The 57,210-nt window shown below is 71.7% G+C and carries 49 protein-coding genes and 1 tRNA gene (2 of these 50 cut by a window edge); 25 read left to right on the forward strand and 25 right to left on the reverse strand.

The window, feature by feature from the left end:
• The 4 genes from M5362_RS18325 to M5362_RS18340 form a co-directional block, all read right to left on the reverse strand.
• Positions 1–245, reverse strand: partial view of a TerD family protein gene (locus M5362_RS18325; RefSeq protein ID WP_260228899.1) — the 5' portion only. Its footprint begins 1,717 nt before the window's first position; 245 of the gene's 1,962 nt are visible here — the first part of the coding sequence; the start codon lies at positions 243–245; its stop codon lies beyond the left edge, outside the window.
• Positions 246–342: 97 nt separating this feature from the next.
• Positions 343–921, reverse strand: a complete 579-nt coding sequence (locus M5362_RS18330; RefSeq protein ID WP_260228656.1) for a TerD family protein — start codon at positions 919–921, stop codon at positions 343–345.
• A gap of 149 nt (positions 922–1,070) precedes the next feature.
• Entirely contained in the window at positions 1,071–3,209 is a 2,139-nt protein-coding gene (uvrB, locus tag M5362_RS18335) for an excinuclease ABC subunit UvrB (RefSeq protein ID WP_260228657.1), read from the reverse strand.
• A 71-nt stretch (positions 3,210–3,280) separates the two neighbouring features.
• On the reverse strand, positions 3,281–4,234 hold the full coding sequence (locus M5362_RS18340; protein ID WP_260228658.1) for an MHYT domain-containing protein: 954 nt from the start codon (positions 4,232–4,234) through the stop codon (positions 3,281–3,283).
• A gap of 193 nt (positions 4,235–4,427) precedes the next feature.
• Between M5362_RS18340 and M5362_RS18345 the strand changes: the two genes are divergently transcribed.
• Complete coding sequence (locus M5362_RS18345; RefSeq protein ID WP_260228659.1) at positions 4,428–4,961, forward strand: methylated-DNA--[protein]-cysteine S-methyltransferase; 534 nt, start codon at positions 4,428–4,430, stop codon at positions 4,959–4,961.
• 101 nt (positions 4,962–5,062) lie between these two features.
• Positions 5,063–6,355, forward strand: a complete 1,293-nt coding sequence (locus M5362_RS18350; RefSeq protein WP_374214490.1) for an MFS transporter — start codon at positions 5,063–5,065, stop codon at positions 6,353–6,355.
• 106 nt (positions 6,356–6,461) lie between these two features.
• On the opposite strand, the gene M5362_RS18355 is transcribed toward M5362_RS18350, so the two are convergent.
• Positions 6,462–6,818 (reverse strand): cupin domain-containing protein, encoded by a 357-nt coding sequence (locus M5362_RS18355; RefSeq protein ID WP_260228660.1) that lies wholly within the window; start codon positions 6,816–6,818, stop codon positions 6,462–6,464.
• A 583-nt stretch (positions 6,819–7,401) separates the two neighbouring features.
• On the opposite strand from M5362_RS18355, the gene M5362_RS18360 reads away from it, so the two are divergent.
• From M5362_RS18360 to M5362_RS18375, 4 genes are read left to right on the forward strand one after another with little or no spacing between them, the layout of a single operon-like run.
• Complete coding sequence (locus M5362_RS18360) at positions 7,402–8,259, forward strand: hypothetical protein (protein WP_260228661.1); 858 nt, start codon at positions 7,402–7,404, stop codon at positions 8,257–8,259.
• Positions 8,243–9,439 carry a hypothetical protein gene (locus tag M5362_RS18365; RefSeq protein ID WP_260228662.1) on the forward strand — a complete coding sequence of 399 codons (1,197 nt, stop codon included), beginning with the start codon at positions 8,243–8,245 and terminating at the stop codon, positions 9,437–9,439. The genes M5362_RS18360 and M5362_RS18365 overlap by 17 nt, the downstream gene beginning before the upstream one ends.
• Positions 9,440–9,488: 49 nt before the next feature.
• Entirely contained in the window at positions 9,489–10,403 is a 915-nt protein-coding gene (locus M5362_RS18370; protein ID WP_260228663.1) for a pseudouridine-5'-phosphate glycosidase, read from the forward strand.
• Positions 10,400–11,293 (forward strand): carbohydrate kinase family protein, encoded by an 894-nt coding sequence (locus M5362_RS18375; RefSeq protein WP_260228664.1) that lies wholly within the window; start codon positions 10,400–10,402, stop codon positions 11,291–11,293. The genes M5362_RS18370 and M5362_RS18375 overlap by 4 nt, the downstream gene beginning before the upstream one ends.
• A gap of 172 nt (positions 11,294–11,465) precedes the next feature.
• Here M5362_RS18375 and M5362_RS18380 read toward each other — a convergent pair whose 3' ends face one another.
• Positions 11,466–12,101, reverse strand: a complete 636-nt coding sequence (locus tag M5362_RS18380) for a uridine kinase (protein WP_260228665.1) — start codon at positions 12,099–12,101, stop codon at positions 11,466–11,468.
• 42 nt (positions 12,102–12,143) lie between these two features.
• Positions 12,144–12,770 (reverse strand): helix-turn-helix domain-containing protein, encoded by a 627-nt coding sequence (locus M5362_RS18385; protein WP_260228666.1) that lies wholly within the window; start codon positions 12,768–12,770, stop codon positions 12,144–12,146.
• Between the two features lie 84 nt (positions 12,771–12,854).
• Here M5362_RS18385 and M5362_RS18390 point away from each other — a divergent pair, with 84 nt between their 5' ends.
• A complete protein-coding gene (locus M5362_RS18390; protein ID WP_260228667.1) occupies positions 12,855–14,066 on the forward strand; it encodes a pyridoxal phosphate-dependent aminotransferase in 1,212 nt (403 codons plus the stop codon).
• Positions 14,067–14,128: 62 nt separating this feature from the next.
• Positions 14,129–15,607, forward strand: coding sequence for an MFS transporter (locus M5362_RS18395; RefSeq protein WP_308354883.1), 1,479 nt, complete (start codon positions 14,129–14,131; stop codon positions 15,605–15,607).
• A 390-nt stretch (positions 15,608–15,997) separates the two neighbouring features.
• Here M5362_RS18395 and M5362_RS18400 read toward each other — a convergent pair whose 3' ends face one another.
• A complete protein-coding gene (locus M5362_RS18400; protein WP_260228668.1) occupies positions 15,998–16,732 on the reverse strand; it encodes a hypothetical protein in 735 nt (244 codons plus the stop codon).
• Between the two features lie 165 nt (positions 16,733–16,897).
• Between M5362_RS18400 and M5362_RS18405 the strand changes: the two genes are divergently transcribed.
• The gene (locus tag M5362_RS18405) at positions 16,898–17,557 is read left to right on the forward strand and encodes a DUF2293 domain-containing protein (RefSeq protein ID WP_260228669.1); all 660 of its coding nucleotides are present in this window, start codon (positions 16,898–16,900) and stop codon (positions 17,555–17,557) included.
• A gap of 27 nt (positions 17,558–17,584) precedes the next feature.
• Here M5362_RS18405 and M5362_RS33175 read toward each other — a convergent pair whose 3' ends face one another.
• From M5362_RS33175 to M5362_RS18425, 3 genes are all read right to left on the reverse strand, one after another.
• Positions 17,585–18,430 (reverse strand): chaplin, encoded by an 846-nt coding sequence (locus M5362_RS33175; RefSeq protein ID WP_308354884.1) that lies wholly within the window; start codon positions 18,428–18,430, stop codon positions 17,585–17,587.
• A 235-nt stretch (positions 18,431–18,665) separates the two neighbouring features.
• Positions 18,666–20,006, reverse strand: a complete 1,341-nt coding sequence (locus tag M5362_RS18420; RefSeq protein WP_260228670.1) for an SWIM zinc finger family protein — start codon at positions 20,004–20,006, stop codon at positions 18,666–18,668.
• Complete coding sequence (locus tag M5362_RS18425) at positions 20,003–22,858, reverse strand: DEAD/DEAH box helicase (RefSeq protein ID WP_374214491.1); 2,856 nt, start codon at positions 22,856–22,858, stop codon at positions 20,003–20,005. The genes M5362_RS18420 and M5362_RS18425 overlap by 4 nt, the downstream gene beginning before the upstream one ends.
• 189 nt (positions 22,859–23,047) lie before the next feature.
• On the opposite strand from M5362_RS18425, the gene M5362_RS18430 reads away from it, so the two are divergent.
• Positions 23,048–23,380: a hypothetical protein gene (locus M5362_RS18430; RefSeq protein ID WP_260228671.1), complete on the forward strand. Its 333-nt coding sequence runs from the start codon at positions 23,048–23,050 to the stop codon at positions 23,378–23,380.
• A gap of 35 nt (positions 23,381–23,415) precedes the next feature.
• Here the strand turns inward: M5362_RS18430 and M5362_RS18435 are convergent, their stop codons facing one another.
• On the reverse strand, positions 23,416–23,880 hold the full coding sequence (locus M5362_RS18435; protein WP_260228672.1) for a DoxX family protein: 465 nt from the start codon (positions 23,878–23,880) through the stop codon (positions 23,416–23,418).
• A gap of 101 nt (positions 23,881–23,981) precedes the next feature.
• Positions 23,982–24,677 (reverse strand): bifunctional 2-polyprenyl-6-hydroxyphenol methylase/3-demethylubiquinol 3-O-methyltransferase UbiG, encoded by a 696-nt coding sequence (locus tag M5362_RS18440; RefSeq protein WP_260228673.1) that lies wholly within the window; start codon positions 24,675–24,677, stop codon positions 23,982–23,984.
• A gap of 138 nt (positions 24,678–24,815) precedes the next feature.
• On the opposite strand from M5362_RS18440, the gene M5362_RS18445 reads away from it, so the two are divergent.
• The gene (locus M5362_RS18445) at positions 24,816–25,088 is read left to right on the forward strand and encodes a DUF6343 family protein (protein WP_260228674.1); all 273 of its coding nucleotides are present in this window, start codon (positions 24,816–24,818) and stop codon (positions 25,086–25,088) included.
• A gap of 78 nt (positions 25,089–25,166) precedes the next feature.
• Here M5362_RS18445 and M5362_RS18450 read toward each other — a convergent pair whose 3' ends face one another.
• From M5362_RS18450 to rpsA, 4 genes are all read right to left on the reverse strand, one after another.
• A complete protein-coding gene (locus tag M5362_RS18450) occupies positions 25,167–25,535 on the reverse strand; it encodes a tetratricopeptide repeat protein (RefSeq protein ID WP_260228675.1) in 369 nt (122 codons plus the stop codon).
• A gap of 161 nt (positions 25,536–25,696) precedes the next feature.
• Positions 25,697–26,305, reverse strand: coding sequence for a dephospho-CoA kinase (gene coaE, locus M5362_RS18455; protein ID WP_260228676.1), 609 nt, complete (start codon positions 26,303–26,305; stop codon positions 25,697–25,699).
• Positions 26,306–26,336: 31 nt separating this feature from the next.
• Positions 26,337–27,275 carry a PAC2 family protein gene (locus M5362_RS18460; RefSeq protein WP_260228677.1) on the reverse strand — a complete coding sequence of 313 codons (939 nt, stop codon included), beginning with the start codon at positions 27,273–27,275 and terminating at the stop codon, positions 26,337–26,339.
• Between the two features lie 196 nt (positions 27,276–27,471).
• Positions 27,472–28,974 carry a 30S ribosomal protein S1 gene (gene rpsA / locus M5362_RS18465; protein ID WP_019885395.1) on the reverse strand — a complete coding sequence of 501 codons (1,503 nt, stop codon included), beginning with the start codon at positions 28,972–28,974 and terminating at the stop codon, positions 27,472–27,474.
• Positions 28,975–29,315: 341 nt separating this feature from the next.
• On the opposite strand from rpsA, the gene M5362_RS18470 reads away from it, so the two are divergent.
• Positions 29,316–30,143, forward strand: a complete 828-nt coding sequence (locus M5362_RS18470; RefSeq protein ID WP_260228679.1) for a class I SAM-dependent methyltransferase — start codon at positions 29,316–29,318, stop codon at positions 30,141–30,143.
• A 114-nt stretch (positions 30,144–30,257) separates the two neighbouring features.
• Positions 30,258–32,882 (forward strand): ATP-dependent helicase HrpB, encoded by a 2,625-nt coding sequence (gene hrpB, locus M5362_RS18475; protein ID WP_260228680.1) that lies wholly within the window; start codon positions 30,258–30,260, stop codon positions 32,880–32,882.
• Here the strand turns inward: hrpB and M5362_RS18480 are convergent.
• The 3 genes from M5362_RS18480 to M5362_RS18490 form a co-directional block, all read right to left on the reverse strand.
• Complete coding sequence (locus M5362_RS18480) at positions 32,866–33,831, reverse strand: DUF3068 domain-containing protein (RefSeq protein ID WP_260228681.1); 966 nt, start codon at positions 33,829–33,831, stop codon at positions 32,866–32,868. The two genes, hrpB and M5362_RS18480, sit on opposite strands and share 17 nt — an antisense overlap.
• A gap of 14 nt (positions 33,832–33,845) precedes the next feature.
• Positions 33,846–33,986, reverse strand: a complete 141-nt coding sequence (locus M5362_RS18485) for an SPW_0924 family protein (protein WP_260228683.1) — start codon at positions 33,984–33,986, stop codon at positions 33,846–33,848.
• Between the two features lie 176 nt (positions 33,987–34,162).
• Entirely contained in the window at positions 34,163–35,902 is a 1,740-nt protein-coding gene (locus M5362_RS18490; protein ID WP_260228684.1) for a lytic murein transglycosylase, read from the reverse strand.
• Positions 35,903–36,125: 223 nt separating this feature from the next.
• Between M5362_RS18490 and M5362_RS18495 the strand changes: the two genes are divergently transcribed.
• Entirely contained in the window at positions 36,126–37,004 is an 879-nt protein-coding gene (locus tag M5362_RS18495) for a DUF4184 family protein (protein WP_260228685.1), read from the forward strand.
• A gap of 176 nt (positions 37,005–37,180) precedes the next feature.
• On the opposite strand, the gene polA is transcribed toward M5362_RS18495, so the two are convergent.
• Entirely contained in the window at positions 37,181–39,835 is a 2,655-nt protein-coding gene (polA, locus tag M5362_RS18500) for a DNA polymerase I (RefSeq protein WP_260228903.1), read from the reverse strand.
• A 177-nt stretch (positions 39,836–40,012) separates the two neighbouring features.
• Between polA and M5362_RS18505 the strand changes: the two genes are divergently transcribed.
• The 8 genes from M5362_RS18505 to M5362_RS18540 all read left to right on the forward strand — a co-directional run bounded on the left by M5362_RS18505 (position 40,013) and on the right by M5362_RS18540 (position 50,509).
• The gene (locus M5362_RS18505) at positions 40,013–42,319 is read left to right on the forward strand and encodes an FdhF/YdeP family oxidoreductase (RefSeq protein WP_260228686.1); all 2,307 of its coding nucleotides are present in this window, start codon (positions 40,013–40,015) and stop codon (positions 42,317–42,319) included.
• A 145-nt stretch (positions 42,320–42,464) separates the two neighbouring features.
• Positions 42,465–42,971 carry a PaaI family thioesterase gene (locus M5362_RS18510; RefSeq protein WP_260228687.1) on the forward strand — a complete coding sequence of 169 codons (507 nt, stop codon included), beginning with the start codon at positions 42,465–42,467 and terminating at the stop codon, positions 42,969–42,971.
• A 790-nt stretch (positions 42,972–43,761) separates the two neighbouring features.
• Complete coding sequence (locus tag M5362_RS18515) at positions 43,762–44,316, forward strand: hypothetical protein (protein WP_260228688.1); 555 nt, start codon at positions 43,762–43,764, stop codon at positions 44,314–44,316.
• A gap of 309 nt (positions 44,317–44,625) precedes the next feature.
• Positions 44,626–45,858 (forward strand): branched-chain amino acid ABC transporter substrate-binding protein, encoded by a 1,233-nt coding sequence (locus M5362_RS18520; RefSeq protein ID WP_260228689.1) that lies wholly within the window; start codon positions 44,626–44,628, stop codon positions 45,856–45,858.
• A 118-nt stretch (positions 45,859–45,976) separates the two neighbouring features.
• Entirely contained in the window at positions 45,977–46,909 is a 933-nt protein-coding gene (locus tag M5362_RS18525) for a branched-chain amino acid ABC transporter permease (protein WP_260228690.1), read from the forward strand.
• Positions 46,910–46,914: 5 nt separating this feature from the next.
• The gene (locus M5362_RS18530; protein ID WP_260228691.1) at positions 46,915–48,684 is read left to right on the forward strand and encodes a branched-chain amino acid ABC transporter permease; all 1,770 of its coding nucleotides are present in this window, start codon (positions 46,915–46,917) and stop codon (positions 48,682–48,684) included.
• A 5-nt stretch (positions 48,685–48,689) separates the two neighbouring features.
• Entirely contained in the window at positions 48,690–49,796 is a 1,107-nt protein-coding gene (locus M5362_RS18535; RefSeq protein WP_260228904.1) for an ABC transporter ATP-binding protein, read from the forward strand.
• Positions 49,793–50,509: an ABC transporter ATP-binding protein gene (locus M5362_RS18540; protein ID WP_260228692.1), complete on the forward strand. Its 717-nt coding sequence runs from the start codon at positions 49,793–49,795 to the stop codon at positions 50,507–50,509. The genes M5362_RS18535 and M5362_RS18540 overlap by 4 nt, the downstream gene beginning before the upstream one ends.
• A gap of 75 nt (positions 50,510–50,584) precedes the next feature.
• Here M5362_RS18540 and M5362_RS18545 read toward each other — a convergent pair whose 3' ends face one another.
• Positions 50,585–51,244 carry an ANTAR domain-containing response regulator gene (locus M5362_RS18545; protein WP_260228693.1) on the reverse strand — a complete coding sequence of 220 codons (660 nt, stop codon included), beginning with the start codon at positions 51,242–51,244 and terminating at the stop codon, positions 50,585–50,587.
• 98 nt (positions 51,245–51,342) lie between these two features.
• On the opposite strand from M5362_RS18545, the gene M5362_RS18550 reads away from it, so the two are divergent.
• Positions 51,343–51,417: transfer RNA gene (locus M5362_RS18550), tRNA-Leu, on the forward strand.
• Positions 51,418–51,526: 109 nt separating this feature from the next.
• Positions 51,527–52,309, forward strand: coding sequence for a helix-turn-helix domain-containing protein (locus M5362_RS18555; protein ID WP_260228694.1), 783 nt, complete (start codon positions 51,527–51,529; stop codon positions 52,307–52,309).
• Positions 52,310–52,311: 2 nt separating this feature from the next.
• Here the strand turns inward: M5362_RS18555 and M5362_RS18560 are convergent, their stop codons facing one another.
• From M5362_RS18560 to M5362_RS18570, 3 genes are all read right to left on the reverse strand, one after another.
• Positions 52,312–53,265, reverse strand: coding sequence for a DUF4331 domain-containing protein (locus M5362_RS18560; RefSeq protein ID WP_260228695.1), 954 nt, complete (start codon positions 53,263–53,265; stop codon positions 52,312–52,314).
• 53 nt (positions 53,266–53,318) lie between these two features.
• A complete protein-coding gene (pyk, locus tag M5362_RS18565) occupies positions 53,319–54,755 on the reverse strand; it encodes a pyruvate kinase (RefSeq protein ID WP_260228696.1) in 1,437 nt (478 codons plus the stop codon).
• Positions 54,756–54,888: 133 nt separating this feature from the next.
• Entirely contained in the window at positions 54,889–55,560 is a 672-nt protein-coding gene (locus M5362_RS18570) for an SIMPL domain-containing protein (RefSeq protein ID WP_308354885.1), read from the reverse strand.
• Positions 55,561–55,695: 135 nt separating this feature from the next.
• On the opposite strand from M5362_RS18570, the gene M5362_RS18575 reads away from it, so the two are divergent.
• Positions 55,696–57,210, forward strand: the 5' portion of a protein-coding gene (locus tag M5362_RS18575; RefSeq protein ID WP_260228698.1) for a bifunctional UDP-sugar hydrolase/5'-nucleotidase. Its footprint extends 285 nt past the window's final position; 1,515 of the gene's 1,800 nt are visible here — the first part of the coding sequence; the start codon lies at positions 55,696–55,698; the stop codon falls past the right edge of the window.

The raw sequence follows: 57,210 nt of genomic DNA on the forward strand, positions 1-57,210 counted from the left end.
TGCACGGCCGCGGGGACGGCTTCCAGGTCGACGGCGAGGCGGTGGTCGGCCGCCGCCTGCTGGGAGACCTCGACGCCGGGCAGTGAGGGCGAGCCGGGATGGGCGATCCACTCGACTCCGGGAACCCTGCCGGCTTCGTCGCCGAGGGTGGCGCCGGCGACGACCGGGTGACCGGCCGAGACCCGGATCTCCAGTCGGGTGTCGGGCAGGGGGTGGTTCTGCCCCCGGACCAGCTCGGCCGTCATCGGCTCTGTCCCCTCAGCGTCTTCCGTGCGGATCATGCGGGACAGCTCCCGGCGGCCTGCTGCCTCCGGGAGCTGCGGGTGTGCCTGCGGTGCCGTCCTAGAGGTGCGGCAGGATCGCGGGCATGAGGTCCTGGAACGTCCGGCCGTTGGCCGGGTTGCCCAGGGCGGTCATCTGCCAGCCGGAGCCCGCCCGGTGCACCTTCGCCATGATCTGCGCGGTGTACTGGCCGCCGCCGTCCAGGGTGTAGCGCGCGAGCTCCTGGCCGTTCGTCTCGTCGACGATCCGGCAGAAGGCGTTCTGCACCTCCTGGAACGTCTGCCCGGTGAAGGAGTTCACCGTGAAGACGATCTGGTCGATGTGGACCGGGACGCGCTCCAGGTCGACCAGGATCGACTCGTCGTCGCCGCCCTGGCCCGCGCCGCCCACCAGGTTGTCGCCGGTGTGCCGGACCGAGCCGTCGTCACTCACCAGGTGGCGGAAGAAGACCACGTCCACCGGCTGCTTGTCGGCGAAGAGCACCGCGGAGGCGTCCAGGTCGACCTCGCGCGTACGCGAACCGAACAGGCCGCGTCGGGGCGCCGCCTGCCAGCCGAGACCCATCCGTACGGACGTCAGGCTGCCCCCGCCCTGCTTCTCCAGGCTGATGGCCTGACCCTTGGTCATGTTGACCGTCACGCGCTGTCCCCTCTCCTAGCGATCCCCGCGGCCGCCTGTGCGTGCGGTTTCCCCAGCACCCTACGCAGGGGTGGTGACAACGCAGCAGACACGGTCGCGTTTTGTGTCGGTCTTGCAACACACCGGGAGCCCCCGGAGCGCCCGAACGGTCAGGCGAGTCCCGCCTCCTTCATCTGGCGCAACTCCTTCTTCAGCTCTCCCACCTCGTCGCGCAGCCGTGCGGCCACCTCGAACTGAAGTTCCGCCGCGGCGGCGCGCATCCGGTCGGTCATCTCCTCGATGATCGCGGCCAGTTCGGTGGCGGGGCGGTCGCCGAGCTCGACCGTGGAGCCCGCCTTGGCGCCCTTCGCCCTGCTCTTCGTCGCGTGCGCGGCGAGCGAGGGGACGGGGGCCTTGGCACCCTTGCCGTCCTTCGCCTGCCGGTAGCCGGTGCCGAGCAGCTGCTCGGTGTCGACCTCCTCGCGGGCGATGGTGGCCACGATGTCGTTGATCTTCTTGCGCAGCGGCTGCGGGTCGATGCCGTGGGCCGTGTTGTACGCGATCTGCTTCTCGCGGCGCCGGTTGGTCTCGTCGATGGCCTTCTCCATCGCCGGCGTGACGGTGTCCGCGTACATGTGGACCTGTCCGGAGACGTTGCGCGCCGCGCGGCCGATGGTCTGGATCAGCGAGGTGCCGGAGCGCAGGAAGCCCTGCTTGTCGGCGTCGAGGATGGCGACGAGCGAGACCTCGGGCAGGTCGAGGCCCTCACGGAGCAGGTTGATGCCGACCAGGACGTCGTACTCGCCGGCCCGCAGCTCGCGCAGCAGCTCGATACGGCGCAGGGTGTCGACGTCGCTGTGCAGATAGCGGACCTGGATGCCGAGCTCGAGGAAGTAGTCGGTGAGGTCCTCGGCCATCTTCTTGGTGAGCGTGGTGACGAGGACCCGCTCGTCCTTCTCGGTGCGCAGCCGGATCTCGTGGACCAGGTCGTCGATCTGGCCCTCGGTCGGCTTGACGACGACCTCGGGGTCGACCAGGCCGGTGGGGCGGATGATCTGCTCGACGAAGCCGTCGCCGCGCGACAGCTCGTACGTGCCGGGGGTGGCCGAGAGGTAGACGGTCTGGCCGATCCGCTTCTGGAACTCCTCCCACTTCAGCGGCCGGTTGTCGAGCGCGGACGGCAGCCGGAAGCCATGGTCGACCAGGGTCCGCTTGCGGGAGGCGTCGCCCTCGTACATCGCTCCGATCTGCGGAACGGTGACGTGTGACTCGTCGATGACGAGGAGGAAGTCCTCGGGGAAGTAGTCGAGGAGCGTGTTGGGCGCGGAGCCGGGCTCGCGGTCGTCGAAGTGCATCGAGTAGTTCTCGATGCCGGAGCAGGAGCCGATCTGGCGCATCATCTCGATGTCGTACGTGGTGCGCATGCGCAGACGCTGGGCCTCCAGCATCTTGCCCTGCTTCTCCAGCTCGGCGAGGCGGCTCTCGAGCTCGCGCTCGATGCCGTTGACCGCCTTCTCCATGCGCTCGGGGCCCGCGACGTAGTGGCTGGCGGGGAAGACGTACAGCTCGCGGTCCTCGCTGATGACCTCGCCGGTGAGCGGGTGGAGCGTGGAGAGCGCCTCGATCTCGTCGCCGAACATCTCGATGCGGACGGCGAGCTCCTCGTAGACCGGGAAGATCTCGATGGTGTCGCCGCGGACCCGGAAGGTGCCCCGGGTGAACGCGAGGTCGTTGCGCGTGTACTGGATGTCGACGAAGCGGCGCAGCAGCTGGTCCCGGTCGAACTCCTCGCCGACCTTGAGGGGGACCATCCGGTCCACGTACTCCTGGGGCGTGCCGAGGCCGTAGATGCAGGAGACGGAGGCGACCACGACCACGTCACGGCGGGTGAGCAGCGAGTTCGTCGCGGAGTGGCGGAGCCGCTCGACCTCCTCGTTGATCGAGGAGTCCTTCTCGATGTAGGTGTCCGACTGCGGGACGTACGCCTCGGGCTGGTAGTAGTCGTAGTACGAGACGAAGTACTCGACGGCGTTGTTCGGCAGGAGTTCGCGGAACTCGTTGGCCAGCTGGGCGGCCAGGGTCTTGTTCGGCGCCATCACCAGGGTGGGGCGCTGCAGCTTCTCGATCATCCACGCGGTGGTCGCGGACTTTCCGGTGCCGGTCGCGCCGAGGAGGACGACGTCCTTCTCGCCCGCGCGCACGCGCCGGTCGAGCTCGGCGATGGCCGCCGGCTGGTCGCCGCTGGGCTGGTAGGAGCTGACGACCTCGAAAGGCGCCACCGTACGTTCGATCTGGGAAACGGGCCGCATGCACCCACCGTACGACCCCCCACTGACAGTCGGGCGGGGAACGGCTCACAGCCCGCTCCGAGCCCCGCTTCTCACCACTCCTGGGAGCGGTGGGCGCCCCTCCCGGCGCTCCTGGCGTCGCCGCGGGCGGCACGGTCCGCGCGGCTTCCACGGCCTCCCCGGCTTCCTCGGCTTCCTCGGCCGGAGGGCGGCCGGGACGCCCAGTTCGCGGGCTCGCCGTAGGCGGGGGCGCGGCGCTGGGCGGGTACTCCGGGGCGGTGGACGCCCTGCGCGGCGGGCCGCTGCCAGTCCGGGTCGCCCATGACGAGCAGCGGGTCGAACATGACGACGACCGCGGCGAGGAGCAGGAAGACGGCCGGGCCGACCAGCATCGGCAGCAGGAGCGAGGTGGTGCTGTCACCGCCGGTGGAGGCGCCGGAGCCGTGCACATGGACGTTGACGGCGGCCATGGCGGTGTAGTGCATACCACTGACTGCGAGGCCCATCACCATGCTGGCGCCGAGGCTGGCCAGAAATCCGTGTACCGAGACGGCGGCCCAGAGGGCGGTGGTGGCCGCGACGACGGCGATCACGACGGAGAGGGCGACGGTGGCGGTGTCGTAGTCGATCGTCCCCCGGAACCGCATGCCCGCCATGCCGAGGTAGTGCATGGTGGCGATGCCGAGACCGGTGATGGTGCCGCCCGTGACGAGGGTGAGGGCGGTGGCGCCGCGGTGGCCGACGATGAAGATCCCGATGCCGACCATCAGGATGGCGACGCCCAGGCTGGCGAAGGTGATGGGGCGGTCGTAGCTGATGGGCGCCTGGCTGACGGAGAAGCCCATCATCGCGATGAAGTGCATCGTCCAGATGCCGGTGCCTATGGCCGTCGCTCCGAGGGCGAGCCAGCCGGCCTTGAAGGTGTCGCGGTGGCGCAGGGATCTCGTGGTGCAGCGCAGCCCCAGGGCCCCGCCGAGACAGGCCATGAGGTAGGCGGCGACCGGTGTGACGAGGCCGTAGCTGAATCCGTCGACCGTGCCCTGCATGCGCGTCCGTCCTCCAGCCGTGGTGCCACGTCGTCCGAAAACAGTCGGTACCGCTGAGTAGTACTACGGGGCGAGATTATGGCGCGCGAAGGGCCGTACGACCATGAGGTCCGGGAATTGGCACGGACGAGACCGGGCCGAGACCGGGCTGTGACCCACCGCGATGTCAGTGGTCGGCCGTACCGTGAGCGTCATGGACACCACGGTGGAATGGGCGGTCGTGCCGAGCGACATCGGTCCGCTGCTGCTCGCGGCGACCGATCGCGGTCTGGTGAGCGTGGTCTTCCACGCCGACGAGGCGGTGCGGGAGGCGGCGCTCGACCGGCTGGGCGGGCAGCTCGGCGCGGAGCCCGTACCGAGCGCCTCGGGGCGGCTCGCCGAGCCCATACGGCAGCTCGCGGAGTACTTCGAGGGTGGGCGGCGCGCGTTCGACCTGGCCCTGGACTGGACGCTGACGACGGGCTTCAACCGCCAGGTGCTGCGCGAGCTGGCGGACGGGGTGCCGTTCGGGACGGTCGTCGGGTACGGGGATCTGGCGAAGCGGGTCGGGCAGCCGGGCGCCGCCCAGGCCGTCGGGGCGGCGATGGGTTCCAATCCGCTGCCGTTGGTGGTGCCGTGTCACCGGGTCGTGGAGAGCGACGGCGGGATCGGTGGCTTCGGTGGCGGCCTGGAGACGAAACGGACGCTGCTGGCCCTGGAGGGGGTGCTGCCGCAACCGCTCTTCTGACGCTCTTCCGAGGCGACCCGCCTCTCCTGAGGTGCGCCGCCCGTGGCTCGGGGGGCGAGGGGGCGTTCTCACGGGCCGGGCCGGCTGGCACACTCACGTCGGTGACCCACACCCCCGATGCCCCTGACGCCGCCCGTCCGGCGGAGATACCCACCCCTGCCGCGGCGATCTGCGTGCCGGCGCTCCGGCGGCGCGTCCAGGCCGTGCTGATCGCCACGCAGATCCTCGGCGGACTCGGGATCGCCACCGGAATCGCTCTCGCCGCCGTCCTGGCCAAGGACATCAGCGGCACGGAAGCCCTGGCGGGGCTCGCCTCCACGGCCTCGGTGGCCGGTCCCGCGCTGCTCGCCATGCCGCTGGCCGCTCTGATGGGCTCGCGCGGGCGGCGCCCCGGGCTCGTCCTGGCGTATCTGATCGGTGCGCTGGGCGCCGGAGTCGTCGTCCTCGGGGCGGTCGTGGACAGCTTCCCGCTGCTCCTCGCGGGCCTGGTCGGCTTCGGCGCCGCGTCCTCGGCCAACCTCGCGGCCCGCTTCGCCGCCGCCGACCTGGCCGAACCGCACCACCGGGGCCGGGCCATCTCCACCGTCGTCTGGGCCACGACGATCGGCGCCGTCCTCGGCCCGAACATCGCCGCGCCGGCCGGGGAGAGCGTGGCGGGCCTCGGCATCCCGGCGACGGCCGGTCCCTTCGTCTGGGCGGCCGGCGTGTTCCTGATCGCCGCGCTCGTGGTCGCGCTGCTGCTCCGTCCCGACCCGCTCCTGACGGCCCGCGACCTGGCCGCTCCCGAAGAGGACCAGGGGGCCGAGGGCCGCTCCCTCCGGGCGGGCGTACGGGCCGTACGGAAGTCCTCCGGTGCCCGCCTCGCGCTGGTGACCATCGCGGCCTCGCACACCGCGATGGTCTCGATCATGTCGATGACCCCGGTGGCGCTGAGCCATCACGGTGCGGGCATCCAGCTGATCGGCCTGGTGATCAGCGGGCACATCGCCGGCATGTACGCCTTCTCGCCCGTCATGGGCTGGCTGTCGGACCGCGTGGGACGCCTCTCCGTCATCGGCCTCGCGGTCGGGCTCCTCTCCGTGGCGGCGCTGCTCGCGGGCACGGCGGGTCCCAGCCACGGGCAGACCGCGGCGGGCCTGTTCGTCCTCGGACTGGGCTGGTCCGCGGGCCTGGTGTCGGGTTCCGCGCTGCTCACCGACTCCGTTCCGCAGGCTGCCAGGGCGGCGGTGCAGGGTCTGTCGGACTTCATCATGAACACGGCGGCCGGCGTCGGCGGTCTGATGGCGGGGCTGATCGTCGCCCAGGCCGGCTACGGCTGGCTGAACCTGGTGGGCGCGTGCCTGCTGCTGCCGATGGCGGCGCTGGCGGTACGCGGAACGCTGCGGCGCGCCTGAAGGGGGCGGGGTCCGAGCGCCCGAACGGACCCCGGCCCCCGCCTCCCGCTTCGGGCTTCGGGCTTCGGGCTTCGGGCTTCGGGCTTCGGGCTTCGGGCCAAAGCGTTCAGAGGCTGATGTGGTACGCCTTGCGCAGCGTCTCGTGGACCGTCCAGGTGGTCCGGTCCCCCTCGCGCAGGACGCACGCGTCGCCGGGCCCGATCTCCAGCGTGTCACCGCCCTCGACGGCGACGGTGGCGCGTCCGCTGACGACGACGAAGAGCTCGTTCGCCTCGGTGTCGGTCACCACGCCGGGGGTGATCTGCCAGATGCCGCGCACCTGCTTGCCGTCGGCGGACTCCCAGAGCACCTTGCCGGTCACCTCGGGCGTGCCGGAGACGATCTGGGCGGGGTCGAGCGGCTCGGGCTCGAGCTCGGCGTCGGGGATGTGGACGGCGAAGGAGGGCTGGTCATGTGTCGTCATGGCCGGTGACTGTAGCGGGGGCCTCCGGCCGTCCCGCGCCCAGGACCTGATGGAGGGATCAACTCCGGTTCGCCTCTGACCAGGCGACTTCGCCGAATCCGGCAACCGCGACGGAATCCGAAGGACGCGTGCGAGCGGTGCCACGCAGCGTCCCGCGACGCTTCCGGCGAGGTGCCGGGCGGTGTCGCGCGTTGCTCCCGGCGGGACGCCCGCTGTCCCGCGCGGGCCGGAGCGGAGGGCCGGGCACGGATTCCGAAGGAGTGGTCGAGGCGGCCGAACGGCGTACGTCCGGTCGTAGTCGGGGGCACCGGCGTCGTACAAGTGGCAGATGAACACTTCGGCCCTCCCGGGGGCGGAACCGCTCATACGCGCACACCGCCGAGACCGGTATCTCGGCCCCGTACGGCTGAAAACCAGGGCCTGCGGTACAGCCGGTGGGCCGATGTCCCCGCTGGTCACGAGAGGCGCCTTTGGTGCGCCCAATGACGGTCGGACGGAATCCTCCGACCCCCCTGCCCAGCATGGCGTGTGCGCGTCAAACTCACCCCGAGTCCTCCTCCCCCACCTCCGACAGGAGAGTGCGATGCCCGCGTCATCCCGCATCCCCCGCAAGGCCCCCCGTACCGCCGTCCTGACCGCCGCGGCGCTGCTCGCGGTCCTCGCGGCCGCCCCAGCGGCGCAGGCCGTCACCGAACCCGGCGCCACCGAGCAGATAGCCCCCGGCGCCTCCTACAAGGCGGCCTACGACACCCTCGGCCCGCAGCGTCTCACCCCGGCCCAGCAGCGACTGAGCGATGCCAAGCAGGCCGCGGCGACCAGAGGGTACGACCACGTCCGCACCCAGGCGGCGCTCGCCGGCTACAAGCTCTCCGGTGGCCTGCACCAGCCCCAGAAGACCTCGTACTGGTGCGGCCCGGCCACCCTCGTGATCGCCCAGTCCGCGGCGGACGAGGTCGCGGGCCGCTCGCAGCAGGACGCGGCGACGCTCCTGAGGACGACCACCAGCGGCACCGCCTGGTACGGCATCAACATCAACGTCCCCAGCCCCACGGGCTATCCGATGGCCGACGCGCTGAACTACCGCCTCCCCGGCGCCGGTTACGTGCCCCGTGCGCTGCCGTACACCCCCAGCGCCACCGACAAGGCGAACTTCAAGCAGCACATCACGCACAACACCGACAACGACTACGCGATAGCCGGCAACGCCTGGGAGGTCCCGGGCGGCCCCCACCTCGTCGGCCACCCGAACATCGAGATATTCCACTGGGTGGCGATCGACGGATACAACACGGACAACGCGGCGGGACAGGTCAACTACCTCGACCCGGTGGGCGGGGTGAGCACGAGCGTGATCTCGTGGGCGGGTTCCGTACCCAGGTCGGCGCACATCTCGTCCGACACCATCACCACCATCATGGGCGGCCGTGGGTACGTCTGGTAGGTCCTTCTCCCCGGTCGGCGCCCGTGCGGCCCTGACCCTGCTGCTGGCGGGCATCCTGGTCGCGGGATGCTCGTCGACGCGGCCCGTCACGCCGGATCCGACCCCTCGTGAGTCGTCCGCCCCCGCCCCGCGGCCGTCCGCGCTCGCCGCCGCGTGCGAGGTGAAGCTGCCCGCCGCCTGGCGCTCCGCGCTCGACGCGGGCGAGCTGCGGGTGCCGGCCGGCGAGCGGGCGGTCCTCACCGACACCGGGCCCGGCTGGACGGCCGTCCAGCTCAGCGGAGGCGACCGCCGACGGGCCGCGCTGGTCCGCGCCGACGGCATGCCCCGCACCCTGCTCACGCTCGCCGACCCCGTCGAACACCAGCTGCTCGCGGCCGACTTCGACGGTCGCAGGTGGGCCGCGTTCGCCGTCCTGGAAGGGCGGACGCTCGACAGCCCGTGGAGTCTGTACGTGTGGGACGCCGAGACGGGTTCGTCCCGGCGGCTCGCCCGGGCCGACCGGCCGGGGCCGCTGCCCCAGCCCGTCGTCCGTGACGGCGCGGTCCACTGGGCGCAGGGGGTCGGCGACGGCAAGGCGACGGTGTACGCGGCCCGGGCCTCGGGGGGCGCCCCCCGTGCCCTCCACACGGGCGTACTCGACGCCCCCTTCGCGGCCGGCGGGCTGCTGGTCTGGCGCGAGTCCGCGGGCTCCGGGACCCGGCTGGCCGCCGTCTCCCTCGCGGACGGGCGGCCCACCCGGCTTCCGGGCCCGCTGGCCGGGCTCCGGGACATCCGCTCCGTCGTCTCCGACGGCGGAGGCGGCACAAGCGGCGGAGGCGGCGGAAGCGGCGGTGGGACCTGGGCGTGGGTGGCGGGCGAGGCCGAGCCCCGGCTGATGGTGTGGCGCACCGGCGACCCGCGCCCCACGGCGGTCGTGACCACGTCCCCGGCCGTCGACGGCATGGACCAGCTGCGGATCAGCGGCCGCCTGGTCACCTGGCGCACCCCGGAGACGTCCTACGCCCTGGACCTCGGCTCGGGCTCGTACGCGCGGATCACTCCCGCGTACGGCTACGCGCAGGCCCGGGGCGGCGCGCTGGCGGTGGCGTACAGCGTGGGCAACGCCAAGGCCTCCGGCTCCCGGCCGGTGATCCAGGTGGTCGACGCGGGACGGCTGCCCGGCCTGCCACGCTGTGGCTGAAGCACGCCACCGAGGTTTGAGTGGTCCGTGGCCGCGCCAGAAATGGGACATGTCCACACAGGTGTCCGAAGAGGTGCGGGAGGCGCTCCACGAGGGCCGGCCCGTCGTCGCGCTGGAGTCCACGATCATCTCCCACGGCCTGCCGCGCCCGCGCAATCTGGCCGTGGCCCGGGAGTTGGAGGCCCTGGTACGGGACGGGGGCGCCGTGCCCGCGACGATCGCGGTGGTCGACGGCGTCGCCCATGTCGGGCTCGACGAGCACCGGTTGACGCGCATCGCCGAGGACCCGGCGGTACGGAAGCTGGGCCACCGCGACCTGCCGCCGGCGGTCGCGACCCGGGCGACGGGGGCGACGACGGTCTCCGCGACGGCGTGGCTGGCGGACGCGGCCGGCATCCGGGTCTTCGCGACCGGCGGGCTCGGCGGGGTGCACCGGGAGTGGAGCGAGACCCAGGACGAGTCGGCGGACCTGCGGCTGCTCTCCCGGGTCGGGATCACGGTGGTGTGCGCGGGGGTCAAGTCGATCCTCGACGTCCCGGCGACGCTGCAGCGGCTTGAGACGCTCGGCGTGACGGTGGTCGGGTACGGGACGGAGCACTTTCCCGGGTTCTATCTGGCCTCCTCGGGAGAGCCGGTCGACTGGACGCTGCGGACGCCCGCGGAGGTGGCGGGCGTGATACGGGCCCAGGACGCGCTCGGCGAGCGGCGCGCCGCGATGATCGTCGCCAACCCGGTGCCGGTGGCCGAGCAGTTGGATCCCGCGCTGCACGACCGGGTCCTCACCCAGGGCCTCGCGGCGGCGAAGGAGAAGGGGATCGTCGGGCAGGCCGTGACGCCGTTCCTGCTGGAGTATCTGATGGTCCACACCGACGGCGCCTCCCTGGAGGCGAACCTGGCGGCGGTGCGCGGCAATGTGCGGCTCGGGGCGCGGATCGCCTCGGCGTACGCCGAAGCCGGCGCATGAGCGGTCTTCTGGTGGTCGGTGACGTGGTCACCGACATCGTGGCCCGGCACCGGACCCCGCTCGCTCCTGCGACCGACACGGCCGCCGAGATCCGGCGACTGCCGGGCGGAGCGGGGGCCAACGCCGCCTGCTGGGCGGCGCGTTCGGGGTGCAGGCCCGTGGCGCTGCTCGGCCGGGTCGGCACGGACGAGGCCGGCTGGCACGACCTGGCGCTCCGCCGGGCGGGCGTGCGGCCGATGCTGATCCCGGACGGGCAGGCCGGCACGGCGACGGTGATAGCCCTGGTCGACGCGAGCGCCGAGCGCACCTTCCTGACCGACAGCGGTGCGGCGCTGCGCATCTCCCCCGCCGACTGGGCCGACACGCTCCTCGACGGGATGGCCCGTCTTCATCTGTCCGGATACCTCTTCTTCGCCGAGTCGAGCCGTGCCGCCGCGCTGAGAGCGCTGCGGGGAGCGCGGGAGGCAGGGGTTCCGGTCAGTGTGGACCCGGCTTCCGCGGGGTTCCTGAAGCAGCTGGGCGCGGACCGGTTCCTGGCGGCCGCACGGGGTGCGGAGGCGCTGTTCCCGAACGCCGACGAAGCCATGCTGCTCACCGGGTGCGCCGAGCCGGCCGAGGCGGCGGCAGCCTTGAGCCGCGCGTTCCCGCTCGTCGCGGTCACCCTGGGCGCCGGGGGCGCGCTGGTCGCCGAGGCGGGCGCGGTCACGGGCCGTGTCGCGGCGCCCGAGGTGCGGCCGGTGGATTCCACGGGCGCGGGCGACGCGTTCACGGGGGCGTTCCTGGCGGCGCGGCTCGCGGGCGCGGACCCGCTGGAGGCGGCCGCGGCGGGCTGCCGGGCCGGCGCGGAGGCGGTGACCGTGGTGGGCGGGAGGCCGCGGGCGAGCCCGTAGGGGTTCGGGGGATGGCGTAGCGGCTTCGGGGGTTGCCGTAGGGGGTTCGGCGGGTGCAGTTCGGGGCCGGGGGCCGCCCGGACGGGCCGCCGGGTCGGGGCCGCCGGGTCGGGGCGGCCCGGTCGGGCCGCCGGGTCGTGTGCCTAGCCGGGGCGTGTGCCGACGACAGGGCCTAGCCGGGCAGCCCCGTCCAGGCCGGGTGGCGCGGGTCGTCGGCGCGGACGACCACGTCGGCGGCCTCGGACGGCCCGACCTCGTTCTCGTACCGCTCGAAGGCGGGCAGGGTCCAGGGCTCCGCGGTGCGGCGCGCGAGGGCTCCGGGCGAGAGCCGCAGGTGCGCGGTCGTGTCGAAGGGGAACCAGTGCCCGAGCAGGAACGGCCCGTGCACCACGAGGACTCCGCCGGGCGGCAGTTCCACGTAGGGGCTGCGGGTGGCGCGGTCGGTGGCGGGGTCCCACAGGTCGGGCAGGACGCGCCCCGTGCCGTCCGCCTCCAGGGGCCCGAACACCTCGCGCCACAGCGCCCCGGTGTCGAACCAGCCGCTGTAGTACGAGTCGGGGTCCTGCTTCCCGTACTCGTAACGGAGCGACGCGGGTCGCAGGAACCCTCCCGTGCCGACGACGAGCACGGACCGGCCGCGCAGCCTCAGCGCCTCCGCGACCCGCTCGGCGGTCTCCCCGGTCGGCGCCGCGGGCGCGCCGTCGATGGCGACCTTGAGCCACGCGCTCCCGTCGCCGGGTGCCGAGCCGTCGACGTGCGCGGCCAGGGCCCCGGAGAACCGCTCCCAGGTGATCGCTTCGAATCGCACGGACGTGACCTTGCCACACGGGCAGGGCCGTTCCCACGTCTCTCAGCCGGCCGGCACGCTCTCGTCGAGGCGCGCACGGCCCGCCGCGACGGCCTCCGCGAGCGTGGACTCCCCGCTCGCCAGAGCCCGGCAGGTCGCGGTGTCCGTCCACAGGTGCGCGTCGGGGGCCTCGGCCGGCCCGTCCGCGTAGGAGACCCCGTCGGCGCCGATCCGCAGATGGAACACGCCCTCGTCCAGGTTCACCTGCACCACACCCGTCACCACGCCCTCCAGGGCGCCGAGGAGCGGGATCGCGAACCAGTGGGCGCGCACGGCGTCGGTCGGGCGCGGTTCGTCCAGGTCGGGTGCGCCCCACTCCGCCAGGGCCCGCAGGACCGGCAGCAGTTCGCGGCCGCGCGGCGTGAGCTCGTACACGTACGCGGAGACGGGCGGCGGCAGACGGCGGCGGGTGACGAGTTCGGCGCCCTCCATGTCCCTGAGGCGGCCGGCCAGCATGTCCGTGCTGACGCCCGGAAGGTCGGCGTGCAGATCCGTGTAGCGGCGCGGCCCGGCGAGGAGTTCGCGGACGATCAGCAGTGTCCAGCGGTCACCGACGACGTCGAGGGCGCGCGCGGCGGCACAGTACTGGTCGTAGCTCCGGCGGCGTGGCTGACGTGACTGACGTGGCATGCGACGCAGTCTAGACAAGTTGTTGGACTTTCCAAGCTTGAACTTGGTAAAACCAAGCATCAATGATTCTGGGGAGGACGGCGCATGGAGTTCCGGCAGTCGAGCAAGCTGAGCGAGGTCTGCTACGAGATCCGCGGTCCGGTGATCGAGCACGCCAACGCCCTGGAGGAGGCGGGCCACAGCGTCCTGCGCCTCAACACCGGCAACCCCGCGCTCTTCGGCTTCGAGGCGCCCGAGGAGATCGTCCAGGACATGATCCGGATGCTCCCGAAGGCGCACGGATACACGGACTCCCGCGGCATTCTCTCCGCCCGGCGCGCCGTCGCCCAGCGCTACCAGGCCATGGGCCTGCCGGAGGTCGACGTCGACGACGTCTTCCTCGGCAACGGCGTCTCCGAGCTGGTCTCCATGGCCGTCCAGGCGCTCCTGGAGGACGGCGACGAGGTGCTGATCCCCGCCCCCGACTTCCCCCTGTGGACGGCGGCGACCACCCTCGCGGGCGGGAAGGCCGTGCACTACCTCTGCGACGAGTCGGCCGACTGGTATCCGGATCTCGACGACATGGCGGCGAAGATCACCGACCGCACCCGGGCCGTCGTGATCATCAACCCCAACAACCCCACGGGCGCGGTCTATCCGCGCGAGATCGTCGAGGGCATCCTCGACCTCGCCCGCCGCCACGGCCTGATGGTCTTCGCCGACGAGATCTACGACCAGATCGTCTACGACGAGGCCGTGCACTACCCGGCCGCCTCGCTCGCCCCGGATCTCGTCGTCCTCACCTTCGGCGGACTGTCCAAGACGTACCGGGTGGCGGGCTTCCGCTCCGGCTGGCTGGTCGTCAGCGGCCCGCAGCAGCACGCGAAGAACTACCTCGAAGGCCTGACCATGCTGGCCTCCATGCGGCTGTGTCCGAACGCCCCCGCCCAGTACGCCATCCAGGCCGCGCTCGGCGGCCGGCAGTCGATCCACGAGCTCACCGCCCCGGGCGGCAGGCTGTACGAGCAGCGCGACAAGGCCTGGGAGAAGCTGAACGAGATCCCCGGGGTCTCCTGCGTGAAGCCGAAGGGCGCGCTCTACGCCTTCCCTCGCCTCGACCCGAAGGTGCACAGGATCCACGACGACGAGAAGTTCGTCCTCGACCTGCTGCTGCGCGAGAAGATCCAGGTGGTGCAGGGCACCGGCTTCAACTGGCCGCGCCCGGACCACTTCCGCATTCTGACGCTGCCGTACGCCGACGACCTCGACGCGGCGATCAGCCGCATCGGCCGCTTCCTGAGCGGCTACCGGCAGTAGGGGCACGCGGCCCCTACTCTGGCCGTGACGTGGGCCTCCGCGGACGGATGGGAGGTGGGGCCGTGGAGTTCGGGAAGCCGTCCGGCGGTGACGGGGCCACGCCCTCTCCCGAGCCGTCACAGGAGCCGCCCGCGCCGTCACCGAAGCCGGAGCGACGGTCCTGGGCCCCGCTCCTCGCGGTGTGCGCCGGGTACTTCATGGTGATCCTGGACGTGACGATCCTCAACGTCGCCGTGCCGGTGATCGGCCGGGAGCTGTCGGCCTCGCTCACCGGCATCCAGTGGATCACCGACGGGTACACGCTGGTCTTCGCCGGGTTCCTCCTGACCGGCGGCGCGCTGGGCGACCGGCTCGGCAACCGCCGGGTCTTCTGCGCGGGCGTCGTCGTGTTCGTCGTGTCCTCGGCCGCGTGCGCGCTCGCGCCCAGTACCCCCTTCCTGGTGACCGCCCGACTGGTGGAGGGGCTCGGCGCGGCGCTGATCGTGCCCGGTTCCCTCGCCCTGCTCCAGCAGGCCTACCCGGCACCGGCCGCACGGTCGCGCGCCTTCGGGCTCTGGGGTTCGATGGCGGGGATCGCCGCATCCGCCGGACCGCTCCTGGGCGGGCTGCTCGTCTCCACCGTGGGCTGGCGCTGGGTGTTCCTCATCAACCTGCCCGTCGGCGCGGCCTGTCTGCTCCTGACCCTGCGCCACGTCGGACGCTCGCCGCGCCGCGCCACCCGGGCCCTGGACTGGCCGGCACAGGTCGCGGTCGTCGCGGGGGCGGCGCTGCTGACGGGTGCGCTGAACGAGGCCGGACGGCGGGGCTGGTCCGATCCGGTCGTTCTCGGCGGAGCGGCCCTGGCCGTGCTGGCGGCCGTGGCGTTCCTGGTGCGAGAGCGGCTGGCCCGCTCCCCCGCGCTCCCCCTGGAGCTGCTCCGTTCCCGCGCGATGGGCGGCGGAGCCGCCATCGGGCTGCTGTTCAACTTCGGCTTCTACGGCATGGTGTTCACCGCCAGCCTGGAGTTCCAGCAGCAGCGCGGCTTCAGCGCCCTCGAAACGGGACTGGCCCTGTTCCCCGCCGTGGCGATGACCATGTTCGCGTCCGTCCTGTCCGGACGGCTGGCCCGCCGTACCGGCGACCGTCCACTGGTGGTCTCCGGCATGCTCCTGGCCGCCCTCGGCCTGGCCGGCTGGGCCGCGGCGGGAGCCGAACCCGCGTACGCCCTGCTGGTGGCCCCGATGATGGCCGCCGGGTTCGGCACCTCCTTCGCCCTCACCGGCTCGACCGCCACCGTCATGGGCGCCGCTCCCCCGGCGTACTCGGGGACCGCGTCCGCCCTGTTCAACACCGCCCGGCAGATCGGGAGCGCCACCGGCGTCGCGCTCGGTGGCAGCCTGCTCGCCACGGCCGCCGCCGACGGCGCCGGGCTGCGCGTCAGCATGGCCGCCGGCGCGCTCGCCTATCTGACCGCCGCCGTCCTCGCCTGGATGTGCGTACCCGGCAAGTCCCCTACGGCACAGGGCGTCGAGGCCGGAAAAGGAGCGGGTCCGAGGGCGTAGCCTGCCCCCGGACCCTGACGATGCCGCTCACATTCACACGCCGGCACACTTGAGGACCCGGGTCAGTCGTCATTGCGTCGCGTCCTGCCATTGGACCACCGCCGATCGAGCTCGGCGGACCAGATTCGAACTGGCATTTCGACGCACCAGGGCCCGGGCCCGGTCGATCCGGCGATGAGCGGCGCATGCTGAGTCTGGAGCAATAGTCTGAGATTGATCGCGGTCTGCCTCTGCCTGGTTGGGCTATCCCGGCACGGAACTCGGAGCGCCGGGAGGAGGACTCGAACCTCCACTGGAACCGCGGATTCACGACAAGCTTCAGCTTCAGCTTTGCGCTCCTCGCGCACCCCGGCCGCACTCCGCGGCCGGGGAGTTCATGGGTGTCCCCCGCTACCCGAAGAGGTAGCCGAAGACGGCGTCGCCGACACGCTGGTCGGTGACCTCGGCGCCGTTCGCCTCCTCACGGGCGAACTTCACCGCCTGCTGGAGCTTCTCCACCCGCTCCAGAAGCTCGTTCACACGCCGGGCCGGCAGGGCGCCGGAGAACTTGACGGTCGTCCAATAACCGACCGGCACGTCCTCGTAGTACACCTCGACCTGCGCCGGGTGCTTCTCCGTCGCCTCCGCCTTGACGTGGTTCCGGGGCACCTTCTTCGTCCGGACCGTGCGCACGACCTCGGTCTTCCACGCGTCGGTCGACGGGTCCTGCGTCCACGCCTCGGCCGCGTCGAGGACGGGCAGCTTGCGGACGAAGGTGTTGATGTCCGTCAGCTGCTTCTCCAGGAAGAGGAGGTACGCGACGGGCACCTGGCCCACCAGCACACGCCCGTCGACGGTGACGTCCGCGCGCGCCTCGCAGTTGGCCCAGTCCTTGGTGGCGGTCACATCGAAGAGCCGCGTCAACGCCCGCGCGGTGTCGCGCAGTACGTCCTCGGCCTTCACCTGTACCAGCGTGGACTCGGGCGGAAGCTGCTCGCCCTCCTCGTCCTTCGGCTGGTACGTACGGGAGATTCCGGCGAGCAGAGCCGGCTTCTGCAGCCCGTGGTGCGCCGCGGTGAGGTCCTGCTGCGCCCGGGACTTGACGCCCTTCTCCACTGCGATGATCTGATTGAGTTTCGTTGCCACGCGACGGACCTTAGCCGGGACCGGAGCGGTGAATCGAACGAATATCGCCGACACGTGAGTGCGCGGAGGAGCGGCCGGCCATGGAAACGCCACTGATCGCGACCGAGAACGCCTTCCCGGGCGTCGTCACCGCCGCCGCTCCCGGCGCGCGTTGAGGAGCCCGCCGTGGACCTGGTCGCGCCCGTCGTCGTCGAACCGCTCAGACGCCGCCGCTGCTCGGAGTGCCGCCAAGGGCCCCTGGAACGGATGATCGTCGAGTTCCACGCGCCCGTCTGTCTGGACTGCGCCGACCTGGGCCATCTGGTGTTCCTGCGCCGCGGGGACACCGCCCTCACCCGCCGGGCCCGGGAGGGAAGCGGGCTGTGGGCGGTGGTCGTACGGCACAACCGGCGCCGCACCCGGTACGAGCGTCAGGGGCTGCTCGTCGAGGAGGCCGCGCTCGCCCGGGCGGAGGCGGCCTGTCTGGCGGACGCGGAGGCGCGGGCACGGCGGCGGGCGCGGGACGCGGTGCGCCGCTCGGAGCGGGACGCGGAGGTCACGGCGGCGCTGGAAGCCGAGATCCTGCGGATCTTTCCGCGCTGCCCCGGCGACCGGGCCGCGGAGATCGCGGCCCACGCCTCACGGAAGGGCAGCGGCCGGGTGGGACGTACGGCGGCGGGGCGGGCGCTCGACCGCGGTGCGGTCACAGCCGCGGTGCGGGCCGCCGTACGGCATGTCGACACCGAGTACGACACGCTGCTCATGCGCGGGGTCCCCCGGCACCAGGCCCGGACGAGGGTGGCGCCCGCCATCGAGACGGTGCTCCGGGCCTGGCGCCCTGTGTGAGGACCGGGAGGACCCGCGCGGAGGGCCTCAGACCCGCGCGCCCATGCTCCGCGCACGGCGGTAGACGAGGGCGCCGCCGAGCAGCAGGACCGCTCCGGCCGCGGCCGCGGAGCCGACCAGCTCCGAACCCGTGCTGGCGAGCGCGACCGAGCTGCCCTGCGGGGCGGGCGCCGGGGCCGGGGTCTCGGTCTCCTTGTCGTCGACCGGGACGGGCAGGGGCTTCGGCGGCACGTTCCTCGGCTCCTCGCCGGGCTCCTCGGGCTGCTCGGGCTGCTCGGGCTGCGAGGGGCCGTTGACCGAGGTGTTGCCGAAGGCCGGGTTGCCGATGCCGACGACGTTGACCGAGTTGCCGCTCAGGTTGACCGGGAGGTCGACCGGCAGCTGGAGGCCGTTGCCGGAGAGCACGCCGGGTGAGCCCGCCGTGTGCCCCTCGGCGGTGGCGCCGCCGCCGTTGGACGCGCCGCCCTGGGCGTGGCCACCGTGCGAGGAACCGCCGTGGGAGGGGCCGCCGTGGGAGGGGCCGCCGTGGGACGGGCCCCCGCCGTGCTGTCCACCGCTGCGCGGGGTGCCGGGCAGGTCCTTGTGCGCCCGGCCGGGGCCGTCGGCGTCCGAGCCGTACCCGTGGGAACCGCTCGTGTTCGCACAGCGGTTGCCGAAGGCCGGGTTGAGCAGCCCGACGACGTTGACGGTGTTACCGCAGACGTTGACCGGGACGTGCACCGGCAGCTGAACGGTGTTGCCGGAGCCGACGCCGGGGGAACCGACCGCGGCCCCCTGCGCACCGGAGTCGGCGTGCGCGGCGCCCGCCGAGAGCGCGAGCGCGCCACCCGTGACCATCAGTGTGGCCAGACCACTTCGGCGAATATGCCTCATGGCTTCCTGCCTTCCGGAGGTGTTCACGGGCATTCGCCCGTACCGCAATTAACGCGATCCCGGCGAGGCCGGATCAGGCCGTCGGCGGGTTTCACCCCATCGAGTGGGAATGAGCTCGAACGGACGGGGCAACCCCTGTCGTACGATCGCCCGCGTTCCTCCGAATGCCACGGAACCGTCCTCGAACGGCATACTCCGAATATGAGCATCGGATAGCCCGACAGTCCTCTTGCCGTCAGTGGCCCAGGAGGTCGGTGAGCGCGCCGACGGGATCGGCGTCGGGCGTGCCGCGGGGCCACCAGTCCTCGCGGTCGGCGTCCGACTCGTAGCCGTACCAGAGTCCGTCGCGGCCGAAGCGGAGCTGGAGGGACCGGGTGGACAGGTGGTTGCGCCAGGGGCGGAAGGCCGGGAAGTCCGCGGCGAGCAGGGCGGGGCGGGCGCGGTCGAAGGGGCCCGCGGGCGGGTCCCAGGGCTCTTCGAGGACGGCGAGTCCGGCGATCCCGCCCTGCCGCCAGGCCGCGACCGCGCGGGCCAGGTCGGTGGGGGTGCGGTCGAGGGCGTACGCGAGGTCGCGGTAGAGCGCGCGGGTGGAGGCGGTGAGCCCGGAGCCGGGGTGGGCGGCGGCGAGCCGGACGGCGTCCTGCCAGGGGGTGAGCGCGGCCACGGGATCGTCTCCGGTGACCAGGAAGGCGTGGGCCCGTGCGGCGGCCTCCGACGCGAGGAGGTCCAGCGCGAGGGGGTCGGGCGCGTGGGGGTCCGGAGGGTAGGAGGGCGGGCGGCCGGGCTGGGCGGGCGCGGGAAGGGGAGGCGGAAGCGACGGCAGGGCGTGGCCGGGGGCGAGCGCGGCACGGGCCGGGACGGTGGCCATCGGCGGCACCGACGACGTCTTCTCGGCGGCGGAGCGGGCCGCGTTGCGGTGGGTCAGGTCGGCGAGGATCTCCTGCTCACCGCGCCCCCTCATGAGGAAGAGGACGAACGGGTCCTCGTCGAGGAGCCGTGCCGACTGGTAGCAGAGGGCGGCCGCGTGCTTGCAGGGGAAGCCGTCGTCCGGGCAGGAGCAGTCGGGCACGAGGTCGCCGGGCGCGGGCAGCAGACCGGTGACGGCCTCCAGGGCGTGCGGGACGTCCTTGTCGAGCAGGGCGGCGATGTGGTCGGGTCGTGCGGCGACCTCGTCCAGGAAGCGCTCCCAGCCGTCGTCGCCGAGGGTCCGCAGCCGGATCTCGGTGCGGTACGGACGGGGGCGGGTGCCGTGGACGTAGGCGACGACGCGGCCGGGGGTGACCGTGATGGCGTCGACATGACCGCGCCCTGCGTACGCCTTGCCGCGGGCCAGCCGCGCCGGGTCGAGCGCGGTGTCCTCCAGGGCCTCCACCCATGCGTTGCCCCACCAGGTGGCGGCGAAGCGTCCGTCCGGCGCCTCGCGCGGCTCGAGGGCGGGGAACGTGCGGCGCAGGTCGTCGTGGCGCGGGCCCGCGAACCTCCCGGGCGCGGACCGGCGGCCGGCGCCGGGGCGCGGCGAGGAGCCGGAACGGCGGTCGGGATCGTGGCGGGGCGAGGAGCCGGAACGGCGGTTCATGACGGCCTCCTCAGGGACACCAGGTCCGCCAGCTCGCGGTCGGTCAGTTCGGTCAGCGCGGCCTCCCCGGAGCCGAGGACGGCGTCGGCCAGGGCGCGCTTGGCCCGCAGCATCTCGGCGATGCTGTCCTCCACCGTGCCTTCCGCGATCAGGCGGTGGACCTGGACGGGCTGGGTCTGCCCGATGCGGTAGGCCCGGTCGGTGGCCTGTTCCTCGACCGCCGGATTCCACCAGCGGTCGAAGTGGACGACGTGGCCGGCCCGGGTCAGATTGAGCCCGGTGCCCGCGGCCTTCAGCGACAGCAGGAATACGGGCACGTCGCCGGCCTGGAAGCGGTCGACCATCCGCTCGCGCTCGGCCACCGGTGTCCCGCCGTGGAGCAGTTGGGCCGGGATCGCCCGGGCGGCCAGGTGGTCGGCGAGCAGCCGGGCCATCGAGACGTACTGGGTGAAGACGAGCACGGAGCCGCCCTCGGCCAGGATCGTGTCGAGTAGTTCGTCGAGCAGGGCGAGCTTCCCGGAGCGGCCGGCGAGCCGGGCCGTCCCTCCGCCCTTGGCCGTCTGCTCCTTGAGGTATTGGGCGGGGTGGTTGCAGATCTGCTTGAGCGAGGTGAGGAGCTTCATGACGAGCCCGCGGCGCGCGATGCCCTGCGCGCCCTCGATCTGAGCCATCGTCTCCCGTACCACCGCCTCGTAGAGCGAGGCCTGCTCGCGGGTGAGGGCGACGGGATGGTCGGACTCGGTCTTCGGCGGCAGTTCGGGGACGATGCCGGGGTCGGACTTGCGGCGGCGCAGCAGGAAGGGCCTGACCAGCCGGGCGAGGCGCTCGACGGCCTCCTGGTGCTCGATCTCCTCGTTGTTCTCGACGGCGCGCGCGTGCCGGGAGCGGAAGGCCTTGAGGGGGCCGAGGAGCCCGGGGGTCGTCCAGTCGAGCAGGGACCACAGCTCGGAGAGGTTGTTCTCCACGGGGGTGCCGGTGAGGGCGACCCGGGCGGGCGTGGGGATCGTGCGCAGCGCCTTAGCGGTGGCGGAGAACGGGTTCTTGACGTGCTGCGCCTCGTCGGCGACGACCATCCCCCATTCCTGCTCCGCCAGTTGGGGGGCGCTGGTGCGCAACGTGCCGTACGTCGTGAGGACGAAGCCGCCGGGCCCCGATGCGGGGGCGAGTCCTTCGAGGGACCTGTCGGCGCCGTGGAAGCGGCGCACGGGCACGCCGGGGGCGAACCGCTGGATCTCCCGCTGCCAGTTGCCGAGCAGGGAGGCGGGGCAGACGACCAGGGTGGGCGCACGGCGGGCGCGGCGCAGGTGGAGGGCGATGAGCGTGACGGTCTTGCCGAGGCCCATGTCGTCGGCGAGGCAGCCGCCCAGACCGAGCGAGGTCATCAGATCGAGCCAGGCCAGTCCGCGCAGCTGGTAGTCGCGCAGGGTGGCGTCCAGTCCTGCGGGAGCCTCGATCTCCTCGGGGCCGGCGACGAGCCGGTCCCTGAGCGCCGCGAGGGCCCCGACGGGCACGGCGCGGACGGTCTCACCGTCGACCTCGGCGGTGCCGCTGAGGGCGACGGCGAGGGCGTCGACGGGCTCCAGGAGGCCGAGTTCGCGCTTGCGGGCCTTGCGGACCAGGTCGGGGTCGACGACCACCCACTGGTCGCGCAGGCGCACGATGGGGCGGTGGGATTCCGCGAGGGCGTCCATCTCCCGCTCGGTGAGCGGGTCGCCGTCGAGGGCCAGCTGCCAGTTGAAGCGGAGCAGTTCCTCGCTGTCGAAGAACGCCGTGCCGTCGGTCGCGGAGCCCGGGGCGGCGAGCGGCGGCCGCACGACGGCGGAGGCGCTGAGCGAGCGCGCCAGCTCGCGCGGCCAGTGGACGGCCACCCCGGCGTCCGCGAGCCGGGCGGCGGCGGGGCCGAGGAGCTCGTACAGCTCGTCCTCGGTCACGGCGAGGACATCGGGGACGTCCCGCTCCAGGAGCCTGCCGAGCGGCGACCAGACCCGGGCGGCCCGGCGCAGCGCGAGGACGGCGTCGATCCGGGCGCGCGGTCCGAAGGACTCGTCGCCGTCGCCGGCCCAGAGTGCGGCCGCGTCGATGACGAGCGTGGGGTCGGCGAGGCTGTGGACCTGGAGGAGGGCCGCGGCGGCCTGCCGCTCGTCGCCGCCCTCCTCGGCGGTGTCGAAGAGCTCGTAGCCGGAGAGGTCGAGCCGGAGCGAGACCCGGACCCCGGCGTCCATACCGGCGGCGGCCTCGGCCGCCCAGGCACGCGCGCGGGGCAGGTGCTGCGCGGCGCGCGCGGCGAACGGCTCGCCGGCCGCGTGGGCCGCGGCGGGGGTACGGGGCAGGGTGTCGGCGACCGCGTCGAGGAAGGCCCGCACCAGCGCCTCCGGGTCGGGCAGCTGGAGCGGGCTGCGGCCGGGGACGGGCACCGCGTGCGCCTCGGGCGGCATGGCGGCGGCGACGGCCCGCAGATGGGCGATGTCGTCGGCGTCCAACGGCCCCGCCCGCCAGGCGTCCAGGTCGTCGGCGGTGAGCCCCGGCAGCAGCCGGCCCCGTGCGGCGAGGTGCAGGGCGTGCAGAGCGGCCGCGCCCCAGCAGGCGGTCGCGGGGTGCGCGCCGGGGTGGTGCCGGGCGGCGACCAGATGAGGCAGCGCCTCGGCGATCCCGAGGAGCACGGCGGGGACCTGGCGGCCGCGGACCCCGGCGCCGTGCCGCCGTACGACGGTGAGTTCGGTGAGCTCCGCGCCCTCGGCCGGGGACACGGGCGGTGCTCCGCCGTCCGGTGACCAGAAGGCCACCCGTCCCTCCCGGGGCAGCGCGGCCGGGAGGAAGACGGCGGCGCGGGTCTGCCAGATGTGCTGGGTCACGGCGCTGCTCACCTCCCGTTCCGCGACGGATCTCCTACTGGATCTCCGACCTTACGGGTGGGGTCTGACAACGGGCCCTCGCACCGCTTCGCCCGGGCGGCCCAGCAGCGGATGACAGCCCGCCCGGCAGGCGGCAGGGTGACGTGAACAGGGCTTCTGCCGCCTTCGCCCCACAGACGAGGAACCGCCATGTCCGTACACCGGCGTTTCGGCACCGCCGCCGGGGCCGCGCTCCTGACACTCACCGTCGCGGGCTGCTCCGGCCTCGGCCGCACCGCGGTGGGCACGATCACGTACGACACGGAGCGCGAGGTCGTCATCACCGTGACGAGCCCCTTGGTCACCGGCTGCCACCGGCTCGCCCCGTCCGGCGTCACGGGGGTCACCAACCGCTCGCTGCTCGACATCAGGATGTACACCAACCGGCAGTGCCAGGGGGACTACATCTACGTACCCACCCTGACGAGCGACGCGATCGTGCCGGACACCCTTCCCTGGCGCAGTTACAGCATCGTCCACTAGCCGTGCGGGCGGTGCGCCGGCACCGGCCCCCGCCCTCAGGCCAGGCGACGGCGGATCAGCGCGAGGAGCTCCTGGGTGTGGTGGCGGCGGACCCAGGCGATCACGACGAGCGGTACGGCGAAGAGGACCGGCGTCAGGGCGTACTGCCCGTCGAAGACGGTCAGCTGGGTGACGAAGGCCCCGATCATCAGGCCGATGAGGGCCGTGGCCGCGGCGCCGGACAGGATCGGGATCACCAGCGCCACCGCTCCGGCCAGTTCCAGGGCGCCGACGGTGTACATCAGCCAGTCGCCCCATCCGATCGCGTCGAAGGACTCGGCGGCCGACCAGTGTCCGACGAGCTTCGGCCCGGCGCTCGGGATCGCGAAGGCGAGCGCGAGGAGGATCTGCAGGACGCGCACGGAGATGTCGGCGCGGCGGCTCGGCGCGCCGGCCCGCGTCGCCGTGGTCGGGGCGGCGGTGGTCGCGGCGGCCGCCGTGGCGGTGATGTCGGTGCTCATGGGTGGTCCCCCTGTTGTCGGCGTCGTGTGCGCTTTTCACAGGGGTAGACGGGCCGGGCACCGGAAACTCATCGCCGTTCCCGGTGCCGGATGCGATCTTCTCAGCGGGGCGTGGGGCGGGCCCTGACCCAGGTGCCGTCGTCGGTGAGATAGGCGTCCACGGCGAGTCCCGCCTCACCCAGGTGACGTTCGAAGTCCTCCTTGCTCAGGGGCCGCGCGAGGAAGGTCTGGGTCCAGCGCAGGTCCGGGAAGACGTACTCGGCGAGGACCGAGTTGACGCCGTCGCCGACCGGATCCGCCGACACGATCCGTACGGTGCAGCCGCTCGGGTCCTCGCGCACACGAGGCACCTCCAGGTGCCACCCTTCGCCCTCGCGCTGGATCAGGACGCAGCCGTCGTCCCGCACATGCCGTCTGCAGGCCTCCAGAAACGCCTGCCTGGTGCCGTGTTCGGCCGTGTGCACCAGGAACGAGGCGAGCATCACGACGTCGAACCGCCGCTCCAGCCGCAGGGATTCGATCGGGCTGTGCACCGTCTCCGCGCCGGGAGCTCGCTCCCGCACCGCTTCGAGCATCTCCGCCGACTCGTCCACCGCCGTCACGGCGAAGCCCCGCTCGATCAGAGGCCCCGTCACCCGCCCCGCTCCACAGCCCAGTTCCAGCAGGGAGGCCCCGGCCGGTACCGCGGCCTCGATCACGTCGGGCTCGCGTCCGACCCCGAGGCGCCGGTAGACGTCGACGGCGCAGCCGTCCGGGGTGATGGCTCCGGGCCCTGTCCCCTGGTGTCCCTCACGCATCCGTACGCTCATGTCCAGGAGAACGAAGGCCCCCGGGCCGCCGTTCCCGCCGACGCTCCGAAGACCCCGATCCCCCTCGTTCGAGTGACGTTCGCCCCCGCGCCCCGGGGGTAGACCCTCAGTAGGAGATGGATCGCCATGCGTACGGGAAGTGAGCCGGCGACCGCGCGCAGTGCGCTGCGGATGCGGTTCTGGCTGAGTCTGTGGGGTCTGCTCTGGGCCGCCTTCGGCACGACGGTCTTCGCCCTGGTCGGCAGCCCGGGGTGGGCCGCGGCCTGCGGAGTGCTCTTCGTGGTGGCGGCGGTCGACCTGTCGATGGTGCTGCACCACATCCACCAGGGGCCGCACTGGCAGCCCGGACGGGACATCCCGCCGTACGAGCCCGACCGGGGCGGCACGGGCCGCCGCTGACACGCGCGTGCCGCGGCGGGTTCTCGCCACGGCGCCGTGGGACGTGCAAGGGCCCGGGGGCCTCTCAGGGGCGCGGGGTCAGTCCCCCATGCCGAAACGGGCCGCCTGGAGGTACTCGGGCTTGGGGTCCAGTGCGGCCGCGAGCCGGAAGTGCCGGGTGGCCTGGTCGGGCCGGCCGGAGCGCTGGAAGGTTCGGGCCAGGGCGAAGTGGGCGAACGCGTTGTCCGGCTCGCGCTCCAGGACCAGCTCGAACTCGAGCTCTGCCGGGCGCAGTTGAGCCGCCGCGAAGAAGGCGCGGGCACGCAGCAGCCGTGCCGCGGTGTTCTCGGGGTGGGCGGCGATCACCGAGTCGAGCAGCTTCACGGCACCGCGGGGGTCCCGCGCGGCCAGCAGCTGCTCGGCGGCGCGGAAGTCGATGACGTGGGTCTCGGGGTTCCTCTCGGCCACGGTGGCATCCTTCCCTTGCTCCGGCGGTTCAACATCGGGGGCGGCAGCGGTATTCCGGACGGAGCACGATCCGGTACGGACGATCCCGGCGGTGCGACTGCCGTACCCGCGATCCCTACCCAGCCGGGAGCATGGCCGATCGGCGCGGGCCCCGCGGTTTTCTACCGGGTTCCTTCGGCGGCCCGCCGGGTCAGCTCGTCCCAGACCGTGCGCACCTGGGGTTCCAGACCTTCCAGCGGCCCGTCGTTGTCGATGACGAGGTCGGCGATCGCCCGGCGCTGCTCGCGTGTGGCCTGGGCCGCCATCCGGGCACGCGCCTCGGGCTCCGCCATGCCCCGCAGCCGCACCAGCCGGCCGAGCTGGGTCTCGGGGGAGGCGTCCACGACGACGACCAGGTCGTAGAGCGGGGCGAGGCCGTTCTCGGTGAGGAGGGGCACGTCGTGGACGACGACGTCGTCGGGTCCGGCCGCTCCCTCCAGCTCGGCGGAGCGGGCGCCCACCAGGGGGTGGACGATCGCGTTCAGGGTGGCGAGACGGTCGGCGTCGGCGAAGACGATCGAGCCGAGCTTCGGCCGGTCCAGGGTGCCCTGACCGGTCAGGATCTCCGCCCCGAACGCCTCCACGACGGCCGCGAGCCCGGGTGTCCCGGGCTCGACGACCTCGCGCGCGATCTTGTCGGCGTCGATCAGCACGGCCCCGTACGAGACGAGGAGCCGCGACACTTCACTCTTGCCGGCGCCGATACCGCCGGTCAGGCCCACCTTCAGCATGAGCGGCAGCTTAGGACCCCCGCTCGGTCCCTTACGCGTCGCCCTCCCGCTCCGCGAGGAAGCGCTCGAACTCGCGGCCGAGCTCGTCCGCCGACGGGAGGTCGACGGGCTCCGCGACCAGGCTGCCACGGGTCTCCGCGCCGGCCACCGCGTCGTACTGGTGCTCAAGGCCCTGGACCAGGGCCGTCAGCTCGTCGTCGCCTTCGCCGATCTGGCGCTCGATCTCGGTCTGGGTACGCCGGGCCTCCGTGCGCAGCGTGTGGGCGACGCCGGGCAGGACCAGGCCGGTGGCGGCCGTGATCGCCTCCAGGGCGGTCAGTGCGGCATCCGGGTAGGAGGACCGGGCGACGTAGTGCGGGACGTGGGCGGCGACGCCGAGGGTGTCGTGCCCGGACTCGGTGAGCCGGAACTCGACGAGCGCTTCGGCGCTGCCGGGGACCTGGGCCTCGTCGAAGGGGCTGCGGTGCCCGGGCATGAGGTCCGTGCGGCTGCCGTGCGGTGTCAGGCCCACGGGCCGGGTGTGCGGGACCCCCATGGGGATGCCGTGGAAGTTCACCGAGAGCCGGACGCCGAGGCGCTCGACGATCTGGCGGACGGCGACGGCGAACCGCTCCCACTCCACGTCCGGCTCGGGGCCCGAGAGCAGCAGGAAGGGGGCACCGGTGGCGTCCTGAACGAGCCGGACCTCGATGGCGGGCGTCTCGTACGCCGTCCAGCGGTCGCGCCGGAACGTGAGCAGCGGCCGACGGGCGCGGTAGTCCACGAGCCGGTCGTGGTCGAAGCGGGCCACCACCTGGTGCGGCAGCGTGTCCAGGAGGCGGTCGACGATCTGCTCTCCGGCCTCACCCGCGTCGATGTAGCCGTCGAAGTGGTAGAGCATGACCAGCCCGGCCGACTCCTGCGCCAGGGCCACGTCCACCACGGCCAGGCCCTTCTGGTCCCATTCGTACAAATCCTGGGGATCAAGCACGATTACCGCTCCTCCTCGCGTTCCTCAGAGAGAACGCCCCCCGGGGCATGAGCATTCCCCGCGCCCCGGTTTTCGTGAGCGGAGTGTCAGCGTGCGAGCACGCGCGCGTGGAGCCCTGGGAACGACTGAGGCCCGCTCCCCCGGAGGGGAGCGGGCCTCGATCGTTGGCTAGCTAGTGCCTAGCAGCAGAGCTGGTTCAGCTCTGGCCGCCGGCCAGCTTCTCGCGCAGGGCAGCCAGGGCCTCGTCCGACGCCAGGGCGCCGGAGTTGTCGTCCGACTCCGAGGAGTACGAACCACCGGAGACACCCGCCGGGGCACCGGCCGGAGCGGCGGCGCCACCCTCGGCAGCGGCGGCCTCGTCGGCCTCGCGGGACTTGATGACCTGAGCCTGGTGCTGCTCGAAGCGCTGCTGCGCCTCGGCGTACTGGGTCTCCCAGGCCTCGCGCTGGGTCTCGTAGCCCTCGAGCCAGTCGTTGGTCTCGGGGTCGAAGCCCTCGGGGTAGATGTAGTTGCCCTGGTCGTCGTAGGACGCGGCCATGCCGTACAGGGTCGGGTCGAACTCGACCGACGCCGGGTCGGCACCGAAGGACTCGTTGGCCTGCTTCAGGGACAGCGAGATCCGGCGACGCTCGAGGTCGATGTCGATGACCTTGACGAAGATCTCGTCGTTGACCTGGACGACCTGCTCCGGGATCTCCACGTGGCGCTCGGCCAGCTCGGAGATGTGGACCAGACCCTCGATGCCCTCGTCCACGCGGACGAACGCACCGAACGGAACCAGCTTCGTGACCTTACCCGGGACGACCTGGCCGATCTGGTGGGTCCGGGCGAACTGCTGCCACGGGTCCTCCTGGGTCGCCTTCAGCGACAGGGAGACGCGCTCGCGGTCCATGTCCACGTCGAGAACCTCGACGGTGACCTCCTGGCCGACCTCGACAACCTCGGACGGGTGGTCGATGTGCTTCCAGGACAGCTCGGAGACGTGCACGAGACCGTCGACGCCACCCAGGTCCACGAAGGCACCGAAGTTGACGATCGAGGACACGACGCCGGAGCGGACCTGACCCTTCTGGAGGGTCGTGAGGAAGGTCTGGCGGACCTCGGACTGGGTCTGCTCCAGCCAGGCACGGCGGGACAGGACCACGTTGTTGCGGTTCTTGTCCAGCTCGATGATCTTCGCCTCGAGCTCCTTGCCCACGTAGGGCTGGAGGTCGCGGACGCGGCGCATCTCGACCAGGGAGGCCGGGAGGAAGCCGCGGAGGCCGATGTCGAGGATGAGACCACCCTTGACGACCTCGATGACGGTACCGGTGACGATGCCGTCCTCTTCCTTGATCTTCTCGATGGTGCCCCAGGCGCGCTCGTACTGGGCACGCTTCTTCGAGAGGATCAGGCGGCCTTCCTTGTCCTCCTTCTGAAGGACCAGGGCCTCGATCTCGTCGCCGACCTTGACGACCTCGTTCGGGTCGACGTCGTGCTTGATCGAGAGCTCGCGGCTCGGGATGACACCTTCGGTCTTGTAACCGATGTCGAGCAGGACCTCGTCCCGGTCGACCTTCACGATGACGCCGTCGACGATGTCGCCGTCGTTGAAGTACTTGATCGTCTCGTCGATCGCGGCGAGGAAGGCTTCCTCGTTACCGATGTCGTTGACCGCAACCTGCGGGGTGGTGGCGGTGGTCTCGGTGCTGCTCGTCATGTGGGAAAGGGCTCCGGTTACGGACAGAAAGTCGTAGGTACTGCTACGCCGAGAGCCCGTATCGCACCGAAGAAGCCGGACAGCCAATGAAGCGCTTTCCCAAGCGGGCGGGCGCCTCGAGAACCGAGGGGACATACAACCGTGCGAGCGCGGCCTGCTCCGTCTGAGGCGCGCAGGCCCGCAGCGCAACCTTTAGCATACGGGGGCAGCCGGACAGGGTCAATGCGCGAAGCGCGCAGGCGGGGCAGAACGCCATATACCCGGCACAACTCAAGTCTCCCCAGGCCATCCTGGCCGGGGCCGCGCAGCGACGCTGTGCGCAAACTACATCGACGGGCGAGATGAACCAAGAGTACGAACAGGAAGACGGGCCCGGGGACGAGGCGGCCGCGACCCGGCGTGACGCGGGTGACGCGGAGAGCAGCCGGGCGAGCCGCGGCTGGTGGGACAGGAACGCCGACGAGTACCAGAACGAGCACGGGGCGTTCCTCGGGGACGACCGTTTCGTCTGGGGTCCGGAGGGTCTCGACGAGGCCGAGGCGGGACTGCTCGGACCGGCCGGTTCGCTGAAGGGGCTCGACGTCCTGGAGATCGGCGCGGGGGCGGCGCAGTGCTCGCGCTGGCTGGCGGCGCAGGGGGCGCGGCCGGTGGCGCTCGACCTCTCGCACCGGCAGCTCCAGCACGCGCTGCGGATCGGCGAGGACGTGCCGCTGGTGGAGGCGGACGCCGGGGTGCTGCCGTTCCGGGACGGCGCCTTCGATCTGGCCTGTTCGGCGTACGGCGCGGTGCCGTTCGTGGCGGACCCGGTGAAGGTGTTCCGCGAGGTGCGCCGGGTACTGCGGCCGGGCGGCCGGTGGGTCTTCTCGGTGACGCATCCGATCCGCTGGGCCTTCCCCGACGAGCCGGGGCCCGAAGGACTGTCGGTCGCGGCCTCCTATTTCGACCGCACCCCCTATGTCGAGCAGGACGAGCACGGGCGGGCCGTCTATGTGGAGCACCACCGGACGATCGGCGACCGGGTACGGGACGTGGTGGCCGGCGGCTTCCGGCTGGTGGATCTCGTCGAGCCGGAGTGGCCCGGGTGGAACAGCCAGGAGTGGGGCGGCTGGTCTCCGCTGCGGGGGAACCTGATCCCGGGGACGGCGATCTTCGTGTGCGAGAAGGACTGACGGGCGGGAACGCCCCGCTCCCCGTGAGCCCCACGCACCTCACTTGTCATATGAGAGGACGGGGCCTGTGGACAGCCCGGCCCGCCGTCGGCGAGGACGTACGAGACTGAGTGCGTGATCCGACACGACGCACTCGACCGACTCCCCGTCCGCCATGCCGTCCCCGAGCTGCTGACCGCTCTCGAGGAGCGCGGCACGGCGGTGCTGTACGCGCCTCCCGGCACCGGCAAGACCACGCTGGTGCCGCTGGCGCTCGCGGGCCTTATAGGGGACGGACCGCGGCGGCGGGTGCTGGTCGCCGAGCCGCGCCGGATGGCGGTGCGGGCGGCGGCGCGGCGAATGGCGTGGCTGCTAGGCCAGGAGGTCGGCGAGGCCGTCGGCTTCTCGGTCCGCGGCGAGCGCCGGAGCGGCCCCGCGACGCGCGTCGAGGTGGTGACGACGGGTGTCCTCCTCCAGCGGCTCCAGCGTGATCCGGAGCTGGCGGGCGTGGACGTGGTGCTGCTCGACGAGTGCCACGAGCGCCATCTGGACGCGGACACGGCGATGGCGTTCCTGGTGGACGTGCGCGCCACGCTCCGGCCCGAACTGAAGCTGATCGCCGCCTCGGCCACCAGCGACGCCGAGGCGTGGTCGCAGCTCCTGACGGTCCTGGACGGCACCGGTCCGGCGCCGATCGTGTGGGGGAAGGGCGAGGGACACGGGTATCTCGTCCGGTTCGCCGCACCGCCCGCCGGCGTCCGGCCCTCCCACGGCACGTGGGTGGATCCCGCCCTCCTGCGCCATGTGGCGGCGACGGTCCGGCTGGCCTGCGAGCAGCACGAGGGCGATGTGCTCTGCTTCCTCCCCGGCACGGGAGAGATCGCCCGGACGGCGGGGATGCTGGCGGACCTCGACGCCGAGGTGCTCCAGCTGCACGGCCGGGCCCCGGCGGCGGTGCAGGACGCGGTGCTCCGCGGGACGGAGCCCGGCGGACGCCGGCGGGTGATCCTCGCGACCTCGGTGGCGGAGTCGAGCCTGACCGTGCCGGGGGTGCGGGTCGTCGTGGACTCGGGCCTGGCCCGGGAGCCGCGGATGGACCACGCCCGGGGTCTCGGGTCGCTCGCCACGGTGCCGGTCTCGATCGCGGGAGCGACGCAGCGCTCGGGACGCTCCGGCCGGGAGGCGTTCGGCGTCGTGTACCGCTGCTGGGCGGAGGCGGACGACGGGCGCCGGTCCCGTTTCCCCTCCCCCGAGATCGAGATCGCGGATCTGTCCTCGTTCGCCCTGCGCACGGCCTGTTGGGGTGACCCCTCGGCGGCCGGACTCGCCCTTCTGGACACACCGCCGGCCGGGGCGATGGCGGCCGCCCGTTCCGTGCTGACGGCGATCGGCGCGGTGGACGACGAGGGACGGGCGACGCAGCGGGGTGTACGGATGTCCCGGCTCGGGGTGCACCCCCGGCTGGCCCGGGCCCTCCTGGACAGCGCGCCCGAGGTCGGCGCGCGGCGGGCGGCGGAGGTGGTCGCGCTGCTCAGCGAGGAGCCGCCCCGGGAGTACGGCGACGACCTCTCGGCTGCCTGGCGCGCGGCGCGGCGGGGCGCCGACGGCTACGGGGCGCGCTGGAAGGCGGAGGCCCGGCGTCTGGAGCGGTCGGCCGCGGAGGCGGGTCCGCCGGGTCTCGCTGGGGCCGCGGAGGCGGGGCCGGGGCTCGCCGGGGCCACGGAAGCGCGGCCAGGTCTCTCCGGGGCCGGCGGCGGTGTTTCGGCGGGCGGCGGGGAGGACGTCGTGGCCGGACTGGTGACGGCGTACGCGTTTCCCGAGCGGGTGGCCAGGGCGCGGGAGGGCAGCGGGTTCCTGATGGTGTCGGGGACGGGTGCCGAGCTCGCCGACGGGTCGGGGCTCGGCAGCGCGCCGTGGCTGGCCGTCGCGGTGGCGGACCGGACCGCGCGGAGCGCCACCGCCCGGGTGCGGCTGGCGGCCGTGGTGGACGAGGACGTGGCGCGCGCGGCCGCCGGACACCTGCTCTCCTCCGCGGAAGAGGTCCACTGGGAGGACGGGGACGTGGTCGCCCGGTCGGTGGCCCGGCTGGGTGCGGTCGAGCTGTCCGCCCGTCCGCTCAGGGAAGGCGCCGACCCTGGGCTCGTACGGGCGGCGCTCCTGGACGGGCTGAGGCGCGAGGGGCTCGGGCTGCTCCGGTGGAGCCGGGAGTCGGAGGAGCTGCGGCAGCGCCTCGGTTTTCTCCACCGGGTCGTGGGCGCCCCCTGGCCGGAGATGTCCGAGGAGACCCTGCTGGACCGGGCGGGCGAGTGGCTGGAGCCCGAGCTGTCGCGGGCCCGGCGGCGGGCCGACCTCGGCCGGATCGACGCGGGGCAGGCGCTGGGGCGGCTGCTGCCCTGGGCGACGGGCGAGGCGGGCCGGCTCGACGAACTCGCGCCCGAGCGGATCGAGGTCCCCAGCGGCTCGCGGATACGGGTGGACTACGGCGGGGAGCAGCCGGTCCTCGCGGTGAAGCTGCAGGAGATGTTCGGCCTCGCCGAGACGCCGAGGGTGGCCGCCGGGACGCCGGTCGTGGTCCATCTCCTCTCCCCCGCCGGCCGGCCGGCGGCCGTCACCGCCGACCTGGCCTCGTTCTGGCGGGACGGCTACCGCGCCGTGCGGGCGGAGCTGCGGGGGCGGTATCCGAGACATCCGTGGCCGGAGGACCCGGCGGGGGCGGAGCCGACGCGGCACACCAGCGCGCGGCTCAGGAGGGAGCGGTAGCGGGGGCGTCCGGGCCCGGGCGCCGGCCCTTGGCCTCCAGCCAGAGGGCGAGGCCGAGCAGGAGAAGGGACAGGGTGACGAAGGTCCACGGCAGATAGGAGGTGACAAGGAGGACGACGGTCCGGTTGGTCCTGACCAGCTCGACGGTGCTGCGGATGTAGTCCTCGCGCATCTTCACGTGGCCGGAGAAGGCGGTGACCTTCCAGTCGGACTTCTCGTTGCGGAGCTCCTCCTTGTGGATCTCCTCGCCGTTGACGGGGGCGCCGGTGACGGGGTCGACCCAGAACATCCGCTTGGTCGTGTACCAGATGGTCATGCCCGACTGGCTGATCATCTCCGGGGTGATGCCCTTGACCGGCATGGTCTTGGGCATGGGGACCTTGGTCCAGGGGATGGTCTGCTCGAAGTAGTAGACCTCCATGCCGCGGAAGGTGCGGGTGCCCTTGTAGTGGATGGGGGCCGTGGTGCGGGAGCGGGCGTCGAAGTACTGGTAGTCCCGCTTCTCGGTGAGGAAGGGCCACTTGAACTCGATGCCCTCGCGCCGGACGGCGTCGCCGTCGACCGTCGCCCCGGTGACGTTGACCGGGTCCTGGGTGTGGGCGTCGAAGACGTAGCGCTCGGGGATCTGGGAGACCATCTTGCCGTCGGGGCCGGTGATGTAGGTGAGCGCGTCCCAGACGACGACATCGCGGCCGGCGTTCCGCTCGACCCGCTTCGACTCCTCCACGTTGCCCTTGAGGGTCTGGATGATCGTGAGTTTCTCGACCTCCTTGGCGGTGAGGGTCGAGTAGTCGACGAGGGTGGCGGGCTTCGCCTCCAGGACGATCTCCTGGTACTGGTTCGGCGGGATCTTCGCCACGCGGGGGAAGACGTACCAGCGGAGCGTGGGAGCCATCGCGGCGAAGAACACGGCGAAGGAGAGCAGGACGAGGCTGGCGCGGCGGCGCATGGGCGTGGCTCCTCCTACTTCTTGGGACCGGGGTCGGCGGTGAGGAGGGGTCTGGGCGAGGTGGGCCCGTCGGGCGGCAGGTCGACCACGGAGACGAGGAGGACGACGAGGAGGACTGGGACCAGCCCGATGGCGGCGGCTACGAGGGCGCGCAAGGTCGGCCTCCCGGTGCTCGATCTGATGCGGCGTCAGGGCTGGGGCACCGTAGCAACGCGACCGCGAGATGAGAACACGTTGCACTCAGAACACAGAGCGCCGCCCCCACGTCCGGGAGGACGAGAGGGCGGCGGACCGGCGACGCGCGCCGCTCGGGGCGCGGCTCGGGAGTCGCTCAGGGGGTCGGCGTGGCCTCGGGCGAGCCGGTCGACGAGGACGTCGGGGTCGGCTCGGGCGTCGGCTCGGGGGCCGGGGCGGTGACCTTGAGCTCGATGGTCACGGTGCCTCCGCCGGGCGCGGTCAGCCGGAGCAGGAAGGTGCCTGCCTGGTCGTCCGCGTAGATGTCGGGGAGGGTGAGCAGTCCGTTGGCGTCCGTCTTCACCGAGAGGGTCCGCAGCGGCTTGCCCTCGGCGTCCTTGAAGTACGGGCCCTTGGTGTTCGTCTGCGGGTCGTCCGCCGAGGTGATCAGCGTGGCGGTCAGGCCGACCGAGGAGGCGGCGGCGCCGCCGAGGGTCGCCTTCACCATGACGCGGTCGGCGAACCGGCCGCCGGCCGTGGTCGTCAGTTCCTTGTCGTCCTCGCGGACCAGCTTGTCGGCCTGCCGCTCGGTGACGGTCGCGGTGAACGCGACGGGTGCCAGGTTCCGGCCGACGACCGTGGCCCGCACCGTGAAGGTGCCCGTCTGCTCGCCGGCCCGGACGGGCGGGGCGACCGCACGGCCCGTGGAGCCGGTGACGACCCGCACGCTCTTGGCCACACCGCCGAAGTGGGCGTCGGTGGCGCCGACGATCTCGAAACGGACGCTCAGTCCGGCGACCGGCTTGCCCGCAGCGTCCAGCGCCTCGACGGCCGGCCGCGGGGCGAAGGCCTGCCCCGCGGTGCCCGTCAGCGTGCCCGTGCCGGCGTCCTTGATCCGTACGACCTTGGCGACCGGCGACGGCGTGACCACGGGCGGCGTGGTCGACGGAGGGGTGGTGGGCTCGGACGGGCTCGGCGTCGGCTTGGCCGGGGAGGGCGACGGCGAGGGGGTGGTGGGCGGGGTCGGCGTGGGCTGGGGAGAGACGCCGGGGCCCGGGACGTCGCTGCGGTCGACGGGCAGGACGCCCGCGCCGTCCGGGACCTGGTGGGTGCCGCGCTTGTAGTACTCGAACCAGGAGAGCACGGTGCGCAGGTACTCGGTCGAGCGGTTGTAGCTGAGGATCGCCCGGTCCAGGTCGGCCTTGACCGCGAGATCGCGGTTGTTGGCGCACAGATAGAGGCCGGCGGCCTGCGCGGCGTCGTAGATGTTGTTGGGGTCCTTGCGGCCGTCGCCGTTGGCGTCCTGACCCCACGTCGCCCAGGTGGAGGGGATGAACTGCATCGGGCCGACCGCGCGGTCGTGCGTCGTGTCGCCGTCGAAGGCGCCGTTGTCGGTGTCCGAGATGTTCGCGAAGCCGACACCGTTGAGCTTCGGGCCGAGGATCGGCGAGAGGGTGGTGCCGTTGGCGTCGACGCGGCCGCCGCGCGCCTGTCCGGACTCGACCTTGCCGATGCCGGCGAGCAGCTGCCACGGAAGGTGGCAGGCGGGGTCGCTGGAGCGTATGGACTGCTCCGCCCGCTTGTAGGCGGCGAGGACGGATGCGGGTATGCCGGCCTCGGCGGGGCCGGTGACGATGGGCAGGTCTATGGAAGTGCCGGGCTTGTTCGGCGTGTTCAGCGGCGGCAGGTCGGTGTAGTACGGCGAGTCGCCGGTCGCCGAACCGTCCGGCGGCGACGTCGCGTCACCCGCGCCGACCGGCCGGTCGCCGCCCGCGCTGTCGGACGGCGGCGGAATCACACCGGGCGCCTGCGAGGCGGCCAGCGCCGCCACCGCCGCGGCCACGACGGCACCGCTGGTGGCTCCCCTGCGCAGCCGGCGGCCGAATTGCGCTGCCATACGTCTGGTCCTCCCCCTCGACTGCACCCCGCGCTCCCCGCGCGAGGCCTCAGGAGACCCTATGACACCGACGGGCCTCGGAACACCGCGCCTTGACCGTGTTTCACGCTTTCGTCACCTCTTGGCCGCCCACGGCCCGGAAGGCGATCACTCCCGCATACTGGGTTGATCGCCGGCGCCGTGAAGTCCCGGGGCCGGTGCGGATCCATGAGGGGGATGTTCGATGCCGTTCACGCTCAGTCATGCCGCCGCGGTGCTGCCGGGCATCCGCCGCGACGGCACCGGACGCGGGCCGCTCATCGCCTCCGCGCTCGTGGCGGGGTCGTTCGCGCCCGACATGACCTATTTCGCGGCCACGGCGATCCCCGGCGCGATGCTCTTCGGGAACGTCACCCACTCCGGACTCGGCGTCGTGACGGTCGATCTGCTGATCGCCGCGGCCCTGGTGACGCTCTGGCTGATGGTGCGTGAGCCGCTGGTGGCGCTGCTGCCGGCCCGGTGGCGGAGCCGGGTGTACGGGTTCGTCCGGGGGAGTTCGTGGGAGGGCCGCGCGCCCCTGCCGCTGGCCGGATGGTTCTGTGTCTCCGCGGCGATCGGGGCCTCGACCCATGTCGTGTGGGACTCCTTCACCCACCTCGACCGCTGGGGCACGCGCGCGATCCCGTTCCTCGACGCGATCGTCGCCGGCTTCCCCGTCTATCTGTACCTCCAGTACGGGGGTTCGGCGCTGGCGCTCGCGCTGCTGGGGTGGTTCACCGTACGGGCGCTGCGCGCCGCCGCCGGAGGGGCGACCCCGCCGGCCGGGGTTCCGGTCCTGAGCCGCCGGGGACGGTGGCTGGCCGGTGGCCTGATCGGCGCCTGCGTCCTCGCCGGGATCGTGCACCGGTGTCTGCGCTGGTACGCGTACTGGGGCCGGATCGAGACGCCCCTCGACATCGTCCCGACGGCCTGCTTCGGCGGCGGCGCGGGGCTCGCCGTGGGCCTGGTGCTGTACGGGGCGGGGATGCGGCTGCGCGGTACGCGGCCGGTCCCGGGCGCGCCCCGCGAGCGTGAGCGGTCCGGGGACAACGAGCCGGCCGGCTCCCGACCGGGATCTCGCTGACCGCGCCGCCGGGCTACCGCGGACCGGTCCACCCGGACCCGCGGCCTTCGTCGGGCTGACCGGTCCACCCGGACAGCCGGACTCCTCAGGCGGCCCAGTGCACCCGGCCGGTGCGGCCGCCGCCCGGCGGACGAGGTGCACCCGGCGCGGGCGGCTTGCGCCCGCGCCGGGGTCCGTCAGTGGGCCGCGGACTCCCAGTCCGGGCCCACGCCGACCGAGACGTCGAGCGGGGCGCGGAGGGAGACCGCCGCGGCCATCTGCTCGCGGACGAGGGCCTCGACCCGCTCCCGCTCGCCCGGGGCGACCTCCAGGACGATTTCGTCGTGGACCTGGAGCAGCATGCGGGTGGTGAGCCCGGCCTCGGTCAGCGCCCGGTCGACGTTCAGCATCGCGACCTTCACGATGTCCGCCGCCGTGCCCTGGATCGGCGCGTTCAGCGCCATGCGCTCGGCGGCCTCGCGGCGCTGGCGGTTGTCGCTGTTCAGGTCCGGGAGGTAGCGGCGGCGGCCGAGCATCGTCTCGGTGTAACCCGTGGCACGGGCCTCCTCGACGACCCGGTGCAGATAGTCCCGCACCCCGCCGAAGCGCTCGAAGTAGGTGTCCATCAGGGCGCGGGCCTCGCCCGGCTCGATGTTCAGCTGCTGGGAGAGGCCGAAGGCGGAGAGGCCGTACGCCAGACCGTAGGACATGGCCTTGATCTTGCGCCGCATCTCCGCGTCGACGGCGGACCGCTCGACGCCGAAGACCTGGGAGGCGACTGTGGTGTGCAGGTCCTCGCCGGAGGTGAAGGCCTCGATGAGGCCCTCGTCCTCGGAGAGATGGGCCATGACCCGCAGCTCGATCTGGCTGTAGTCCGCGGTCATCAGGGCCTCGAAGCCCTCGCCGACGACGAAGCCGTGCCGGATCGCCCGGCCCTCGTCCGTGCGCACCGGCACGTTCTGCAGGTTCGGGTCGGTGGAGGAGAGCCGGCCCGTCGCGGCCACCGTCTGACTGAAGGTGGTGTGGATCCGGCCGTCCGCCGCGATCGTCTTGATCAGACCCTCGACCGTGGAGCGCAGCCGGGCCTGCTCACGGTGGCGGAGCATGATCACCGGCAGCTCGTGCTCGGTCTGCGCGGCCAGCCAGGCCAGCGCGTCGGCGTCCGTGGTGTAGCCGGTCTTGGTCTTCTTCGTCTTCGGCAGGTTCAGCTCGCCGAAGAACACCTCCTGGAGCTGCTTGGGCGAGCCGAGGTTGAACTCGTGCCCCACCGAGGCGTGCGCCTCCTTCACCGCCTGCTGCACCGCTCCGGCGAACTGCTGCTCCATGGCCTCCAGATGGGCCCGGTCGGCGGCGATGCCGTGCCGCTCCATCCGGGCGAGGAGCAGCGACGTCGGCAGCTCCACGTCGTGCAGCAGCTCGGTCGCGCCCACCTCGCCGAGCTTGTCGCCGAACGCCTCTCCGAGGTCGAGCACGGCGCGGGCCTGAGCCATCAGCGCGTCCGCCTCGGCGTGCTCGTCGGTGCCGAAGGCCAGCTGTCCGTCCGCGGCGGCCGGGGCGAGCTCACGGTGCAGGTACTCGACGGAGAGCGCGTCCAGGGCGAAGGAGCGGCGGCCGGGCTTGACCAGGTACGCGGCGAGGGCGGTGTCCATCGTGACGCCGTCGAGCCGCCAGCCGTGCTCGGGGAAGACCCGCAGGGCCTCCTTGGCGTTGTGCATCACCTTCGGCCTGGCCGGATCGGCGAGCCACTCCGTGAAGGCCCGCTCGTCCTGCTCGTCGAGCCGGGTGGTGTCGAACCAGGCCGCCTTGCCGTCGGCCGCCGCGAGGGCGACCTCGCTGACGTTGCCCGCGCCCAGGGCCCAGGCGGTGACGGTGGCGACACCGAGCGGCTGACCGCCGTGCTCCTCCAGCCAGGGGGCCAGCTCGCCGGTCCCCAGGGCGGTGCCGTCCAGCTCGACGCCCGCGTCGGGGGCCGGGGCCTGCTCCTCCTCGGCACCGGGGTCGACCGCGAGCAGACGCTCGCGCAGGCTCGGGTTGCGGATCTCCAGGACCTCCAGGAAGCCCTTGAGCGCCGTCCGGTCGTAGGGCGCGCGCTCGAGCTCCGCGACGCTGCGGGGCAGCTCGACGTCCCGGACCAGCTCGGTCAGGTGGCGGTTGAGCTTGACCGACTCCAGGTGGTCGCGCAGGGCCTGTCCGACCTTGCCCTTGACCTCGTCGGCGCGCTCGACCAGCTCCGCGAAGGAACCGAACTGGTTGATCCACTTCGTCGCGGTCTTCTCGCCGACACCGGGGATGCCCGGCAGGTTGTCGGACGGGTCGCCGCGCAGGGCTGCGAAGTCCGGGTACTGCGAGGGCGTGAGCCCGTACTTCTCCTGGACCTTCTCCGGCGTGAAGCGGGTCAGCTCGGAGACGCCCTTGGTGGGGTAGAGGACGGTCACGTGGTCGGTGACCAGCTGGAAGGAGTCACGGTCGCCGGTGACGATCAGAACGTCGAAGCCGGCCGCCTCGGCCTGGGTGGCGAGCGTCGCGATGACGTCGTCGGCCTCGAAGCCGTCCACCGCGAACCGGTCCGCGTTCATGGTGTCCAGCAGCTCGCCGATCAGCTCGACCTGCCCCTTGAACTCGTCCGGGGTCTTGGAGCGGTTCGCCTTGTACTCGGGGAAGTCCGCCGAGCGCCACGTCTTGCGGGACACGTCGAACGCGACGGCGAAGTGCGTGGGCGCCTCGTCGCGCAGCGTGTTCGCGAGCATCGACGCGAAGCCGTAGATCGCGTTCGTCGTCTGTCCGCTCGCGGTCGTGAAGTTCTCCGCGGGCAGCGCGAAGAACGCCCGGTACGCGAGGGAGTGCCCGTCCATGAGGAGCAGGCGGGGACGGGGGTCTTCGGTCTTCTTCGATGCTGTCTCGGCCACGTGGACGATCCTGCCACGGACCACCGACAATCCCGTCCACACCCGGTCCGGGCACCGCGCTGTCAGAGCTCCGTGACAGGATCGGAGACGTACGACACAGACGACCGCTCAAGGGAGAGCGTGATGGTCAGCAAGCCCCCCGCCGGCGACCCGGTCCAGGACGCGCCGCAGGTCGCGCCGCCGCAGCACGCCGCCGCCGGCCTGTCCGCCGTCGCGCACACCCTCCGGATCGCCCAGGCGCAGATGGGGGTGGCACGCACCGCCCGGACCCTGCTGAAGGTCAACCAGAAGGACGGCTTCGACTGTCCCGGCTGCGCCTGGCCCGAGGGCGACAAGCGGCATGTGGCGGAGTTCTGCGAGAACGGGGCGAAGGCGGTCGCCGAGGAGGCGACGCTGCGCCGCGTGACCCCCGAGTTCTTCGCCGCGCACCCCGTGGCGGAGCTGGCGAACCGCAGCGGGTACTGGCTGGGCCAGCAGGGCCGCATCACGCAGCCCATGTATCTGCCGGAGGGCGCCGAGCGGTACGAGCCGGTGACCTGGGAGCGGGCGTTCGCGATCATCGCCGAGGAGCTGACCGCCCTCTCCTCCCCCGACGAGGCGCTCTTCTACACCTCGGGGCGGACCAGCAACGAGGCCGCGTTCCTGCTCCAGCTCTTCGCCCGCGAATTCGGTACGAACAACCTGCCCGACTGCTCCAACATGTGCCACGAGTCCTCCGGCTCGGCGCTCAACGAGACCATCGGGATCGGCAAGGGCAGCGTCTCCCTGGAAGACCTCCACCAGGCCGACCTGATCGTCGTCGCCGGACAGAACCCGGGCACGAACCACCCCCGGATGCTCTCCGCCCTGGAGAAGGCCAAGGCGGCGGGCGCGAAGATCATCTCGGTGAATCCGCTGCCCGAGGCCGGTCTGGAGAAGTTCAAGAACCCGCAGACCGCGACCGGCATGCTCCGGGGCGCCGCCCTCAACGACCTCTTCCTGCAGATCCGTATCGGCGGTGACCAGGCCCTCTTCCGGCTTCTCAACAAGCTGGTCCTGGAGACGGACGGCGCGGTCGACACCGTGTTCGTGCGGGAGCACACGCACGGGTACGAGGAGTTCGCCGCGGCCGCCCGCGCCGCGGACTGGGACGAGACGCTGGCCGCGACCGGCCTGAGCCGGACCGAGATCGAGCGCGCCCTGGAGATGGTCCTCGCCTCGAAGCGCACCATCGTCTGCTGGGCGATGGGCCTCACCCAGCACAAGCACTCCGTTCCGACCATCCGCGAGGTCGTCAACTTCCTCCTGCTGCGGGGCAACATCGGCCGCCCGGGCGCCGGCGTGTGCCCGGTCCGCGGCCACTCCAACGTGCAGGGCGACCGCACGATGGGCATCTTCGAGCGGCCCGCGCCGGCCTTCCTGGACGCCCTGGACAAGGAGTTCGGGATCGTCTCCCCGCGCCACCACGGCTTCGACGTGGTCCGCTCGATCCAGGCGCTCCGCGACGGCCAGGCGAAGGTCTTCTTCGCCATGGGCGGCAACTTCGTCGGAGCCACCCCCGACACGGAGGTCACCGAGGCGGCGATGCGCCGCGCCCGGCTGACCGTCCACGTCTCGACCAAGCTGAACCGCTCGCACGTGGTCACCGGCACGCGCGCGCTGATCCTCCCCACACTCGGCCGTACCGACAAGGACGTCCGGGCGAGCGCTTCCGGGGGAAAGGGCACGGTGCGGTTCGTGACCGTCGAGGACTCGATGGGCCTGGTGCACACCTCACGCGGCAACCTGCCGCCCGCGAGCCCGCACCTGCTCTCCGAGCCGGCGATCGTGGCCCGCATGGCCCGGGCCGTCCTCGGCGCCGGGTCGGCCACGCCCTGGGAGGAGTTCGAGGAGGACTACGCCACGATCCGCGACCGGATCGCGCGCGTGGTGCCCGGGTTCGAGGACTTCAACGCCCGTCTCGCCGCCGACCCCGGCGGCTTCGCGCTCCCGCACGCCCCGCGCGACGAGCGCCGCTTCCCCACGGCCACCGGCAAGGCCAACTTCACCGCCGCCCCCGTCGAGTACCCGAAGGTGCCGGAGGGCCGGCTGCTCCTCCAGACCCTGCGGTCGCACGACCAGTACAACACCACGATCTACGGCCTCGACGACCGCTACCGCGGCATCAAGGGCGGCCGCCGGGTCGTCCTGGTCCACCCCGAGGACGCGGCGGCCCTGGGCCTCGCGGACGGGGCGTACACCGACCTGGTCAGCGAGTGGACGGACGGCAGCGAGCGGCGCGCGCCCGGATTCCGGGTCGTGCACTACCCGACGGCCCGCGGCTGCGCGGCCGCGTACTACCCGGAGACGAACGTCCTGGTGCCGCTGGAGTCCACGGCGGACATCAGCAACACCCCCGCGAGCAAGTCCGTGATCGTACGACTGGTCCCGTCGGCCGCCGCGACGGGCTGACCATGGTGCCCGTCGGCACTTTCCCTCCGGGGGACTGGACCGTGCCCCGGGGCCGTCTGAAAGAATCGCCATGCGCCTAAGCGTTTGCTCAGGCGCCTGTCGACGCGACGTACGAACACGTACGAAGACGAACGGAGCCGAGCCGATGGGCGAGCAGCATCACGTGAAGTTCCCGCAGGAGGTCATCGACGAGTACGCCGCGCTCGGCGTCGACCTTCCCGCCCTGTTCTCGGCCGGGCACCTCGGCAACCGCATGGGCGTGCAGATCATCGAGGCCTCCGCGGAGAAGGTCGTCGGCACGATGCCGGTGGAGGGCAACACCCAGCCGTACGGCCTGCTGCACGGCGGAGCTTCCGCGGTCCTCGCCGAGACCCTCGGCTCGATCGGCTCCATGCTGCACGGCGGCATCTCCAAGATCGCGGTGGGCGTGGACCTGAACTGCACCCATCACCGCGGGGTCCGAAGCGGCCTCGTGACGGGCACCGCGACCCCCGTGCACCGCGGCCGCTCCACGGCCACGTACGAGATCGTGGTCACCGACGAGCAGGACAAGCGGGTCTGCACCGCCCGGCTGACCTGCCTGCTGCGCGAGGTCACGCCGAAGGACGCCGAGAACGTCACGCACACGGGCGGGAGCGGCGCTGGCGCCTGAGCCGGCAGGCGAAACCCTCCGCGGCCCGGGACGGTCACCACCGTCCCGGGCCGCGTCGCGTCGTGCCGCCTCCCCCACGCCGTGCCGCCTCCCCACCACGTCGCGCCTCCCACCACGTCGGCACGCCTCGCGTCGGGGCGATCAAGGCCCCTCGGTCACCGGGAGTCACCGCCGAGGGGGCCGGAGCGCCCCCGGCCGGGGCTGCGGCCGCCGTCCCGGAGGGCCCGGAGCCCCCTTCGACGGGCGCCGTCGCGGGTGCGGCACACCCGGCCCTTGGAACACCGGACCCCGGACGCGGAGCATCGGCTTCCGAACGCGGGACAGGCACCCGGCCCCGCCCGCTTCCGTACGCGAGTATCGACTCCCGGACCCTTTCCGGTCCCCTCGCCGACGGCGCCGCCGTCGGCCCGGCCGGCGCCCGCGGGCCGCCCCTCGGACGCCCCTCCCGTCCACGCGGGCCGCCCTCCCCCGGCCGGGCCCGCGCTCCCCTCGGCAGGCTCAGGGACCGCGGGCGCCGGACACAGGCGCCCGTCACGTTCACCGCGCCAACGGGGCGTGGTTCCGGCCCCCGCCACCGCACGGCCGGGCAACGGCGGTGCCCGTCACGGCGATTGCGGAGCGGGACGCCGCCGCTCCCGACGAGCGCCCGCCCTGGTCACGGCGGGGGCGCGGGCGAAGCGCCTCACGAACCGGCACCCCGGGCGCCCTCCCCCCATCGCACCGTACGCCCAACTTCCTTGACCAGCCAGCCTGTTGTGCCCCCGGCAGGTGATCCCCTAGCGTCCCCGGCATGAGGTTCCCGCCGTACGCCCCGGCCGGGACCGCGCTCGCCGCGGTCCTGACCGCCGGCGGCCTGGCCACCCTGCCCGGCTGTTCCGGCGACCGCTCCGAGCCGGCGCCCCCGCAGGCGAGGGCGGCGGTGGACATCTGCGTCGACCTCGTCGCGTACTGGGTGAAAGAAGCGCTCACGGGGAGCAGGTGGGCGGGGCTCGACTGGGAGCAAAAGGGGCTTTCCAACGAACAGTTGAAGATCCACGACGAGGTGCTCGCGAGCGCCCGCGAACGGGAGCGCACCGAGGGCCGCCGGGCGGCACTGGCCTTCACCGACGAGGCGGCCCGAAGACGGTGCGTATCGGCGGACGGCGCGACCGGGAGTTCGGAGAACTGGAAGCCCCTCCGGAGCCTGCCACCACCCGAACCATCGGTAACACTCCGTGACATCTGTGAGGGTGCCGGACGGAGCGGGGCGCTCAGTGCTCTGTCCGCTGAGATTTGGGTCGGTGTCCGATATCCGGAGACGGTCGCAAGCGGTCCGACAGGAGCAAGATCTGCTCAAGCCCCTTAGCGGAACTGGGCGTTCTCACTATGTGAACACGATGTTGCAGACCCATATGTCCCACTTTGCCCACCCCCTGTCCACCTCCTCTCCCCTTCGCGATAACAAGACAGTCACATCCTGACCTCCCCGCTCCCCACCTCCCTCACCTGCGCTTAGAGTCACCGCCAGTCACCGCGCCGCCGGGCGTGTCCACTGCACGGCCCAGCTCCACCCAGTCATCCCAGTACGGCCCGGCATTCACAAACGGCACCTCCAGCTCCATGCTTCACGGCACCGCCTCAGCTCGAGGGGGCCGCGCCAGGGAAAGGATTCATCGTGCGACACCGTTCCTTGCTCATCCTCACCACCGTGATCACCACGGGAGCACTCACCCTCACCGCCTGCGGTTCGCGCGACGACAAGGGCGGAAGCGACAACTCCAGCGGCGGCACCACCGTCGTCATCGGTGTCGACGCGCCGCTCACGGGTTCGCTCTCCGCACTGGGTCAGGGCATCAAGAACTCCGTGGACCTGGCGGTCCAGACCGCCAACAAGAACAAGGAAGTCCCGGGCGTCACCTTCAAGATCGAGGCCCTCGACGACCAGGCCGTCCCGGCCACCGGCAAGGCCAACGCCACCAAGCTCGTCGGCATCAAGGACGTCCTCGGCGTCGTCGGCCCGCTGAACTCCGGCGTCTCCCAGTCGATGCAGGCCGACTTCGACAAGGCGAACCTCACCCAGGTCTCCCCGGCCAACACCAACCCGTCGCTCTCCCAGGGCGACAACTGGGGCAAGGGCGAGTTCAAGCGCCCCTTCAAGACCTACTTCCGTACCGCCACCACGGACGTCGTCCAGGGCAAGTTCGCCGCGAACTACCTCTTCAAGGACGCCGGCAAGAAGAAGGTCTTCGTCGTCAACGACAAGCAGACCTACGGCGCCGGTCTCGCCGCGATCTTCTCCGACGAGTTCAAGCGCCTCGGCGGCACCGTCGTCGGCACCGACTCCGTGACGGTCAAGGAGACGGACTTCTCCTCCACCGCCAACAAGATCAAGGCCTCGGGCGCCGACTCCGTCTACTTCGGCGGCCAGTACCCCGAGGGCGGTCTGCTCTCGGACCAGGTCAAGAAGGCCGGCGCCAAGATCCCCACCATGGGTGGCGACGGCATCTACGACCCGCAGTTCATCAAGGCCTCCGGCGAGGCCAACGACGGTGACCTGGCCACCTCGGTCGGCTACCCCGTCGAGAAGCTCCCGACCGCCAAGAAGTTCATCGCGGACTACCAGGCGGCCGGCTACAAGGACCCGTACGCGGCCTACGGCGGTTACTCCTACGACGCCGCCTGGTCCATCATCCAGGCCGTCAAGGCCGTCGTCGCCGCCAACAACGGCAAGCTCCCCGACGACGCCCGCGCCAAGGTCACCGAGGCCATGTCCAAGGTCTCCTTCGAGGGTGTGACCGGCAAGGTCTCCTTCGACGAGTACGGCGACACCACGAACAAGCAGCTCACCGTCTACCAGGTCAAGTCCGGCGCCTGGACCGACGTGAAGTCCGCGACCTTCGAGGACTGATCCACCGCACTGCCCCGCACACGCACACGCACACGCACCAAATGAACCAAGCCGCGCGAGGGCGCAAACAGCGCCCTCGCGCGGTGTCATATCCGACACGCTCATCGGAGGCCCTGCGGTGAACGAACTGCCGCAACAGCTGGCCGACGGCCTTGCCCTGGGGGCCCTTTACGGCCTCATCGCCATCGGTTACACGATGGTCTACGGCATCGTCCAGCTCATCAACTTCGCCCACGGCGAGATCTTCATGATCGGGGGCTTCGGCGCCCTCACGGCGTACACGATCCTGCCCGAGGGCACCGCTCTCGTGATCGCGATCCCCGTGATGCTCATAGGCGGCGCGGTGGTCTCCGTGGCCGTCGCCACCGCCGCCGAACGCTTCGCCTACCGGCCCCTGCGCGGCGCACCGCGCCTCGCCCCCCTGATCACGGCGATCGGCCTGTCGATCGTGCTCCAGCAGCTCGTCTGGGGCTTCTACCCCGGCGCCAAGAGCCCGGTCAGCTTCCCCGAGTTCAAGGGCGGAAGCTTCGAGATCTTCGAGAACCTCGCGATCTCCCGCGCCGACGCCTTCGTCCTCGTCGCCGCCCCCGCGTGCATGCTCGCCCTCGGCCTCTTCGTCTCGAAGAGCCGCAGCGGACGCGCCATGCAGGCCACGGCGCAGGACCCGGACACCGCGAAGCTGATGGGCATCAACACCGACCGCATCATCGTGATGGCCTTCGCCATCGGCGCCGCGTTCGCCGCGGTCGCAGCGGTCGCCGAAGGCCTCGACAAGGGCCAGATCCGCTTCGAGATGGGCTTCCTGCTCGGCCTCAAGGCCTTCACGGCCGCCGTGCTCGGAGGCATCGGCAACATCTACGGCGCCATGATCGGCGGCGTCGTCCTCGGTGTCGCCGAAACCCTCTCCATCGCCTACGTCGAGCACATCCCCGGGATGGCACAGTTCGGCGGCGGTGCCTGGAAGGACATCTGGGTCTTCTCCCTCCTCATCCTCGTGCTCTTGTTCAGACCACAAGGTCTGCTCGGACAGCGCGCCTCGGACAGGGCGTGATCGCGATGACGACCGACCTCACCAAGACGCCGGAGACCACCGGCACCCCCGTGAAGACCGACGCCCCCACGGCGCCCGGCCTCCTCCACTGGGTCATCGCCGCCGGTGGCCTCGCCACCGTCGCGAGCACCTTCCTCGCCTGGACCTACACCACCGAGTTCCCCGGCGACCTCACCGTCACCGGCTACCCGGGCGGCCTCCAGGTCCTCACCCTCGTCGGCGGCCTCCTCCTGACGCTGTTCGCCCTCTCCGGGCTCGGCATCAAGGGGCTGCGCTGGCTGACCCCCGCCGGTTCGACCAAGGCGCTGCAGTTCCTCGCCCTCGGCGTGCTCGGCACCACCTGGTACACCGTGATCGCCATCGCGGCGCAGCTCGGCGGCATCGCGCACTGGGAGCCCGGCGCGTACGTGGCCTTCGTCGCGGTACTGATCCCGCTGGCGGCGTTCCTGCTCAAGGACGACTCCCGCAAGCCGGCGAAGCCCAAGGAGATCCCCTCCTGGGCCGAGATCCTGATCATCGTCGCCGCGTTCGCGATCGGCATGTACGCCGTCACGTACGGCATCTCCACCGAGTACCCCGAGCTGTTCGTCGGCTACCTGCTCCTTGCGGGCTTCGGCGCCGGCGCGCTCAACAAGTCGGGGCTGATGGGCCGGATCTCCGCCATCGCCTCCAAGAACAAGCAGGTCGCGGCCGTCGCCGCCTTCGCCGCGGCCGCCGTCTTCCCCTTCACCCAGACCACCGACACGTTCACCGTGATCGCCGTGCAGATCCTGATCTTCGCGACGGTCGCCCTCGGTCTCAACGTCGTCGTCGGCCTGGCGGGTCTGCTCGACCTCGGATACGTCGCCTTCCTCGGCGTCGGCGCCTACACGGCCGCCCTCGTCTCCGGATCCACGGCCTCCGCGTTCGACATCCACCTCCCGTTCTGGGTCGCCATGATCATCGGCGCGATCGCCTCGCTGATCTTCGGCGTCATCATCGGCGCACCGACCCTCCGGCTCCACGGTGACTACCTCGCCATCGTGACGCTCGGCTTCGGCGAGATCTTCCGCATCACCGTCAACAACATGGACGGCGACAACGGACCGCAGATCACCAACGGCCCCAACGGCATCCCGAACATCCCGGCGCTGAACATCTTCGGCTACGACTTCGGCGAGACCCACACCATCCTCGGCGTGGAACTCGGCTCGTACGCCAACTACTACCTGCTGATGCTGCTCGTCATGGTCTTCGTCGTCCTGGTCTTCAGCCGGGCGCAGGACTCCCGCATCGGCCGCGCCTGGGTCGCCATCCGCGAGGACGAGACCGCGGCGACCGCCATGGGCATCAACGGCTTCCGGGTCAAGCTCATCGCCTTCGCCCTCGGCGCCACCCTCGCCGGCGTCGCCGGCACCGTCCAGGCCCACTTCCAGGGCACGGTCCTCCCCGAGATGTACGTGTTCGCCGGCCCCGTCGCCCCGAACTCCGCGTTCCTTCTCGCGGCCGTCATCCTCGGCGGCATGGGCACCATCCGCGGTCCGCTCCTCGGCGCGGCACTGCTCTTCCTCATCCCCGAGAAGCTGGCCTTCCTCAAGGACCTCCAGCTCCTCGCGTTCGGCCTCGCGCTCATCCTGCTGATGCGCTTCCGCCCCGAGGGCCTCATCCCCAACCGGCGCGCACAGCTCGAGTACCACGAGCACGACGCGGACGACGAGGGCACCGACAAGCTCGACGTACCGGACCAGCGGCCCCCCGCCGACCCGATCGTCGGAACCTCGAAGGCGGGTGCGTGAACGCCATGACGACGACCACCACCACGGAAACGACGGCAGCGGCACCCACCGCCGCCACCGTCCTCGACGCCAGCGGTGTCACCATGCGCTTCGGCGGACTCACCGCCGTACGCAACGTGGACCTCACCGTCCGCGAGGGCGAGATCGTCGGTCTCATCGGCCCCAACGGCGCCGGCAAGACCACGTTCTTCAACTGCCTGACCGGCCTGTACGTCCCCACCGAGGGAACGGTCAGCTACAAGGGGACCGTGCTGCCGCCCAAGCCGCACCTGGTCACCAAGGCCGGCATCGCCCGTACCTTCCAGAACATCCGCCTCTTCTCCAACATGACGGTCCTGGAGAACGTCCTCGTCGGACGCCACACCCGGACCAAGGAGGGCCTCTGGTCCGCGCTCCTGCGCGGCCCCGGCTTCAAGAAGGCGGAGGTCGCCTCCCGCGACCGCGCCATGGAACTCCTGCAGTTCATCGGCCTGGAGCACAAGGCGGACCACCTCGCCCGCAACCTGCCCTACGGCGAGCAGCGCAAGCTGGAGATCGCCCGGGCCCTCGCCAGCGACCCCGGCCTGCTCCTCCTGGACGAGCCGACCGCCGGCATGAACCAGAACGAGACCCGGACCACCGAGGAACTCGTCTTCGCCATCCGGGACAAGGGCATCGCCGTCCTCGTCATCGAGCACGACATGAAGTTCATCTTCAACCTGTGCGACCGCGTCGCCGTGCTCGTGCAGGGCGAGAAGCTCGTCGAAGGCACCTCCGAGGTCGTCCAGGGCGACGAGCGGGTCGTCGCGGCCTACCTCGGCACGCCGTTCGAGGGCGCGCCGGGCGCGGAGGAGGTCGCCGAGGTCGAGGCCGCGGAGGCCCACGCGGAGGCGGAGGCCGCCGAAGCCGAGGTCACGGCCGTCGCGGCCGAAGCGGAGGCCGAAGCCGCCGAGGCCGAGGCCGAAGCCCAGGCCACCGCGGCCGAGCCGGAGGCCACCGCCGCCGAGGAGGCTCCCGTCGCGGAGACCCCCGAAGCCACCGAGGCCACCGCCGACGAGGCGCCGTCCGACGACGCCCCCGAGGCCGAGGACGCTCCGGCAGCGGACAGCACCACCGAAGGAGACTCCAAGTGACCGCTCTTCTCGAGGTCGAGGACCTCAGGGTCGCCTACGGCAAGATCGAGGCCGTCAAGGGCATCTCCTTCTCCGTCGAGGCCGGGCAGGTCGTGTCCCTGATCGGCACCAACGGCGCCGGCAAGACCACCACCCTGCGCACCCTCTCGGGCCTCATCAAGCCCGCGAGCGGAAAGATCACCTTCGACGGCCAGGTGCTCAACGGCATCCCCGCCCACAAGGTCGTCTCCCTCGGCATGGCCCACTCCCCCGAGGGCCGGCACATCTTCCCCAAGCTCACCATCGCCGAGAACCTCCAGCTCGGTGCCTTCCTCCGCAAGGACAAGGACGGCATCGAGAAGGACATCCAGCGCGCCTACGACCTCTTCCCGATCCTGGGCGAGCGTCGCAAGCAGGCCGCCGGCACCCTCTCCGGCGGTGAGCAGCAGATGCTGGCCATGGGCCGGGCACTGATGTCCCAGCCCAAACTGCTCATGCTCGACGAGCCCTCCATGGGCCTCTCCCCGATCATGATGCAGAAGATCATGGAGACCATCGCCACGCTCAAGGCCGAAGGCATGACCATCCTGCTCATCGAGCAGAACGCCCAGGCGGCCCTGTCCCTCGCGGACTACGGCTACGTCCTGGAGGTCGGCTCCATCAAGCTCTCCGGCACCGGCCAGGACCTCCTGGTCGACGACGAGGTCCGCAAGACCTACCTCGGCGAGGAGTAGGAACCCGTCCCTACGGACAGAAGGCCCGCCCCACAAGGATGTGGGGCGGGCCTTCTCCTTGCCGTACGCCCGTCGCTACTGCTGGCCCTTGGCCGCCTTCTTCTCCTCGGCGTCCTCGATGACCGCCTCGGCGACCTGCTGCATCGACATGCGCCGGTCCATCGACGTCTTCTGGATCCACCGGAACGCGGCGGGCTCGGTCAGCCCGTACTGCGTCTGCAGCACGCTCTTCGCCCGGTCCACCAGCTTGCGCGTCTCCAGCCGCTGCGAGAGGTCCGCGACCTCCTTCTCCAGCGCCCGCAGCTCCGCGAACCGCGACACGGCCATCTCGATGGCCGGCACGACGTCGCTCTTGCTGAACGGCTTCACCAGATACGCCATGGCCCCGGCGTCACGCGCACGCTCGACGAGGTCGCGCTGCGAGAACGCGGTGAGCATCAGGACGGGCGCGATGGACTCCCCGGCGATCTTCTCCGCGGCGGAGATCCCGTCCAGGACGGGCATCTTCACGTCGAGGATGACGAGGTCGGGCCGGTGCTCCCGCGCGAGTTCCACGGCCCGCGCGCCGTCGCCGGCCTCGCCGACGACCGAGTAGCCCTCTTCTTCGAGCATCTCTTTGAGGTCGAGGCGGATGAGGGCCTCGTCCTCGGCGATGACGACGCGGGTCGTCAGCGGCGGGACGTGCGACGCGTCGACATCGTCGGCGGCGGGCTGGGGCGACTCGGGGGCGGTCACGGGGGCTCCTCGTTGCGGGGCAGGTACTGCTCCCCTGAGCCTACCTAGCTCCTGTAAGGTGGTGATCCGCAGGGCCCATCTGGCCCTACCTTTCTAAGGCCCCAGTACTCCAACTGGTCAGAGAGGCCGCTCTCAAACAGCGGACAGTGTGGGTTCGAATCCCACCTGGGGCACTTTTCCTTCGATTCCAAGGTTGAGCCACTCCGGCAATCGTTCACTCACACCAGTGAACGTGTCTTCGAATCCCCCTCGGCCGAGCGCATCACGACGAGGCTCGTCTTCATGTACGACCTCGAGACACGCAAGCGTGCCCTGGCACTCCTCGCCGACGGACGCAGCCTCAACTCCGTCAGTGGACAGACGGGCATCTCCAGAGCAGCCTTACGCTCCTGGGGCAGCCGACTCGAGCCGCTGCCCCGCACCGGCGCTCAGGCCGGACCCTGCCCGAGATGCCGTCCGCTGCCGGGCATGCCGGACGATCCGGCCGCGTACTCCTACCTGCTCGGCCTCTACCTCGGCGACGGCTGCATCAGCGACCACCCACGAGGCGGCCACTTCCTCCGCATCGCCTGCGCCGACGCCTGGCCCGGACTGATCGCTGCCTGCCGCGACGCGATCCTTGCCGTACGCCCCGAAGGAAGCGCCTGCATCCTGCCGAAGCAAGGGTGCGTCATGGTCACGAGCTACGGCCGGCACTGGACGTGCCTCTTCCCCCAGCACGGCCCCGGCAAGAAACACGAGCGGCGCATCGCCCTCGAACCCTGGCAGCAGGGCATCGTCGACACACACCCCTGGGCGTTCATCCGGGGGCTCATCCACTCCGACGGTTGCCGGATCACCAACTGGACCACCCGGCTCGTCGGCGGTGAGCGCAAGCGGTACGAGTACCCGCGGTACTTCTTCACCAACAAGTCGGACGACATCCGGAGGCTGTTCGGCGACACCCTGCACAAGGTCGGTGTCGAGTGGACCACGACCGCCCGAGGCAGCGACCCCTACAACATCTCCGTCGCCCGCAAGGCCTCCGTCGCGCTCATGGACCTCCACGTCGGGCCGAAGCACTGAGCTCAGTGCGGCGTTCCCAGATAGGGGAAGTGCGCCAGCAGGTCCTTGTGGGGGCCGATGTGGTCCGACGTGATCTGGCCGTTGGAGATCATCGTGAGGCGGGCCGAGGTGACGTCGTCCGTCAGGGTGCGGCCGTTGGGGTACGCGGCGGGCCTGGTGCGGTCGTAGCGGAGGATGTCCGGGAGGATCGTCCGCAGGGTCTCTTCCGCCGCTTCGGGGGTGTAGCCGCCGGTGTGGGCCAGTGCGGCCTTCCAGGGTTCGAGGTACGTCGCCCAGTCGTCGGCCGGCTCCCCCTCGTTGTAGCCGTCCTTGGCCTCCTCCGCGTTGAAGTACGCCGTGAGGGAGGGGTGGGCGCCGCGGTCGACGGACTTGAGTTCGCCGTCCACGTGGAGGCTGACGCGCGCCCAGACGCCGATCGTCGGGTTGTCGCCGAGTTCGGCGTCGGGCATTTCGAGGGCGATGCCGAAGACGTTCTTGTCGGCGCCCCAGTCGGTGCCCGTCCAGGTGAAGTCGGCGACGATGCCGTCGAGGTCGGCGAAGAAGGGGTCGCTGCGCAGGCCGGCGGAGACCTTGTAGCCGTCGGCCTGGGTCACGGAGAGTTCGCGGCCGAAGGAGACGGGGACGTCGGTGAAGAGGGGTGTGCCGGCGGCTTCGTGGACGCGGGCTTCGGCTCCGGTGGCGCGGTGGAGGGCGAGGGTCTGTTCGCCGTCGTCCGCGGGGTCGGAGAAGGTGAAGCTGTAGGCGATGTCCGCCTGGTTGTCGCCGTCGGTGTCGACGTTGATGCGGTAGACCGCGTCGGGGTGGAACGCGGTGCCCCCGGTGGGCGCGAGGGGGTTCACGTTCATGATGAGAACGGTGCGCCCGCCGGGAACGGTGAAGGCGAAGAGATCGGTCAGATCCAGGCGGGCGTCGTCCATCGGGGAGCGCAGATGGGGTCCGCTGAGGTGGTGTGACATGGTGTCACCTTCGCGGTACGACCCGGGGGTCGTGTGCGACGGGGCCGCCGTGGTCACTCCTTCGGGCTGTCGTCCTCGCCGATGTGGTGGACATGGACGAGGTTGGTGGAGCCGGCGACGCCGGGCGGGGAGCCGGCGGTGATGACGACGATGTCGCCCTTCCGGCAGCGGCCGATGCGCAGGAGTTCCTCGTCGACCTGGGCGACCATGGCGTCGGTGGAGTCGACGTGCGGGCCGAGGAAGGTCTCGACGCCCCAGGTGAGGTTGAGCTGGGAGCGTGTGGCCGGGTCGGGGGTGAAGGCGAGCAGGGGGATGGGTGAGCGGTAGCGGGAGAGCCGTTTGACGGTGTCGCCGGACTGGGTGAAGGCGACGAGGAACTTGGCTCCGAGGAAGTCGCCGATCTCGGCGGCGGCGCGGGCGACGGCTCCGCCCTGGGTGCGGGGCTTGTTCCGTTCGGTCAGTGGGGGCAGGCCTTTGGCGAGGACGTCTTCTTCGGCGGCTTCGACGATCCGGCTCATGGTGCGGACGGTTTCGACGGGGTATTTGCCGACGCTGGTCTCGCCGGAGAGCATGACGGCGTCGGTGCCGTCGATGACGGCGTTGGCGACGTCGCTGGCTTCGGCGCGGGTGGGGCGGGAGTTGTCGATCATCGAGTCGAGCATCTGGGTGGCGACGATGACGGGTTTGGCGTTGCGCTTGGCGAGTTTGACGGCGCGCTTTTGGACGATGGGGACCTGTTCGAGGGGCATTTCGACGCCGAGGTCGCCGCGGGCGACCATGATGCCGTCGAAGGCGGCGACGATGTCGTCGATGTTGTCGACGGCCTGGGGTTTCTCGATCTTGGCGATGACCGGGAGGCGGCGGCCTTCCTCGTCCATGATGCGGTGGACGTCCTGGATGTCGCGGCCGCTGCGGACGAAGGAGAGGGCGATGACGTCGGCTCCGGTGCGCAGTGCCCAGCGGAGGTCGTCGATGTCCTTCTCGGAGAGGGCGGGGACGGAGACGGCGACTCCGGGGAGGTTGAGGCCCTTGTGGTCGGAGACCATGCCGCCTTCGACGACGCGGGTGTGGACGCGGGGTCCGTCGACGGAGGTGACTTCGAGGGTGACGCGGCCGTCGTCGACGAGGATGCGTTCGCCGGCGGTGACGTCGGCGGCGAGTCCGTCGTAGGTGGTGCCGCAGATGCGGCCGTCGCCTTCCATGGGTTCGACGGTGATGGTGAAGTCGTCGCCGCGTTCAAGGAGTACGGGGCCTTCGCGGAAGCGGCCGAGGCGAATCTTCGGGCCTTGAAGGTCGGCGAGGACTCCGATGCTGCGGCCGGTTTCGTCGGAGGCTTTGCGTACGTGCTGGTAGCGCTCCTCGTGTTCGGCGTAGGTGCCGTGGCTGAGGTTGAAGCGGGCGACGTCCATTCCGGCCTCGACCAGTGCCTTGATCTGGTCGTATGAGTCGGTGGCGGGCCCCAGGGTGCAAACGATTTTCGCTCGGCGCATGGTTCGACCCTAGGGCTTACCGGCGGGTAGTTCAGGGGGTGGGCATGTCTGTTCAACAACCTTTGGGTGAAAGCTTGTTGACAAGTCTTGAATCTGTGCGGGCGTCTGCTCCGATGAGCGTTTCGGGGGGTTTCTAGAGGGCCGGAGGGGCCATGGTGAAGCGGGCGGTGACCTCGGCCGTGACGGTCTGGCGCTGGGGTTCGAGGTCCAGGGGTGGGGGTACGTCGGCGGATTCGGCCGCGAAGGCCATGCGCATTCCTCCGAGGGGGGCCGGTGGGGGGACGAGTCCTGTGTCGGAGAGTTCCAGGAGGGCGGCGAGGTGGGTGCCGAGCGCCGTCGCGTAGGCGCGGGCGCGCTGGACCGCCTCTTCGACGGCCGTGCGGCGGGCTTCGGCGTAGGCGGGTGAGTCGGGGCGCAGTGCCCACCAGGGGCCGTCGACGCGGGTCAGGTCGAGGTCGGCGAGGCGGGTGGTGAGTTCGCCGAGGGCGGTGAAGTCGGAGAGTTCGACGGTGAGGAGGACGGTGCCGTGGTAGGCGCGGATTCGTTCGCCGCGGCCGTGTTTGCCCGGTTCGGGGGTGATGGAGAAGGCTCCGGTCTCCAGTTTCTCGACGGCTTCGCCGTAGGTCTTGGCGAGGTCGAGGGCGAGGGTGTTGCGCCGGGTGAGGTCGGCGAGGGTCGCTGCCCGGTCGGTGCCGCGGGCGCTGACGGTGACGGTGATGCGGGCGACTTCGGGGTCGACTTCGAGTCGGGCTTCTCCGCGGACGGCGACCTGGGGTGCTTCCGGGGTGGGGTGTGGGCTCGTCACTTGTGGCTCCCTCGTGCGGGCGGCGTCTGGGCTCCCGAACACTTTCCCACTCCGTAATCGGAAAGGTCTGTTGCCGGCGTGAGGGTTGGGCCAGAATCTACGCGCGTTGTGCGCCACTGGACCAAGGAGAATCACATGCCGTTGAACCGTCGGACGTTCCTGGAGAGCTCCGTCGCCGTCGGAGCCGGAGCCGCCCTGACCACGGGGGTGGCGGCCGCCCCGGCGCAGGCCCACGGGGGTCGTCCCGGGCGGGTCAGGCGGTACTCGTTCACCGTCATGGGCACGACCGACCTGCACGGCAACGTCTTCAACTGGGACTACTTCACGGACAAGGAGTTCGACGACAAGGCGCACAACGATGTCGGTCTGGCGAAGATCTCCACCCTGGTCGACCAGGTGCGCGAGGCGAAGGGGAGGCGGAACACGCTCCTCATCGACGCCGGCGACACGATCCAGGGCACCCAGCTGTCGTACTACTACGCCAAGGTCGACCCGATCACCGCGCGCCGGGGTCCCGTGCATCCCATGGCGCAGGCGATGAACGCGATCGGGTACGACGCGGCGGCGCTGGGCAACCACGAGTTCAACTACGGCATACCGGTGCTGCGGAAGTTCGAGGAGCAGTGCGACTTCCCTCTGCTCGGTGCGAACGCACTCGACGCGAAGACGCTGCGGCCGGCGTTCCCGCCGTACAGCATGCACCGGCTGCGGACCCCGTGCGGCCGGGATGTGAGGGTCGCGGTCCTCGGTCTGACCAATCCGGGCATCGCGATCTGGGACAAGGCGAACGTCAGCGGCAGGATGGTCTTCCCCGGTCTGGAGGAGCAGGCGGCGAAGTGGGTGCCGAAGCTGCGGTCGATGGGTGCGGACGTGGTGGTGGTGTCGGCGCACAGCGGTTCCAGCGGTACGTCGTCGTACGGTGACCAGCTGCCGCACGTCGAGAACGCGGCCGGTCTGGTCGCCGAGCAGGTGCCGGGGATCGACGCGATCCTGGTGGGGCACGCGCACACCGAGATCCCCGAGTACCGGGTGAAGAACAAGGCGACGGGCAAGGACGTCGTGTTGTCCGAGCCGCTCAAGTGGGGTCAGCGGCTCACGCTCTTCGACTTCGACCTGGTGTGGGAGAAGGGCCGCTGGGTGGTCGAGAAGGTGGCGGCCCAGGTGCTGAACTCCAACGCGGTGGAGGAGGACCCGAAGATCGTCGGTCTCCTCGCGGACGAGCACGAGAAGGTCGTCGCGTACGTCAACCAGGTGATCGGGACCTCCACCGCGAGGATGGCCACGGCCGACGCGCCGTGGAAGGACGAGCCGATCATCGACCTGATCAACCACGTCCAGGCGGAGACGGTGCGGGAGGCGCTGGCCGGTGGCGCCTACGCGGCTCTGCCGGTGCTGTCGCAGGCGTCCTGTTTCTCCCGTACGGCGGCGATCCCGGCCGGGCAGGTCACCATCCGTGACGCGGCCGGGCTGTACGTCTTCGAGAACACTCTGGAGGCGCGTCTTCTGACGGGGGCGCAGGTGAAGGACTATCTGGAGTTCTCGGCGCGGTACTACGTGCAGACCCCGGCGGGTGCGCCGGTGGACACGGCGAAGCTGACGAACGCGGACGGGACGCCGGACTACAACTACGACGCCGTGTACGGGGTGACG

The sequence above is a fragment of the Streptomyces sp. Je 1-79 genome (assembly GCF_025195125.1).
Lineage (GTDB): Bacteria > Actinomycetota > Actinomycetes > Streptomycetales > Streptomycetaceae > Streptomyces.

Bases quoted from the DNA above. Each gene is read 5' to 3' on its own strand.
- uvrB (WP_260228657.1), bottom strand. From the start codon at position 3,209: ATGCGGCCCGTTTCCCAGATCGAACGTACGGTGGCGCCTTTCGAGGTC.
- M5362_RS18340 (WP_260228658.1), bottom strand. From the start codon at position 4,234: ATGCAGGGCACGGTCGACGGATTCAGCTACGGCCTCGTCACACCGGTC.
- M5362_RS18345 (WP_260228659.1), top strand. From the start codon at position 4,428: ATGGACACCACGGTGGAATGGGCGGTCGTGCCGAGCGACATCGGTCCG.
- M5362_RS18355 (WP_260228660.1), bottom strand. From the start codon at position 6,818: ATGACGACACATGACCAGCCCTCCTTCGCCGTCCACATCCCCGACGCC.
- M5362_RS18360 (WP_260228661.1), top strand. From the start codon at position 7,402: ATGCCCGCGTCATCCCGCATCCCCCGCAAGGCCCCCCGTACCGCCGTC.
- M5362_RS18370 (WP_260228663.1), top strand. From the start codon at position 9,489: ATGTCCACACAGGTGTCCGAAGAGGTGCGGGAGGCGCTCCACGAGGGC.
- M5362_RS18375 (WP_260228664.1), top strand. From the start codon at position 10,400: ATGAGCGGTCTTCTGGTGGTCGGTGACGTGGTCACCGACATCGTGGCC.
- M5362_RS18385 (WP_260228666.1), bottom strand. From the start codon at position 12,770: ATGCCACGTCAGTCACGTCAGCCACGCCGCCGGAGCTACGACCAGTAC.
- M5362_RS18390 (WP_260228667.1), top strand. From the start codon at position 12,855: ATGGAGTTCCGGCAGTCGAGCAAGCTGAGCGAGGTCTGCTACGAGATC.
- M5362_RS33175 (WP_308354884.1), bottom strand. From the start codon at position 18,430: ATGAGGCATATTCGCCGAAGTGGTCTGGCCACACTGATGGTCACGGGT.
- M5362_RS18420 (WP_260228670.1), bottom strand. From the start codon at position 20,006: ATGAACCGCCGTTCCGGCTCCTCGCCCCGCCACGATCCCGACCGCCGT.
- M5362_RS18430 (WP_260228671.1), top strand. From the start codon at position 23,048: ATGTCCGTACACCGGCGTTTCGGCACCGCCGCCGGGGCCGCGCTCCTG.
- M5362_RS18435 (WP_260228672.1), bottom strand. From the start codon at position 23,880: ATGAGCACCGACATCACCGCCACGGCGGCCGCCGCGACCACCGCCGCC.
- M5362_RS18440 (WP_260228673.1), bottom strand. From the start codon at position 24,677: ATGCGTGAGGGACACCAGGGGACAGGGCCCGGAGCCATCACCCCGGAC.
- M5362_RS18445 (WP_260228674.1), top strand. From the start codon at position 24,816: ATGCGTACGGGAAGTGAGCCGGCGACCGCGCGCAGTGCGCTGCGGATG.
- coaE (WP_260228676.1), bottom strand. From the start codon at position 26,305: ATGCTGAAGGTGGGCCTGACCGGCGGTATCGGCGCCGGCAAGAGTGAA.
- rpsA (WP_019885395.1), bottom strand. From the start codon at position 28,974: ATGACGAGCAGCACCGAGACCACCGCCACCACCCCGCAGGTTGCGGTC.
- M5362_RS18470 (WP_260228679.1), top strand. From the start codon at position 29,316: ATGAACCAAGAGTACGAACAGGAAGACGGGCCCGGGGACGAGGCGGCC.
- M5362_RS18480 (WP_260228681.1), bottom strand. From the start codon at position 33,831: ATGCGCCGCCGCGCCAGCCTCGTCCTGCTCTCCTTCGCCGTGTTCTTC.
- M5362_RS18490 (WP_260228684.1), bottom strand. From the start codon at position 35,902: ATGGCAGCGCAATTCGGCCGCCGGCTGCGCAGGGGAGCCACCAGCGGT.
- M5362_RS18495 (WP_260228685.1), top strand. From the start codon at position 36,126: ATGCCGTTCACGCTCAGTCATGCCGCCGCGGTGCTGCCGGGCATCCGC.
- polA (WP_260228903.1), bottom strand. From the start codon at position 39,835: ATGGACGGGCACTCCCTCGCGTACCGGGCGTTCTTCGCGCTGCCCGCG.
- M5362_RS18505 (WP_260228686.1), top strand. From the start codon at position 40,013: ATGGTCAGCAAGCCCCCCGCCGGCGACCCGGTCCAGGACGCGCCGCAG.
- M5362_RS18510 (WP_260228687.1), top strand. From the start codon at position 42,465: ATGGGCGAGCAGCATCACGTGAAGTTCCCGCAGGAGGTCATCGACGAG.
- M5362_RS18515 (WP_260228688.1), top strand. From the start codon at position 43,762: ATGAGGTTCCCGCCGTACGCCCCGGCCGGGACCGCGCTCGCCGCGGTC.
- M5362_RS18530 (WP_260228691.1), top strand. From the start codon at position 46,915: ATGACGACCGACCTCACCAAGACGCCGGAGACCACCGGCACCCCCGTG.
- M5362_RS18535 (WP_260228904.1), top strand. From the start codon at position 48,690: ATGACGACGACCACCACCACGGAAACGACGGCAGCGGCACCCACCGCC.
- M5362_RS18555 (WP_260228694.1), top strand. From the start codon at position 51,527: ATGTACGACCTCGAGACACGCAAGCGTGCCCTGGCACTCCTCGCCGAC.
- M5362_RS18560 (WP_260228695.1), bottom strand. From the start codon at position 53,265: ATGTCACACCACCTCAGCGGACCCCATCTGCGCTCCCCGATGGACGAC.
- pyk (WP_260228696.1), bottom strand. From the start codon at position 54,755: ATGCGCCGAGCGAAAATCGTTTGCACCCTGGGGCCCGCCACCGACTCA.